Genomic DNA, 57,671 nt, shown 5'->3' with positions numbered 1-57,671 from the left:
ATTTCACGGCGAAAGTATTGTACCTGTTCTTTGCTTAATACATTGGGAATATGATGGATCACAACACGACCTGCTGAAAATGAAAGATCTATTTAGTCTTTAAGCATATATAAAAATAGCCTCAATGAGAGGCTATTTTTATCAAATCTCAGGATGAAGAGAGATTTTAGTTATAAACTTAGTATTTGAAGTTTAGAGACAGTACTGCGCTACGACCTTCAGCTTCAGTTGCATAGTGAGATGCGTAAGCTTTAGTGAAATAACGTGTATCAGCCAAGTTGTTGACATTTAACTGAAGGTCAACATTTTTGTTTACGTTGTAACGCGCCATAGCATCGTAGCGAACGTAGCCTGGTACCCATTTGGTATTTGCGGCATTGCCATAGACTTTGTCCATCGCAATTGCGCCAGCACCTAAAGTCAACTGTGGCATGACTTGATAAGTGGTCCAAAGTGTTGCAGAGTTTTTAGCAACGTTTTGAACTTGCTTGCCGTCATTTAAACCAGTGCCATCATCAACTAATTCGCTGTCTAAATAAGTATATCCAGCAGATAATGCCCATTTTTCAGTGATATTACCGTTTACACCTAATTCAAAACCATCGACACGTGTTTCACCAATATTTTTGGTTGTACCGTCATCAGCTGTTGCACGAGTATTGGTTTTTTCAGTACGGAAAATGGCTGCGGTTAAATTAAGTTTGTCATTCAAGACATCCCATTTAGTTCCCAGTTCCATAGTGCGGACTTCTTCAGGTTTTAAGTTCTGAATAGCTGCTGTAATACCTTCTGAACCATCACCACCATCGACACCCACTGGATTTGATGAGGTTGCATAACTTGCATAGATCGAGCCATTTTCGACTGGTTTGTAGACTAAGCCGACTTGGTAGTTGATAAAATCAGAGTCGTTTTTAATCGCTACTTTATCACCAGCTTTTGCTGTTGGAGGAGTCGTACTACTTCCTAATACCGCACTATTACGCGCGCCATATGTCATGGTCTGCTTAGCAGAATAATCATCCCAACGAAGACCTAAATCTAAAATCCATTGCGGGCTAAATTCAATACTGTCTAGGAAGTAAACAGAGGTATTTTCATTTTCAATGTTATAACGGTCAGCGCCTTCGGTACTGATGCTGCCTGTCCATGGACCACGATTCGGATTTTGTACAGAAGTACACCAGCCTGAAGCAATAGCAGCTGCATTACATGAGCTATTCGCAGCACCTGTCGAGGTCAAACCATCAATAATATATTGGGTACGATCAGTTTCTTGGTCTGAATACTCAGCACCTAAGTTAAAGCTGTGCTTTAAGCGACCTGTATTAAATTTACCTGTTAAAGCCAATTGGTCTGTAAAGGTCTCAGTGTCAGCTACACGTGAGTTTGCACGCGCCCAAACATTTCCTGTTAAAGCCCCTGTAGCACTATAAAAGTTACCTTTTGAATCATCTGGATTTGTCCAAAGGTAGTCATTTTTAGACTTGTTATAAACAGCGGTATTGCTAAGGGTTAAATTATCAGTCAGATCATGTTCAAGTTTGATCGTTCCTGATTGGTTTTCCTGTTTTTGGAAATCACGATCTTTCCAGCCGTAATACATGCCTTGTTCAACATCAATAGGCTTACCATTACCATTTAGACCTGCTTTTGCATTTGTGGCTGCAAAAGGGTTGTTATATGGAATGCCTGAATCAGGGGTATCATCAGTTTTGAGGTAGTAGTAGCTTAAAGTTGCACGCGTGTCGCTGTCTAGACCAAAAGTAATACTTGGCGCAATACCTGCACGTGCATATTCAGTACCATCTTCTTGACCCGCTTTGTCGTTGTGGTGACCCATTACGGCAACACGAGCAGCAATACCATTACCAAAATCTTTGTTACCGTCTAAAGTAATACGTTGGTAATCATCCGTTCCTGCCCCCACAGAACCTTCTAAAAAGTCACCTTTTTTTGCAACTTTAGAAATCATGTTGATGCTACCACCAGTTGTACCTGCACCGCCCATAGCTGATGCAGAACCTTTGGTAATTTCAACTTGCTCAATCGCAAACATTTCACGGTTTTGAGAGGTAGAGTTACGTACACCGTCTACGTACATTGAACTTTCAGAGTTATAACCACGAATAAATGGACGGTCACCATTTGGGTTACCACCTTCACCTGCACCAAGTGTGATCCCAGGTACTGTGCGTAAAGCATCGCTTAAAGTTGTAACTTGAGTGTCTTCAATCAACTGTTTAGAAATAACAGATACTGACTTTGGTGTGTCGAGTAGGGGAGCAACGAACTTGCTGTTTGCAGATTTGTCTACTTTCAAACTTTGTTCTGCTGCCGCTTCCGTGTGAATTGTTTCTAATTGCGCGATTTGATCTTGCGCAACAGCATTGACTGCAACCACAGAGAGTGTTGAAGCGATTGCTGAAGAAACCAGCTTTTTACGTGTTTTGATGAAGGCCATAACGAATCTAGTTCTAGCGTTGTAAATTAGTATGCGAATAATAATGATTCTTATTTTTTGTAGCATAACTATTACATTGAAATTGTCGATGCTTATATCTATTTGTTTAGAAAAAATAAATGTAATAATATAATGAATTAAACGTAAGTTTATGATTTTTATTTAAATTGGAAAATTAGATTACATTTTTATAATGTTATTGGAATTTAGAATCCATTATTTTTAAGCTAAGTTTGAAGGTGTTTCTCAAGTGAATATGTATAAATTATGTTGGATCTATATTAGCTATGTACGAAGAAAACCCTGCCGGAGCAGGGTTCTGCATGTAGATTAGAACTTAAAGGTGGTACTTAGCTGAACGCGTCGTCCTTCTTGGGTGTTTGTATAGCGGTTATAATAAGCATCTTCAGTGGAAACATATTGATAATCAACAAAATTGACATCAAAAATATTATAAAGTGCGACACCAACTTCGATATTGTCATTCACTATATAGTTGGTTCCAAGATGCCATTGTGTATAGCCTTTATAGTCACCTAAAGTGTTTTTAACGTTACCATCTTCTCGGATTTGACTACTGCGATATTCACCACGTAACCAAAGGGATGCATTATCAGCAGGTTGGTAATTAACTAAGAGGTTAGCCATGTGTTCAGCATTATCTGCATCATCAATGGTACGACCTGTCGCATCAGTTAGTTCACCTTCTGTCCATGTATAATTGCCAGAAACTTGCCATTGGTTATTAATTTGGTATGAGGCACCAACTTCAATACCATGTGACTCAGCTTCTTCTGCGTTATAAGGGCGTGCAAGTGTTAAGTTACGATTTTTTGCAGTTGTCCAGTCTACGCCCCATTCTTTTAACTTGGCATCACAGGCTGCTTCATTACCTGTACAGTCAAACTCGATCGGACGACCATCATAGCTGACACCAGGTACATAGGTACCATTTTTGGTCAGTGTATCTACATCACTTTGTCGAATAAAAGTAAGTGCGTAGTTTGCACCCGATGTTGTAATTTTATCTTTGGTCTTATTTTGGAATAATGTTAGGTTCGCATTAAAGCCTTGTTGGTTATCAAAATAAATACCTAACTCTGTACTTTCACTCGTTTCAGGCTGCAAATTAAGATTACCTAAAACTGGTGTGCGTCCTTGTCCAGCAATGTTAGATAAACCTTGGGTAAGTTGTTCTAAGCGAGGAACTTTATATCCTTCAGCATAACCGCCCTTAGCAGTCCACTGATCATTCATATTCCAAACTAAATATGCACGTGGGGTAAAGAAATCACCAAAAGCACTGTGATCATCGAAACGGCCACCTAATGTTAAATTTAAGTTTGGTAAAATAGACCACGTGTCTTCAATAAATAGACCATATTGCTCAAAAGTTAGTTCAGGGTTGGCACGACGAATACCATCTTTTTGGCTGGCATCCCACCATTGACCACCAATGGTAATGTTGTGATTTTCAATGTTTTGCGTGGTGAATTTAGTATCAAAATAGATATCTTCACTTTTTAATTCACGATTAACGAATTTTTGGTTTTCTGGTGTCGTTAACATGCCCGCGGGTAAAAGCCGTCCAACAGTTTCTGTTTCTACATGAGAAATACTGCTTTCTAAACGACCAAAATTTGTTTGCCATTCATGAGAGATATAGGCTTTGGTGCGTTCATATTCTTGACTAGGTCCATAGCCTTGAGTGCTATTGGGCGCTAGTGGCTTACCATTATTATCTAGGTATGTACCAAGTTGTCCACGACTGTTATCAAACCATTGTTGAGTGTTTTCAACGTCAAGTGCAAAACTATGATCAGGATGTGGTGTAAAAGTTAAGCGGCCACCAAATGTTTCAATATCTGATTTTGTCGGACTATTTCCTTGAGCTAACGTATTGATCTCGCTATTTGCAGCTGGGACTTTAATATATGATTGTTGGCGTTCAGCTTTCCGTGCGCGGATTTGTAAGCCAACCAAATCTTTTACCAGTGGGCCTGATGTAAATATTTCGGCAGCGTATTGGTTACCAAACTCTGAGCTATTTGGTAGGACAGTGCCGTTTAAGTTTAGAGAGCCAGTCCACTCATTAGACACTTTTTTAGTAATGATATTGATAACGCCGCCCATAGCATCTGAACCATATAAAGTTGACATTGGGCCGCGAATGACTTCAATTCGCTCAATAGCTGAAATTGGTGGAATAAAATTATTATTAGATTCGCTAAAACCATTCGGTGTAATGTTTCCTACACTATTTTGGCGCTTACCATCGATTAAAATTAAAGTGTATTCAGGTGGCATACCACGCATACGAATATTGAGTGTTCCTGTCTTACCAGCAGTAGGGCTAACATCTACACCTTCTACACCACGTAAAGCATCTGCTAATGAGTTTACGCGTTTGGATTTGAGATCTTCTTGATTTAATACAGTAATAGATGCAGGTGCATTTTTAATATCTTGTTCAAAACCCGCAGCTGAAACCACAATAGTGGAAAGCTGATGGGTAGATGAATCTTCAGTTGTTGTTTCTGCGAAAACAGGAGTGGTGATTGCCCCAAGCAATGCCAATGAAAGAGGGTGTAGATTAAACTTACTCATAACTAGAGTTCCAATGATGGACGAGAAAAAAATTGAAAAAAACGATCAAAGTTGACGCAAATATTAATGGTAATATTTATCATTTGCAACAAAAAGCCATAAAAAATATAATACTTTGCGCTTAATCAGTAGTGATTTAAAAATATTCAAAATAAAAAACGATAAATGAAGAAAAAAATATGTGGTTTCAATCGGGTGTTTTGTATATCGTTCAATGTTGTCATATAATGTGGCACTTTTTAAAATTGTTCTTACCAAAAGATTGAGGAAGCCATGCAAGTAACTTCTGAAGCGGTTTCGGGTGTTACCCGTCGTTTAAATGTATCTGTACCGACGAGCCGTGTTAACGAGCAGTTCGAAGCTCGCTTAAAACGCACTGCTAAAACTGTGAAGATCAACGGCTTCCGTCCAGGTAAAGTGCCAGTAAATGTTGTTCGTCGTGAATATGGTGCGGGTATCTACCAAGAAGTCGTAAGCGACATTATTCGTGACACAGTATTTGAAGCGATCCAACAAGAAAAAATCAATGCTGTTGGCATGCCAAACATTGAAAAATCTGAATTAAAAGACGACGCGCTTGTATACGAAGCGACTGTTGAAGTTTATCCAGAAGTTAACGTGAAATTTGATGGTTTAGAAGTTGAACGTAAAGCATCTGAAGTAAACGACAAAGATGTTGATCAAATGATCGAAAACCTTCAGAAGCAACGTGCTTCTTGGGCTGAAACGAAAGGCATGGCTAAAAAAGACATGCAAGTAACTTTCGACTTTGAAGGTTCAGTAGACGGTGAAAAGTTTGAAGGTGGTTCTGCAGAAGACTTTAAACTTGTTTTAGGTTCAGGTCGTATGATCCCTGGCTTCGAAGACGGCATCGTTGGTATGAAGAAAGGCGAAGAGAAAGTTATCGATGTAACTTTCCCTGAAGATTACCAAGCTGAAAACCTTGCTGGTAAATCAGCTCAATTCAAAATCACTGTGAAGCTTGTTGAAAAACAAAAACTTCCAGAAGTTGATGCTGAATTCCTTAAAATCTTCGGTCTAACTGAAGAAGAAGGCATTGAGAAGTTAAAAGCTGACGTTCGTAAAAACATGGAACGTGAAGTGAAAAATGGTTTGCGTAATCAAGTGAAAGGTGCAGCTTTTGATGCACTTGTAGCTGCAAACGAAGTTGAACTTCCTGCATCTATGGTTGCTCAAGAAGTTGACCGTCAACGTCAACAAATGATCCAACAGTTCACTCAGCAGTTTGGTGCTCAAGGTGCGAAAGCATTTGACTCAAGCATGCTTCCAGATGAATTGTTCAAAGAACAAGCTGAAAAATCTGTAAAATTAGGCGTACTGGTAAGCAAAGTTTTAGCTGATGCTAAAATCGAAGTAGATCAAGCACGTGTTGATGCTTACATCGAAGACATGGCTTCTTCTTATGAAGATCCAGCTGAAGTGATCGAATACTTCAAAAATGACAAACAACAACGTTCGCAAATCGAAGCTGTTGTGTTAGAAGACCAAGTGGTTGATCACATCTTAGCGTCTGCTAAAGTAACGGATACTGCTGTAAGCTACGAAGACTTATTGAAAGAGCAACAAGCTCGTCAACAAGGCTAAGTTTAGCTAAAGTAAAAAAGGCGCTTTGAGCGCCTTTTTTATTGTGATCTGGGTTTGTAAAAGGCCTTGCGTTCACAAAGCTTATGCAAAAAATATCTGTTATTTACTTGGGAATATTTTGCATTTTCAGCAATTATCCCTCATATTGTGACTATGAGTTGAGTAACAAAAAATTTAGGAATAAGTAAACGTATGTATATTCCAACTATCGATAATGCCTTAGTTCCAATGGTTGTAGAACAGTCATCTCGCGGTGAACGTTCATTTGACATTTATTCACGTCTTTTGCGTGAACGCGTCATTTTTATGACTGGTGAAGTTGAAGATAACATGGCGAATTTGATTGTCGCGCAAATGTTGTTTTTAGAAGCGGAAAATCCAGATAAAGATATTCACCTTTACATTAACTCACCAGGTGGTTCGGTGACTGCGGGTATGGCTATTTACGATACCATGCAATTTATTAAACCAGATGTTGTGACCTATTGTATGGGTCAAGCAGCATCAATGGGTGCTTTCTTGTTGAATGCAGGTGCGAAAGGTAAACGTTATTGCCTTGAAAATGCACGTGTCATGATCCACCAACCGTTAGGCGGTTTCCGTGGTCAGGCATCTGATATTGAAATTCATGCACGTGAAATTCTGTTCATTAAAGAACGTTTAAACCGTTTAATGGCAGAGCACAGTGGTCAAGACTATGAAACTGTGGCACGTGATACTGACCGTGATAACTTTATGACAGCGCAAGCTGCAAAAGAATATGGTCTCGTGGACGAAGTGTTATCTAAACGTCCATAAGTTTTAAAAGTTTAGAATTGGAGTGAATATGTCCGAACATCCTCAAGGACAAAAGCATTGTTCATTTTGCGGTAAAACGCAGTCTGAAGTTGGGAAACTGATTGCAGGCGAGGACGCGTACATCTGTAATGAATGTGTGGACGTATGCTTAGACTTGGTGCAAACCAGTCAACAAGTTGAGTCGGGTGACTGGGCTGCAAAACCCTTGCCTAAACCTCACGAGATTCGTGCGGCACTAGATCAATATGTCATTGGTCAAGATGTGGCAAAGAAAACCTTGTCAGTTGCTGTCTATAACCACTATAAACGTCTTAAAGCGACACATGGTGGGCATAAACACGATGATGCTGTTGAAATTGCGAAAAGTAATATCTTATTAGTAGGGCCAACAGGTTCGGGTAAAACCTTGCTTGCGCAAACCATGGCGCGTCTTCTTGATGTTCCATTCGCTATGGCTGATGCAACGACACTTACTGAAGCCGGTTATGTCGGTGAAGATGTTGAAAACATTGTACAAAAGCTTCTACAAAAAGCAGACTACGATGTAGAAAAAGCGCAAAAAGGTATTATCTATATCGATGAAATCGACAAGATTACCCGTAAGTCTGAAAACCCATCGATCACGCGTGATGTGTCGGGTGAAGGTGTACAACAAGCGTTACTGAAAATGATCGAAGGCACGGTTGCCTCTATTCCACCTCAAGGTGGTCGTAAGCATCCGCAGCAAGAATTCATTCAAATTGATACTTCAAATATCTTGTTCATCTGTGGTGGGGCATTCTCGGGTCTTGAGAAAATCGTACAACAGCGCCAAGAAAAAGGTGGAATTGGCTTCACTGCTGAAGTGAAGAAGAAAGATGAAGGCAAGAAATTGTCTGATTTGTTCCGTCAAGTTGAAGCGACAGATTTGGTGAAATTTGGTCTGATTCCAGAGTTTATTGGTCGTTTACCTGTAATTGCGACCTTGGAAGAGTTAGACGAAGAAGCTTTGATGCAAATTCTGACTGAACCGAAGAATGCATTGACCCGTCAATATCAACATTTGTTTGATATGGAAAATGTTGATCTGGTTTTTGAAGACTCAGCACTACGCGCTGTGGCGAAAAAAGCTTTGGATCGTAACACGGGTGCACGTGGCTTACGTTCTATTTTGGAAAATACGCTGCTTGAAACCATGTACGATTTACCAAGTCGTACCGATGTTGGTACGGTTGTGGTGAATGAAGACGTGATTAACGGCACGGCTGCACCATTATTTAAGCCAGAGCGTTTACCAAGAATCGAACAGAAAGATGCAGCTAAAGTTGATTTAAAAGTGATTAATTCAAAGTCCGCTTAAGTTGTTATTCATCTGAAACGTGTGAAAATCGAGTGTTTTCACACGTTTTTTTATATTCAAAAAAAAGAGGGAATGCTACTCTGCATCAATAGGCTGGGATGCCTAGATTAAAACTAAAAATTCAGTATCAAAATAAAAATACGTCGTGAGGAATAGTCATGCGTGCAATGACGATTACGCTTTTAAGCAGTTTCATTTTATTGGGTTGTCATGGAAAAGCGACAGTTGAACAACCTGAATTAACATCAACGCTCAGCCATGAGATTGATTTTGAACACGATCCAGGTATGGTCGAGCAGTATCGCATTGGAGTGTTTAGCGTAGGTGGATGGGTCAACCAAAAATTAGGACAGCGTTTTCAGCGTGTCCAACCCCAGCATGAACAAGCCGCGATGGTTTATCTGTATCGTCCAGACTCAAAATGGAATCGACAAGAAATTGTGGCATCGAGTTTATTTATCAATAAAGAGCGCATTCCAAGCCTGCTGAACAATCATTACTATTGGATCGAATTACCCGCAGGGACTTATCGTTTATCGAGTAGTCGGCCTTTGGGTATTAACCATTTTCAAAAGCCGAAATATATCGATTTTAGCGTAGAAGCAGGGCAGTCTTATTTCATCAAGTACGATGAAGAGAACTTGTCCACACGCCGTGATGTTTCGGGGCCTTTGGCGGTTATCCCTGAAAAAATTGCGATTCAAGAAATTGCATTTACCCAGTTAAAGTCGAACAGTTACAACTTTGTCGCGGAAGATCAACACACGGGTGAGTTACGAAAGAAAGCGCAAAAACTTAAACCTGCCAAATATGACCCAAGTGAAGATGTTCAGCTGATGAAGCCCTTTAAGCTGTGGAATCCTTTAACCTGGTAAGTAAGCTATTGTACTTTTTTTGCTTGTTCAAATAATGGTGTCAGGGTCTTTTCAATTTGACGATTCATTTCTAGCTGAATAGCCGGATCTTGCATCATTTCAGCAGACATGGCGATGCTATTACGCATGATTTCACTCATCATTTTGCTGCTTTTTTTATTGATAGACTGGCCTAGAGGGGTTTCAAGAAACTGAATGTTGGCCAACACTTCCTCTTCGGTAAAGGTCTGCATATAGACATTTTTAAGCATTTGCATAAATTTTGGATCAGAAATCAATTTACTGCTAAATGATGCTGTGATTTCAGCGATTTGTTTGGCTGCTTTTTGCTGTTCAGTATTGAGTGTTGATGTTTTAAAAATATTCTTAATAATTTCTTCGGCTTGCTGGTCATAGACGGGGCGCATTTCTTGCTGAGACTGCGCTAAAGTGCCTTTAATATCACCTAGTTTGAGCGCCTTTTCTACCGATGCTTCGGTCGCTGGTTTGGCAAAAGACGCTGTGGTAAGGACACATAAGGTAATACCGCAAAGGATGTGATTTAATTTTTTCATTGTTGGTCTATATCTTTTGATTAAGTCTATAAAAGTAGGTAAAAAAAATACCCTTAACATGACCTTAGCATGTTAAGGGTATCCAAAAAAGTAAAACTTAAGTTTTAGCCCGCTGCAGCATCAACTACTGGAATTTTACCAATTTTCGCTTGCCAGATTTTTGGTGCTGTTGCGTGAATAGATGTGCCATTCACATCAACTGCTACCGATACAGGCATGTCTTTCACTACAAATTTGTAAATCGCTTCCATACCTAAGTCAGCAAAAGCAACCACTTCAGCTTCACGAATCGCTTTAGACACAAGGTAAGCTGCGCCGCCTACTGCCATCAAGTAAGTCGCTTTGTTGTCTTTAATTGCTTCAACCGCTGCAGGGCCACGGTCAGCTTTACCGATCATGCCGAACATACCTGTTGCTTCAAGCACTTGGCGTGTGAACTTGTCCATACGTGTTGCTGTTGTTGGGCCAGCAGGACCAACCACTTCATCACCGACTGGATCCACAGGGCCCACGTAGTAAATGAATTTACCTTTTAAGTCGACAGGAAGCTCTTCACCATTGTTTAACATGTCGACCATGCGTTTGTGTGCAGCATCACGACCCGTATAAATTGTACCGTTTAGAAGTAAGGTGTCGCCTGGTTGCCAAGCGTTCATTTCTTCTTGGGTAATGGTGTCGAGGTCAACACGCTTAGAGGTTGATGAATCCCAAGTAACTGATGGATAGTCTTCAAGTTTAGGTGCTTGAATGTGTGCAACACCTGTACCATCAAGTTGGAAGTGTGCGTGACGAGTCGCTGCACAGTTTGGAATCATGCCCACTGGTTTGCCAGCAGCGTGACATGGGTAATCTTTAATTTTAATGTCTAGAACTGTGGTTAAGCCGCCTAGGCCTTGCGCGCCAATACCCAGTGCGTTTACTTTTTCGAAGATTTCCATACGAAGTTCTTCGATTTTATTTTCAGGACCACGACGAAGCAATTCGTCCATGTTGATTTCTTCCATGAGCGATTCTTTTGCAAGCATCATGGCTTTTTCAGCAGTACCACCAATACCGATACCCAACATACCTGGTGGACACCAGCCTGCACCCATGGTTGGAACAGTTTTTAGTACCCAATCCACGATTGAATCAGATGGATTTAACATAGCCAGTTTAGATTTGTTTTCTGAACCGCCACCTTTTGCCGCAACGGTAATATCCACTTTGTTGCCTGGAACAAGTTTGTGGTAGATCACAGCAGGGGTGTTGTCTTTGGTATTTTTACGACCAAAAGCTGGGTCAGCCAATACAGAAGCACGCAATACGTTTGAGTTTTCTAAGTAACCTTGACGTACGCCTTCGTTGATTGCGTCGTCTAAGCTCATAGTTAAATCAAATTTAACATCCATGCCCACTTCAACGAATACGTTGACGATACCTGTATCTTGACAGATCGGGCGGTGACCCTCTGCGCACATACGCGAGTTAATTAAGATTTGTGCGATCGCATCCTTCGCAGCTTTGTTCTCTTCACGATCATATGCACGGCTCATCGCTTGGATGAAGTCTTGTGGGTGATAGTAAGAAATGAACTGAAGCGCGTCTTTGACCGATGTGATCAAATCATCTTGCTTGATAATAGTGGTCATACAAATATCTCTTGAGCGGGCTGATAGCTAGCGGGCTAAATTATAAGACAAAATGCCGAGGTTGTGGATGTTTTGCGAAGCCTTTGGGTGAAAGTTTAATAGTTGAGCAAAATTGATGAGAAAATGAGGTTATAAACGGTGGTAAATATGACAAAAATATCTAAATTTAATGAAATATTTCACGTCGAAATTCGGTTTTTGAATATGATTTATTGTTTAAGTTATTGAATATAATGTAAAAATAATAATATTGAAATATGACAACACTGTCATAAAGTTGTCATAAAACTTTCGCATAATGCATTCATCAAACAATAGGACATCGAGCATGTTGACAGGTTTAGTGATGGCTGCGGGCTTTTGTGTATATATCGCAGCGACTTGGATGTACGGTCAAAAAGAAGATCAGGCTTAAGCTTTATCTTCTTTTTTGTTTTAAGCTTTCTTCAAATCTTCAAATCTTCAAATCTTCAAATCTTCAAATCTTCAAATCTTCAAATCTTCAAATCTTCAAATCTTCAAATCTTCAAATCTTCGCTTTATCCTATCGACTGGTGCTAATTTTTCCGCATTTGGGATGGGGAGTAGCCAAAGTGCTTTTTAAAGCGATGACTAAAATGGCTGCTGGAGCTAAATCCATACTGCTCCGAAATGTCCGTCATATTGGCGGTCGTCTGCTGTAGAGCTTGGTGTGCCAGTTCAAGTCGACGTTGCATCACATATTGGTGCGGCGGCATGTGCATGGATTGCTTAAACATATGGGCAAAATGATATTCACTGAGCTGAGTTTGTTCAGCCAAATCTGATAAGGTCAAGCTTTGCTGAATATGCTGATCAATCCATTCTAATAACTGTTTTAGGGTATACGGGGACAGCCCACCTTTGACTTCAGGGACTTGCCACTCGGTATGGCTATAATTTTTAATTAGATGGTTGAGTAGAAGAGTCGTGGCAGTACTCATCTGCAAGTGATTTTCCCTGTTTTGCCAAGCCCCATTGAGTAAAAAGTGTCGATAGATCATGGCAATTTGTGGGTCGGCCACGAAACTTTGCGGATTTAAAGTAATTTGGCTTGGCTCACGATCCCACACCTGTTCGGCGACGCGTTGTAGGTGTTGCTCGGTATAGTACAGATGCACAAAAGTCAGTGGGTCACGCAGATCCCAAGTGGATTCAAAATCCTGTGGCATCAAGCACATATGATCTGGCCCACCGCCATTATGCCAACCTTGAGCTGTCTTTTGATAACTGTGATATCCCCCTTGAATGTACATACTAAGCGTATGGTGGTTACTACAAACACTGACACGGTCTTGGTTGTTTTGCCACATGGCCAACTGCATGCCCGAACCCAATTCGACCGAGTCGAGGAGTTGAGCTTTATGTTGTTGTAATTGATCTAGAATCTGATATTTCATCATCTATACGCAGTGCCGAATGGAAGAATGAGTGTAGGACTTTGATTTCATTTTGTCATCTATATCAGAAAATCAGTAAAAAACCACAATTTCGTGATAGTGACCACAAGAAGGTGCAAGAAATGGGAGACCTAAACCAAGCACAATAGCGTGAGTGGTTTGAGTTTGGGTTAAAGAGTATGAATGCGCTGTTATATGCTTTGGTGGTGGTGATTTGGGGAACGACATGGATTGCGATAAGTCTGCAACAACAAAGTGGAATATCGACCAATGTAGCCGTATTTTGGCGCTTCTTTATTTCGGCTCTGGTGTTGTTTGCTTTTATTGTTTTGTGCCGAAAACTGCAAAAGCTGGCTGTAAAAGACCATCTGTTTTGTATGTTACAGGCGTGCTGTATTTTTGGTTTTAACTTTGTTTGTTTCTATTATGCGGTTCAATATATCAGCAGCGGTTTGGAAGCAGTTATTTTTTCGATGGCGGTCATTTTTAATACCCTCAACGCCAAACTGTTCTTTGGACAACAGGTGTCTACACGTTTTTATCCTGCGGCTGTGTTGGGTGGATTGGGGATCATCGCCCTGTTTTGGCATGATGTGATCGGGAGTACCTTAAACACTCATACGCTGATGGGGATTGGCCTTTGTGTGTTAGGAACCTATGGGTTTTCACTGGGCAATATGATCAGTGCGCGTCATCAGAAAAACGGATTGGATATTTTTACCACCAATGCTTATGGCATGCTATATGGTTCAATCTTGATGGCATTGATTGCTGGATTTAAACAAGACGAGTTTTTCCCGGCTATGGAATTCAGTGCGGTGAGTGCTTTATTGTATTTGGCTGTATTTGGTTCAGTGATTGGCTTTACCGCCTACTTCTATTTGGTTGGACGGATTGGTGCGGGTAAGGCAGCTTATAGTACTTTGTTATTTCCTTTGGTGGCTTTGGTGATTTCGACCATCTGGGAAGGGTATCAATGGCATATGAATGCGGTCATTGGGGTGATTTTGATTTTATGTGGTAATGCAATTTTCTTTATTCAAACGCCTAAGTTTAGACTGAGTCAAATGTTGAAGCGAAGTTAGGTGTGCGCAAGAAAATCGAAAGTGATTCTACCTTAGAAATTAAAGATTTAGGTGTTTTTCATCCTTTGTATTATGCTCATTTTAGAGAATTTCATGCAGGGCTTTATAAATGGATTTAAAAACGCTTGAATTATTTGCTCGTTACAACGTGTGGTCTACTCAAAAATTAAACCAAGTTTTAAAAAATATCTCTGATGAAGATTTCAATGCTGAATGCGGACTTTTCTTCAAAAGTATTTCTGGAACATTGAATCACCTGCTTGTTGGTGAGCATTATCTATGGTTTCCTCGGTTTTCATCGAAAGTATCTCCTACATTAAAGTTAAATACCATCGTAGAGAAGGATAAAGATAAACTCATGTTTGAGTTAGAGAGCAGGGCTTACAACTGGATAGATTTATTAAAACATGTTGATGTGGAAGAATTTGGACATAATTTACAGTACAAAACATCAGCTGGACAAGAAATGAGTCTGCCCTATGCTGCTACATTATTGCATGTGTTTAATCATGGAACGCATCACAGAGGGCAAGTGACAGCGGCTTTAACTTCAATGGGTTATCCATGCCCAGAGATTGATATGGTATATATGTTGATAGAAGAAAATCTGCCTGTTTAAGAGAGCTGCGATTGGTTTTGTAAAATAATGGAATCGAGCTGATACGATGCCCTCATCATGACGCTGTATTGGCTTTAATTCGAAGCGCTTCCATCTCCATTTCAACCATTTTCTGAGCATTTTTCCATTTCTCATTTAGCTCAGCAAACCTCTGTCGATCTGGTGAGTCCGATAAGATGATATTACCCATTTCGATTTGGAGATTATTTTCTTCTTTTAACCTTTCACGAGCTGCTGTGACTTCAGCACTTTTGAGTGTCACGGCATCGTATTTTTGATTCAGGTCATGAATTCGCGTAGTGGTTTGTTTAACAGCCGTCATAAGCGCATTCCTATTACCACTGTCTATCGCATGCTGCATGCCCATAAAAGAATTTTGAGCCTTTTGTTTGGCGGTTTGAGATGCAGCTCCAAGAACGATGAGGTCATATTTAATGTCTGCGGCATTATCTTGACTCAGATGTGAGGTGCTATGGGGTGGAGTATGAGCCGTAACATTGAGCTCAGGGTCTGATTTTACCTGTTGTCGTGTGTTGTCTAATGCCCCAGTATTTAGCTGAGGATATACCATCTGTTGTAAGGCTCTCATTTCACTGATAGAGCTTTGTTGTATGACGCTGATTTCTGCTTCAAGTGCTGTTATACGCTGTATCTGTGGTGGGTTTTTAGTATTTTCTTGTGCGAGCTCAACTCCTAGAAGATGGACTTGCTTAAATTTCTCACGTAACGCAGCACCCTCTTGGCTTTTGAAGTTTATTGCATCTAGTGCGGTATTAAACGCAAGAGAATGGGTTTTCAGTTGTTCTAGCAGGGCGGGGATGGTATCGACTTCTTTATTTTGACGAGCCGCTTTAAGCGCATCTTGTGCGTTCAAAATGGCTTGAGAGTTTTTATTCGAAATCTGATCTAGGGCATCAAGATCCGCTTTAATGTCAGCTGGATTGGCTGTACTTAAGTTTTTATATGCTGTGGTTGAGTCTGACGGTGTTTGGTGCTGCTTAGATTCATTACATGCTGTCAGTGAAAATGTTGTCATTATTAGAATTGGAAGCCATTTTTTATTCATTATGAGACCAATGATTTAGAATTTAATTATATCGCTTGAGTATATTTCTTAAGTGTCTGAAAAGTAAAGTCTTACTGTTTTATCTGTGTTTGGGCTATGTTCGTAAATATATAGAAGTTAAGCTTCGGTCATACCATTGGGCGCTATAAAATAAAAAAACCACCCAACTTTTCCGTTGGATGGTTTGGATCACATCAAGTTACTTTAAGTTGTTGCTTGTTGTTCCGCTTGAATTGCAGTGAGTGCAATTGTAAACACAATATCATCCACCAAAGCCCCACGAGACAAGTCATTTACAGGTTTGTTCAAACCTTGCAACATTGGGCCGACGCTTACGACATTGGCAGAGCGTTGCACGGCTTTATAAGTCGTGTTGCCTGTGTTTAGGTCAGGGAAAATAAACACATTGGCACGACCTGCAACTTTAGAATCAGGTGCTTTCGAGCGTCCGACACTTTCAACCGATGCTGCATCGTACTGAAGCGGCCCATCAATCAACAGATCAGGACGGCGTTCTTTCGCTATACGTGTTGCCTCAGCGACTTTTTCAACTTCAGCTCCAGCACCAGAGGTACCTGTTGAGTATGAAATCATCGCAATACGTGGATCTAAACCGAAGGCCTTCGCTGAGTCAGCCGATTGAATCGCAATTTCAGCGAGCTCTTCGGCATTTGGGTCTGGGTTAATCGCGCAGTCCCCATAGACATAGACTTCATCGGGTAACAGCATAAAGAACACGGAAGAGACCAGTGAGTACTCAGGCGCTGTTTTAATGAGTTGGAAGGCTGGGCGTACAGTATTGGCTGTGGTATGTATTGCACCTGAAACCAAACCATCGACCTGATCGAGTGCCAACATCATAGTACCAAGAACGACTGTGTCTTGCAGTTGTTCACGTGCTTGCAGCTCGTTCAGTTTGCCTTTACGCAATTCCACCATTTTTTCGACATAGTTTTCACGAATTAAATCTGGATCGATAATTTCTAAGTCATGTGGAAGCTCAATACCACGTGCTTTTGCCACTTCTACGACAGCTTCAGGTTTTGCCAATAAGATACAGTGTGCAATGCCACGAGATTGGCAAATGGCCGCAGCTTGAACTGTACGTGGTTCATCGCCTTCAGGTAGGACAATGCGCTTCTTCGCGGCAATCGACTTTTGGACCAATTCATGGCGGAAAGCCGAAGGCGAGAGGCGAGGTTGGTACGAGCCATTCAACATTACCTTTAGCCATTCTTCATTGATATGGCTCGATACAAAACGAGTGACTTGTTCAGCGCGTTCAGTATCATCGACAGGAATTTCATTGCTGAGATTGGCTAAGCTCTGCGCCGTGTCGAAGGTGCTGAGCGCTGTATGTAAAATTGGTAAGCCTTGCTTAATCGCTGCTTGGCAAAACGCAAGTACTTGCTCGTTTGGCGTATGGTGTTCAGTCAGTACCAAACCTGCCAGTGGAATGCCATTACTGCTGGCTAAGCTAGATGCCAAAAGCACATCGATACGATCTGATGCACTAATGATCAGCTCGCCTGCGACAAACTTATGTAGTTCATGCTCAATGTTCGATGCAATCAAACTGCTATGCAACACACGACGTTGAATCGCATCGCCTTGATTGATCCATTCCGCTTGAATGTGTGAAGCCAAGTCTGACATACGCGGTACGCTGAGCGTGTTGCTAAACGGAACCAAGCCGATTACAGGGAGTTTGTCTGATCCGAGTTTTGGGTGGGTCTTTTGGAGCTCAATTATAAATTTATTGGTATCGCTGATTAAACGCAGACTTGGGTCAAACGTTACTGGAATGTGTGCTGAGTCATCGGGCAAGCCTTTGGTGCGCATCAATAACACACCCGCAGTTCGCTCTGAACTGGCACCGCCAAAGTAGCGTAGTTGGCTATCGACTTTTTCAGCCGTCGCGCTTGGCTTGTTAATGTCTGCATTACTGACAATAATGACTTTGGCATCGAGTGCTTGCGCAAGTTGTGCATTTAGTTCAGAAGCAAAAGAATCTCGGCTATTCGGGACTAAGCCTTCAACAATGATCAGGTCATGCTTACGCGCAATAGCACGGTGCAAACGAACCGCATCTTCAAGTAGCTCATCATTTTCCCCTGCACTGAGTTGTTGCAAGATGGTGTGGTAGCTAATCGGTTCAACGGTTTCATTTTTCGAAACATGGTGATAGAGCGCTGTTGTGCGGTCTGCCCCTGTGGTCAGTTCTTGAGAAAAAGGTTTTAAAAAGCCAGCCTTAACCCCTTGGCATTCCAGCGCATAAACCAAACCCAGGCAAGCAGATGTTAAGCCGACGCCTTCCCCAGTGGGCACAAGTAAAATCGTTTTCATATATTTATTCGTCATACAAGAATTTAAAACAGACATGAGTGAATGTAACGACCACTTAAGCGATCGCTACATTGTCTTCAGACTTTTTTGCAGCAGTTTGAATCACCTCATCGGCCACGGATGCAGTTTCTTTGGCAATACGGCCTTCTTCATCGGTCGGCACAACCCAAATTTGCGGACCTGTACCTGTATCAATACGACCTTCGGTACCACGTTTTAAACTGTCATTAGCTTCTTTACTCAAGTTAAAACCAAAGTGCGGTAGGAAAGCGACTGTTTTTTCACGAATATATGCCGAGTTCTCACCAATACCACCCGTGAAGAACAAGCCATCAAGACGTGGTAGACCACAGCTCAGTGCAGCCAATGATTTTGCGAGGCGGTAGCAGAACACTTCAATAGCTAAAGTCGCATCTTCATTGCCTTGTTCAGAGGCTTCAATCAAAGTACGCATGTCATTTGATAGATCAGACAGGCCGAGTAAGCCCGATTGGCTATTCAACATTTTATCAATTTTATAAATGTCCCAGCCTAGGTTGTTGGCAAGGAAACTATGTAAGCTTGGATCGACATCACCACTGCGTGTGCCCATCACGACACCTTCAAGTGGAGTTAAGCCCATTGATGTGTCTACACTTTGTCCATTCCAAATCGCACAAGTAGAGCTACCATTACCCAAGTGTGCAGTTAACCAGCCTCCTTGTTTGAAGCTACCAGCCAGTTCTGAACCGCGTTCAGACACATAAGCATGGCTCGTGCCGTGGAAGCCATAGCGACGGACATTATGCTCAGTGTATAAAAATTTTGGCACAGCATAGCGGTAAGCATGTGCAGGCATAGTCTGGTGGAATGCTGTATCAAATACAGCCACTTGAGGTAGCTCTGGGAATAAACGCATAGTGGCGTCAATCCCAACCAAGTGCGCAGGGTTGTGTAATGGTGCAAGTGGTGTTGCTGCACGAATGCGTTCGACAATTTCTTCTGTTAAAAGCTCAGCTTTGGTCAATGTACCGCCGTGTACTACGCGGTGACCAATGGCTTGAGGGTTATAATGTGAAAGGCGTTCTAAGATGGTTTCCAATGCTTTTTCATGATCGGCATGTGGAATAGACAATTCAAGGGGTTGACCACCCGCAGTAATGCCTTTGATACGAGCGTCAGCAGAACCTAAGTTCTCAGCTAAACCGAAAATACGATCTTCACGACGTTCAGAAACGAGCGCATATTTGATTGATGAAGATCCGCAGTTAATTACTAATACTGATGTAGACACGTTTTAATACCTGATTCTAATTGAATTATCCGTCCTAGAACTGATCTTCATGCAGTACGTTCTTATGCAATCTTGATCATTTTTTATGTTGTATCATGTGTATATTTTTAGTCCAAGATAGACTTTAGGTGATTAGACTTAAGCACTATCGACCGTCTGATGAATAATAATTAAAATTTATCGGTTCATGATTTTCATTTATTCATGAAATGATGCTGAATTATTCATCAGCTTCAACGCTATAAAAATAACATGCTATCTGCTAAAAAGAGCTGAATATATTGTGGCGTTCCTGTTTATTTTTGATATGTCATTTTAGATACACGCACAATCACATACGCAATCAATGTGACCATCAAAAAAGCATGATTTCCTCTAAATTTTAAGCATTCGAGTTGAAATGGCACTGATTAGGTTGGTAAACGCCTTTATGTAAAAAAAGGGATGTAAAGTCAAAACAACAGCCGATAGGGGATCAGTAAAATACGCGTGCATCTTATGATGATAATGCTTTTGTTTTGAGAGTGCTTGCAGAGGGCGTTCAGATATAAAAAATGTTCAGCCCTTTGGAAAGAGCTGAACATAGATATTTAAAATGTGTCGGATGAGTTATTGGCGAATTTGACCATCACCAAACACAATCCATTTTTGTGAAGTCAGGCCTTCTAAGCCGACTGGGCCACGGGCATGGATTTTATCCGTTGAGATGCCAATTTCTGCACCTAAGCCATATTCAAAACCATCGGCAAAACGGGTCGAGGCATTGATCATGACAGAACTCGAATCAACAGCGGCCAAGAACTCACGAGCTAGAGAGTAGTTTTCTGTAATGATCGAATCGGTATGGTGTGAGCCGTATTTATTGATATGCTCAATCGCTTCTTCCATACCAGACACCACCTTCACTGCCAAAATTGGACCAAGATATTCCGTGTACCAATCTTCTTCGGTCGCCGTTTTGACTGCCGTACCTAAAATGCGCTGAGTTTGAGCACAGCCACGCAATTCTACTTGTTTTTCAGTGTAGAGCTCAGCGACACGCGGTAAAAACTCATCTGCGACTTTTTCATCGACCAGCAAAGTTTCCATTGCATTACACACGCCGTAACGGTGAGTTTTTGCATTGAGCGCAATCGGTAGGGCTTTTTGTAGGTCAGCCTGTGCTTCAACATAAACGTGACAGTTCCCGTCCAAGTGTTTAATCACAGGGACACGGGCTTCATTGCTGATACGTTCAATCAGGCCTTTGCCTCCACGTGGAACAATTACATCGACAAATTCAGTGAGTGTAATCAGTTGCCCCACGGCTGCGCGGTCTGCGGTGTTAATCACTTGAACTGCATGTTCAGGTAAACCCGCCAGTTTTAAACCGCGTTGAATGGCTTCAGCAATGGCTTTATTGGATTCGAGGGCTTCAGAACCACCACGTAAAATAATGGCATTGCCAGATTTAAGTGCTAAAGACGCGGCTTCTAAGGTCACGTTTGGGCGAGACTCGTAAATCATGCCAACCACGCCTAAAGGAACGCGCATCTTACCGAGCTGAATTCCTGACGGACGATAGGCCATATCGGTGATTTCACCGACAGGATCTTTGAGGCCAATCACATCTTTTAAGCCTTGCAACATGCCTTTAAAGCGTGCGGGAGACAGTTCTAAGCGATCAAGTAAAGCACTGTCTAAGTTGTTGCTGTGCGCTTTGTTCATATCTGCTTGGTTTGCCGCTAAAATAGTGGGCTCACTGTTGACTAAAGCAGTATAAATAGCTGACAACGCATTGTTTTTAGTTTCGGTAGAAGCACGCGCCAAAATACGAGAAGCTTGACGTGCTTGCTGTCCTACCGTTTGCATATATTGTTCAATCGACTCTTGCATAGCGGTTTGATCACTTAGAAATTTCACAGAAGATAGTAACAGCCTAACACTCGACCGCATAGTCTCTACATGAAAAATCCAGTGTATAGGCGGACTTATACATATTTTGAAATTGTTTTTTATCTAAAACATGATGAGCGGTTACACAATCTGTTGCGTGTAAAACAGTGCTCTGTATAGAATGAATTTTAGGACATGAAGTCCTTGCATAATTATTACAACACTGAACACCCTGTTGTCGTTGACAGGCGTGATCGTGCATTTCTTGCAAAACAAAAAGTACAGGCAAGAGTAGAGGGAAGGAACATGAATTCTATGATTCAAAGGGATGCCGAGCTGGATGACGCGAATTTACGCTTAGGTTTTTTTGATGTTTACCATCGTAACAGCTTTAAAGAACCTGCACGAACCACATGGATTGAGGGTTGGAAAGTCGAATACATGGCGATTGCTCGGCCAGAGTCATTCCATCGTACGCCTATCGTGATTATCGGTGGGGCATTTCAAAACTTTAATTCCTACAAATATTGCGTTGAGCAACTGCTCGATGCCGGTCCGATTATCCTGATTGATCTGCCTTCAATGGGTGCCAATCAACAAATTCGTAATATCGATACAGGTTTGTCTGCGGGCACGTTAGAACTGGGTGATCTCGCGAAAATGCTCGGCGTTTGGTTAGATATTGAAGGATTAGACAAAGTTTCAGTGATGGGCATGTCACTGGGCTCAGTGGTGGCGTCTTGTCTGGCCGATCAACGACCGGAGCTCATTGACCGTATGATTTTAATGGGTGTGATGCAAAAGACCCGCAAAAGCTGGCGGATGTTGCTAGAAGAGTCGTTACACTTAATGCGTGAACAACGCATGGATGAGTTTGGTCAGGCCGTGATTTTGTATTTGGTCAATCATGCCAAAATGGATAAAACCAAAATGTCACCCACAGCCAAGCGTTTGTTCTTCAGACAGATGGCGGAGTTTACCGCAACAGAACAAGAGCGTTATGAAATCAACTGTAATCGTTTGCTTCGCCTCACCGATGTGCCGATTCCACAGTGCAAAGTTTTGGTGGCCTGTGGCCAATATGACAGTTTTACCTTGCCACATGAAAATGCCAACTTTGCGTTGCAATGTCCTGACATGGAATATGCGCAAATTGCCAATGCAGACCATGTGCCACAGCTACAACGCCGTAAAGAAACCATGCATTTGTTTGCGACGTTTCTGAAGGACGAGTCCATTCAGCACTTAGACGGGATTATCCCCTTTAGTCGGGCACAAATGCTGGATATGGAGCGCCGCGGTGAAGAGCGGGTTCAGATTCAACACCCTGAAACTTTCTTAAGCTATCGACATTCAGACTTGGTGATTGTGACTGAAGTGGTGGACTTGAACTACTTTGGGGTGCTTTTACGCTTTGAGTCAGACTTAGCTGCTGTGGCGGCTAAATATCCGCGTGATTTGGCTTTGCACTTGAGCGATGAAGAAGGCGAGTTTCAGATTGAATGTTTAATTTTTGCCGAAGATGGGCTGTATATTCGTGCCTTATTTAAACATGGCAGTTTTGAACTCGCGGATCGACTGCTTCGCTTTGTGGGACGTCAGAAACAAGAACAGACGTTGCTCGAAGCCGTGAGTTAATTGAAATTTAAAAATAAAAAAACAGCGTTTCATCGCTGTTTTTTTATGGGGACTAAGTTTATTGCTCGGGTTGATTGGGCTTTTGCCATTGGCTATGTATCAACCAGACCAAGTCGCCTAAGTGGTCCTGCTGATCTAAGTTTGAAGTGTCGGACTGAGTGCTATTGAAAGCTAAAGTGGGTTGGTGAACGGTAACAGTATGAAAGCCTACTTGTTTGAAAAATTGAGCCGCTTCAGGCGGACTGACAAAGTGAAAGCCAAAGGCGCTACGGGACATCCATTTTAAAAGCTTGCTACTGCTCCAGATAAAATTAGCCAGTTTATTTTTCACAGGTTCAGGGTAGAGGTCGGTCAGATAATATAACTGATCAAACTGCTGTCCGTATTGGACAATGCCTTGTAGCAGTTGAGCGAGCATGTCTTTGCTAAAGTAGTTGATCAGACCTTCACTCACCACCACCAAAGGGCGGTTTGGGTCAAACACCTCAAAGGCACGGGCAAAATCCGCGCTAAATAAGTCGGCGGAGAGAACCGCTGGGCTGGTCTGATCGATCTGTTTTAAGGCCTGAGTTTTGATTTTCGCCATGTCAGGTAAGTCGAGTTCACGATAGTCAATCTCAGGATACTGTTGGCGAAAGCTCCAGCCGCGTGGGGACAGGCCACTGGCAATTTCTAAAACTTGTAAATTTGGGTACTGTTGGATCAGTGCGCTGAGGTGGTCATCAATCATTTGATGACGCTGTTTTAAGGTGGTACGCATGCTGCCACCGACGTGTTTCTCAGCCCAACTTTCGAGTGGATGCACCAGTTTGGCCAGTAACTTCCCTTTGCGGGTGGCAAATACAGGGTGTGAGATGCCCATGCTATACCAAATATAGCCTGTATAGTGTGCAGTAAAAGAGATATGGCGATGAGCCGATAAAACATCTGTCATGGTATCCGTACCCGATATTTTGTTGTTTTAGCGTTGTTGTTTGGGCAATGCAGAGCAAGCCTGTTGATTTATTTTGAGTTTATCATAATGAAAAAAGGACATCTTGTGATGTCCCTTTGTCCGAAATATCGTGGTTGAAATGGTCAAAGATGAAGTGCTTAACTTAATCTAAACAGTTCCACTTGGTCACGTACTTTGGCCCAATTGTCACCTAAATGCAGTGTTGATTGAACGCTGATATTTGGAATCTGACCACGCATGCGTTCTAAGCGAGCTTGGTTTGGCAGCGCCAGTTGGTTGATCCCCTCCAAGGCTACACATGCGGATGCTCGGTCATTACACACCAGTCCCATGTCACAGCCTGCATGGAGTGCGGCTTGAATGCGGGAATCTGCACCACCTGCAACACATGCGGCCTGCATGCTTAAATCATCTGAGAATAAGACACCATCAAAGCCCAGTTGCTGACGTAGCACGGTTTGAATCCAATACGGCGAAAAACCTGCTGGGTTTGGATCGACTTGGTTATAAATCACATGGGCAGGCATGAGTGCGTCTAACTGCGGCATCAGTTTGATAAAGGTTTGCATATCTTTGGCATAAATTTCATCATACGTGCGTGAGTCGATGGCTGCTGCGACATGTGAGTCTGCTTTGACTGAACCATGACCGGGGAAATGTTTGCCTGTTGATGCCATGCCTGCGGCTTTCATCCCTTTTAGGAATGCACTGGCCAGCGGTACGATGTCTTGAATATTTTTGGCAAAGCCACGGTCACCAATCACATCACTGATGTCATTTAAGTCGAGTACAGGGGCAAAGCTAAAGTCGATACCGACGGCAAGAACTTCTGTTGCCATCAACCAGCCAGATTGTTCTGCCAAGCTTAAGGCTTTTTCAGGTTCGCTTAAGAATAGCTCGCCAAACTTACCCATTGCTGGAAGTAGGCTAAAGCCCTGTTTTAAGCGTTGCACACGTCCGCCTTCTTGATCGACAGCAATCAAAATATCAGGACGAATTCGGCGCATGTGGTCGGTTAGGGCGCGAACTTGTGCAGGAGATTCAATATTTCGTCCAAATAAAATCATGCCACCGACTTGCGGTGCTTGTAATAGTGCAATATCTTCTTGAGTAAGTTCTGTGCCTGCGATGTCGAGCATCAATGCGCCAATCATATTGGGTGTCCGTATTTGATTTTTTGGTCAGTGACTGTTTTGGCTCTGAAATGAGAGCGAAACAGGTCGTCGAAAACAATACCCGAATTTTGCAATGATTTGCTACATTTTGTCAGCACAGATTATGATAAAACTACACGACATAAACAGATTAAGTTGTTTAAGATTTTGAATATTCTCAATTCATGTCGAAAAATGACATTGTAATTTTGGTCAAAAACCAAGGAACTAAGAATTATTTATGAAACTTCAAACCATTGCTTGTGCGGTTGCAATTGCAACGGGTGGATTCTTTTTCACTCATGCCATTAATGAAGCCATTGCAGCGACTGAAACTACCGCTGTAACCAAACAAGCTATTGTTCCGTCGCAGGAGCAGGCTTTGGTGTCTCGTCAACTGGCGACCTTGGTTGACCGTCAACATTATCTCAATCAACGTTTAGATGCGAAAACATCGGCGCGTATTCTCGATTTTTATTTGGACAGCTTAGATCCAGACCATTCACTATTTCTTGCCTCTGAAGTAGACGGTTATAAGCGTAAATATGGCTCAAACTTAGGTGCGGCTTTAAAAGCAGGTGACTTAAGTGGACCGTATGCGATTCATGCACAGTATCGAGATCGTTTGACCCAGTTTTATTCGTATATGCTGGATGAGCTGAAAAAGCCGCAGAATTTAAAACAAGCCAATGTTTATATCGAAACGGATCGTGAAAAGGCACCGTATTTTGCCAATGAAGCGGCGCAGCGTCAGCATTGGAACAAAATGCTGGTTTCGCAGCTGATTAATTTGACTATTAGTAAAGAAGAAGAGTTGGCGAAGCAAAAAGCGCTTAAAGCCAACCCAGAATTGGCCAATGGACAAGATCTCACTAGCTCGGAAGATTTAACCCCAGTACAGACTTTAACCAAGCGTTATACGCGCCAGTTAGAACGTATTTCACGGGTGAAAAGCGATGATGTGTTAGACAAAACACTCAATGCGATGACGCTTACCTATGATCCACACAGTAACTATTTCCCGCCTGTCGATGCAATGGAATTGAATCGTCAGACGACTTTGCAACTTGAAGGGATTGGGGTGTCAATTCGACCTGAACGGGGCAATGAAGACTACACCAAAATCGAAACCATTGTAGAAGGTGGTCCTGCGAGCAAGTCTGGACAGGTGAAGTCGGGTGACCGCATCATTGGTGTGGCACAAGATGGCGAAAAAATGGTGGATGTCATCGGTTGGCCGAGCAATGAAATTGTGGGTTTAATTCGTGGTAAACGTGGTACCAAAGTCACCATACGTTTACTCGGCTCGGGTGCATCGATGAGCCAAGCGCGTAATGTGACTATTACCCGTGACGTCATTCAAGAAGAAGATGCAGGAGTACGTTCACGTACCGTAAATGTGACGCGTGATGGCCAGCAGTACACCTTTGGTGTGATTGAAATTCCGTCTTTCTATTTAAACTATCGTGCACGTCGTGCGGGCACAGAATATCGTTCTGTATCTGAAGATACTAACAATGCGCTGAAAACTTTGGCGGCCAAGAATGTATCAGGGATTATTATCGACTTACGTAATAACCCAGGGGGGTCACTTGAAGAAGTAGCTCGTATGCTTGGGCAGGTGATTAAGTCAGGTCCTGTGGTGCAAATTCGAGATGGTAACGGCAATGTGAGCGTTTTTGAAGACGATGACAATGGCGCGCAAACCTATGCGGGTCCATTGGCAGTGATGGTGAATTTAGCATCTGCGTCTGCAAGCGAAATTTATTCTGCTGCAATCCAAGACTATGAACGTGGCATTGTGATTGGTAGTACTACTACAGGCAAAGGAACAGCACAAGTTCAGCTCGATAACTTGGCGCATGGTCAAGCGACACTAACGCAACGTAAGTTTTACCGCGTAACGGGTGGCAGTACGCAAAACAAAGGCGTGATTCCAGACGTGAAGCTGGTAGACATTTACAATGAAGAGTTTGGTGAGCGTAAAGCGAAAAATGCGCTTGAATGGGACACTATTCCAACCGCACCGTTTAAACGTGAAGGCAGCATTGCACCGTATGTAAAACGTTTAGGTGAACTGTCGCAAGCACGCGTTAAAGTCGACCCGCAGTTTAACTATCTTGAACAGCGTAAAGACATCTCGAAAAAGACAGAAGATCAAAAACGTGTGGTTTTAGACATTGATCAACGTAAAGCTGAATTGTTGGCACTGGAAAAACAGACTTTAGACTCGGAAAACAAGCGCCGTCAGATTGCAGGACAAAAGCCTTATGCAAACTGGGAAAGCTATCAAGCTTCTATGGAAGCTTTAGTTGAAGCACGCGCTAAAATGAAAGCGAATCAGCGTCCTGCATTGCCTGAAGAGGAAGCATTTGTGACTGAATCTGCAAATGTCTTGTTAGATTATGCCAAGTTGCAAAAAGGCACTGCAAAATAGTTTAATCTCTGACGCAATGTATTAAAAAGCCAGTTTCGACTGGCTTTTTATTTAAATTGTGATTCAAAACACAAATGCGGGTTTGGCTGGTTACCAAACCGATCTTCAAGGTAAAATAAATCTATAAATTCTAATAAGATTTCTATGTTTTTTTCTTGACCTGAACCTGTTTGTATAAGATTCTTAATCGGGTAGCAATGCTTTTCGCCTTTGATAAAAAGGATATATAAATGAAGAAAAAGAGCAATTAATACGGACACTTTATATGATGCATGTGCATTACGATTTTAGTTTGGTATTAGGTTCAATTGTTGTGGCATTGTTGGCGTGTTTTTTTGCAGTGTCGACCGAACGCTTATTATTTCGTGCTTGGCGTAAAAAATTTCAAACAGGGTTAATTTTACTCAGTAGTTTTTTCTTAGGCTGTGCCATTTGGGCCATGCATTTTGTGGGCATGTTGGCTTGTGATTTGCCGACGCATAGTTATTTTGACCCTGCACTGACGATTCTTTCTTTTTTTATTGCCTTTATTGCATCTGTTTTTTCAATTTGGTTGACCACGCGTCAGACCTTACCTTTCTTAAGATTGGTTTTGGGGTCGGTATTGATGGGGCTTGGTATTTCGGGCATGCATTATACCGGTATGATGGGGCTGATTATTGAGGGCTATCAGAGTGTCTACGATCCTTTATTAACAGTTTTCTCTATTTTACTTGCCATCAGTGGCTCGGGTTTAACCTTTTGGCTGATCTTTAAATATAAAAATGCGGTCAGCAAAAAACTGTTGTACCAATGGTATGTTGCAGGGATGATGGCATTGACCATCGTGAGTATGCATTATACCGGTATGCTTGCAGTCTCGTTCTATCCAACCCATAGTGACAAGCTGGTGATGACCCTTGAAGCAGGTCAAAGCATCGTTTTATTTGTTGTTATCTTTATTACCTGTTTGATTTTGGTGGCAGCCTTTGTTGTTGCGGTGCTGGAACAACGTTTAGAAGAGCGCAATATTCAACTTTCTCTGGCCAATAAAGAGTTGGCAAATCAGGCAGTACAGGACAATTTAACCAAGCTGCCCAATCGATTGTATTTGGCGGAATACGCCCATTTTTTGTTTACAGATCAACGCTTCCGCAATGAAAGCATTGCCTTTTTATATATCGATTTAGACCGCTTTAAAGCCGTAAATGATGTCTTTGGGCATCATGTTGGGGATCAATTATTGGTTCAACTGACCACACGGATTCATCGCCACTTAAGTAAAAATGAAAAAATTCTCAGAATTGGGGGGGACGAGTTTCTGATGGTGCTGGAGCAGGCCACTCCTGAGCAAGCGTGCCAAATGGCGGAGCACGTGCTGGAGTTGATTCAAGATAGCTTTTTGATTGCAGGTAAAGAAATCAATGTGTCTGCGAGTATTGGTATTGCGATGTATCCCGAACATGGTAGTAATTTGCAAGATTTATTGATTAATGCCGATGCAGCGATGCTGACCTCAAAATATCAGGGACGAAATACCTATTCTATTTTTAATTACAGTTTTGACCAACAAGAAGCGAAAAGCCAAACTAAGCTGATCAATGACTTATATAAAGCAGTAGAAGAACAACAGTTTGTTTTGTATTACCAGCCTAAATTTACCATCCAAGATCAACGGATTTGTGGAGTCGAGGCATTGATTCGCTGGAAGCATCCGACTTTAGGTTTGCTGACCCCCAATATGTTTATTAAAGGTGCGGAAAAAACGGGGTTGATCATTCAAATGGGGTATTGGGCTCTGGAGCAAGCGTGTAAGCAACTACAAATTTGGGAACGAGAGAAAATTGAACTGTATCCAATTGCTGTGAATTTATCGGCTGTACAGTTTGAGCATAAGCACTTATTTAATAATCTTGAGCATCTTTTTGATAAATATAAAGTGAACCCAAATCATTTAATTATTGAAATCACTGAAAGTACGGCCATGCACCATATCGAAGGCAGCATTCGTACCTTACAGCGGTTACGTGAAATGGGGATTCGTTTGGCGATTGATGATTTTGGGACAGGACATTCCAGCTTTTTATATTTAAAAAACCTACCTGTAGATGAGTTGAAGATTGATCGCGGTTTTATTCATGAGCTGACCGTTGGCTCAAAAGATGAAATGATTTTAGAAAGTATTGTTCATCTGGCGATTCGCTTGGGTTTGGTCGTGACAGCAGAAGGTGTAGAAAGTCCCCTACAAATGGAAATCTTGTCGCGTTTAGGCTGTCAGCAATTACAAGGCTATTTGTTGGGTATGCCTATGGATGTTAAGCGCTTAGAAGAGTTTGAGTACACATCGTCAACTTATTTCAATTAAGCCACTCATTGAAACGCTTTGGCGTGTGGTGCTTTCTCGCTTCGCTTGATAAAAGACAATAGAAGCTCAAGCGGTATTCGGATACAATTAGCCCAATTTAGAATTTCTTTTATAGGACTTTGTGGTCGTATCGATCATGAGGGCTATGATCAATTGCAGATTTAATTTATGTTTAAAAATGAATTAGCAGCGCAAGTTGCGCAGCGTCGTACCTTTGCGATTATTTCCCACCCCGATGCTGGTAAGACCACCATGACAGAAAAATTACTGTTGTGGGGACAGGCCATTCAGATTGCAGGTATGGTGAAAAGCCGTAAATCGGACCGTGCTGCGACTTCAGACTGGATGGAAATGGAAAAAGAACGTGGTATTTCGATCACCACCTCTGTCATGCAGTTTCCATTTAAAGACAAGATGATCAACTTACTCGATACGCCGGGACACGAAGACTTCTCTGAAGATACGTATCGTACCTTAACAGCGGTCGATTCAGCTTTGATGGTAATCGATGGTGCAAAAGGTGTCGAAGATCGTACCGTGAAACTGATGGAAGTGTGTCGTATGCGTGACACACCGATCATTTCATTTGTGAACAAAATGGACCGTGAAATCCGTGAGCCTTTAGAGCTGTTGGATGAAATTGAAAACGTTCTCAAAATTAAATGTGTGCCGATCACTTGGCCGCTCGGTACCGGTCGCGACTTCGCTGGGGTGTTTAACCTGATCGAAGAAAAGTTTTATGTGTATAAAGCAGGTTTTGGTTCAACCATTACCGAAATCGAAGTCCGTGATGGTTATGACTATCCAGACTTACGTGAAAAAGTCGGTGAGCTGGCTTGGGCGGCATTTGAAGAGTCTCTAGAGTTGGTGCAAATGGCCAATGAGCCTTTAGACCGCACAGAGTTCCTTGCGGGTCGTCAAACACCTGTATTGTTTGGTACAGCATTAGGTAACTTTGGTGTAGACCATGTGTTAGATGCATTTAGCAACTATGCGCCTGAACCTAAAGCGCACCCAACAGAAAATCGTTTGGTTGAAGCAACTGAAGAGGGTTTTACTGGCTTTGTTTTTAAAATTCAAGCCAATATGGACCCGAAACACCGTGACCGTATTGCCTTTATGCGTATTTGTTCAGGCAAATATGAAAAAGGTTTGAAAATGAAGCATGTGCGTCTAGATAAAGATGTGCGTATTAGTGATGCTTTGACTTTCTTGGCTGGTGATCGTCAGCATCTAGAAGAAGCATGGCCGGGTGACATTATTGGTTTACATAACCACGGTACAATTCAAATTGGCGATACCTTCACCTCAGGTGAAAAATTGCAATTTACGGGTATTCCGCACTTCGCCCCTGAAATGTTCCGCCGTGTACGTTTGAAAGATCCATTGAAATCGAAACAGTTACAAAAAGGCTTAAAAGAACTTTCAGAAGAAGGTGCAACACAGGTCTTCATGCCGCAAAATAGCAATGACTTGATTGTGGGTGCAGTGGGTGTGCTTCAGTTTGAAGTGGTGGCATACCGTTTGAAAGAAGAATACAAAGTCGACTGCGTCTACGAGCCTGTGAGTATTAATACAGTGCGTTGGGTGTCATGTGATGATGACAAAAAATTCAATGAATTTAAGAAAAAAGCACATGATCAATTATCGGTAGATGGCGGTGGTCACTTGACCTACTTGGCACCGAGTCGTGTGAACTTACAACTGATGCAAGAGCGCTATCCAGACATCGTGTTCCGCAATACCCGCGAACACTAATCGGGATGTTAAAAAATAAAACAGCTTCTTCGTGAAGCTGTTTGATTATGCAAGATACTTTATTTTAATCATGAATTTCATGGAAGACGCATGTTGCAGAAACAGGCTATTTATACAATATTGGTGAGTTTGACTGTCTTATTGACGGCATGTGACTCCTCTAAACAATCTGAAACAGACGCAGATGCCAAAAGCTCGGTATTTAAAACAGAGCAGGCTGAAGTGTTACCATATTTAAATATTCAGCAACAAGCGGCTGATATTGCACAACCATTTTGTGAAACCAAGAATTGTATTGAATTAGATCTGCAAAGTCTAACAACGGCAGATCCGTGGTTAAACCAATGGATTGCCAAAAGTCAGGCTCGAGTGATTCAAGATCAAATTGGCTTAAAACAAGACATGAACTTACAGCAAGCCATTAATGCCTATGTGAAAAAGTCGGATACATGGCAAGCCGAATTCAAGGGTAACAAGGCTTATAGCTTGGCGATGTATACGCGTATACCGTATCAGCGCAATCAGTTTGTGCTCATGCAAATTGGGGTTGATACCAATCAAGAGAATGTAAATGTTAAGGAACGTTATTATTTCTTTGTTGCAGATCGTAAAAATCAAAAAGCGGTGGCATTATTAGATTTAATTCACCCGAAACAGCAACTGGCGATGAATGTGTTGGTGCAAAAAGCGTATCAAGACTGGTTGAAGAAACAAGAACCTGACGTGAGAAAATCTGCACCAGCGAAGTTGTACTGGGGGCAAGCAGATTGGTTTTTTGACCAAGAGGGCATCGGTTTACATTATCGGACTCATGAGATCGTAAAAGATGGCACTCAGCTTGATATTTATTTGACGAAAGCACAAACTCAACAGGTATTAAAAGCCGATGTCTATACCCAGTTGTTTTAGTGCATTGGCCAAAGCAAGAGCCGGCTTCACAAGGTAATAGGTTATTTATGTTAAAAAGCAAAACAATATTTACGATCAGCGTACTTGCAGCTGCAATCAGTTTGACAGCCTGCCAACCAAAAGATAAAGAGCCTCAAACTCCTGCAACACAAACCACAGCGGCTTCAGAGGTAGACACCACTTTAAAACTGGTCGGTGACACCGAAAAATTACAATTCGAATTACCTGAATGTGATGGCAATGCTTGCCCAGAATTAAACATTGATCGTTTGCAAAGTAATCAAGCGTTTATTGATAATTTTATTGATCAACAAATTGTGAAAGATTTATCGCAGATTATTGATATTTCGCCTATGCATAGCAGTTCTGCTACCGAGGCATCAAGTGCTGTGGCGGCAAGTTCTGAACCTGCGGTAGTGGGCCAAGTCCTCACCCCTAAACTGAAACTAGAGAAACAAGTTCAACCTTATCTGGCTGCTTTTCTGGGTTTAGACCAAGAGTTGAAAGCCTTAAGTTCTAATCATCAAATTAGTTTGATGATTAAACCGAAAATTCTAAATGCCAAAGACCCTTTGGCCACGGTGGTATTGAACACCAGTAGCTACTTAGGCGGTGCACATGGTTCATCATCACAGCATTATTATAATTTTGACTTGAAGCAGCAAAAGCTGGTGAGTTTGGATGATCTATTGTTGCCGAATCAGAAGGCGGCGTTAAATAGAGTAGCGCATGAAGCCTTTCGTGCTTGGGTTGTGGACTCTAAGTTAGCGACCAATGTCGATGAATATGAGCAAGCGTGGAAGTTTAGTTTGAGTAACAATTATTACTTGGGCACTGAAGGTCTGATTTTGCAATATGGTGAGTATGAAATTGGTCCTTATGTGGTGGGTTTACCACGTTTAACTATAGGTTATGATCAACTCCAGAAAATTTTAAAGCCTGAGTATTTACCAAAAGCCAAACAGAGCGTACAGGCTGCTTCAGAAGCCAAGAGCTAATCAAGCATGAGCTTGCCTCTGTTCGACACCCATACTCATTTTGATGTTGCCGATTTTGATACTGATCGGCAACATTTGGCTGAGCAAGCAAAACGTGTTGGGGTAGAGGCACTGGTCCTCATTGGTTTTCTTGAATCACGATTTGATACGCTGATTCAGACACATCAGCAATTAAAAAGCTGGGAGAATGTTCCATCCTCTTACCTTGCACCAGGTTTACATCCGTTTTATATCGAACAGCATCAGACTGAACACTTACAACGTTTAGAGCAGGTTTTGCAGCAGCAGGACTGCGTAGCTGTGGGTGAAATTGGTTTAGACACCTTTTTAAAAGAGCATAAACAGCCTGCACTTTTCGCCAAGCAGCAATCTTATTTTTCTGAACAACTGGAACTTGCTAAGCAATATCAAAAGCCAGTGTTATTACATATTCGCAAAGCGCATGCAGAAAGCATTGCCATTTTAAAAGCCCAAAAATTCAAATTCGGTGGTATCGCTCATGCTTTTAGTGGCGGGGTGGAAGAAGCCAAGGCCTTGGTCAAACTCGGTTTTAAAATTGGGGTCACAGGGCAAATCACTAATCCAAATGCCAAAAAATTGCATCAAGTGGTGCAAGCTCTTGGTAGTGAACATTTGGTGATCGAAACGGACTGTCCAGATATGACGCCGTTGTGTTGTCAAACATCGACCGAGCATCGCACCCGCAATACGCCGGTGAATTTACCTTATGTTTTGGAGAGTCTCGCACAGACACTGGATCAGTCTGAGCGGTCGTTAGCAACTCAACTCTGGCAGAACTCATTGGCTGCGTTACATTTAAAATTTTAGAAGAATAAGACAATAATCTCGATAAAAATAAGATAACCAAAAGGGAACACATTCTTTTCTAAACAGGCTTACATTAAAGAAAGAACATCATAATAAATAAATTCGCCAATACTGGAGGGCAACCGAATGGCCAGATATAGCAAAATCAATAGTTTCAATGCATTACAAACATTCATGGTGGGTGAAAAATCCTATCAAATTTTTAACCTCCCTCAAGCCGCCCAAACATTGGGTAATATTGATCAATTACCCAAGTCTTTAAAGGTCTTACTCGAAAATTTACTCCGTTTTGAAGATCAAAAAAGTGTAAAAGTAGAGCATATTCAAGCCCTAGTCGATTGGCAAAAAACCAGAAGCTCTGATCAGGAAATTCAATATCGGCCAGCACGCGTACTGATGCAGGATTTCACAGGGGTTCCCGCCGTGGTTGACTTGGCTGCCATGCGTGCCGCAATGGCACAAGCGGGTGGTGATCCGAATTTGATTAATCCCTTGTCCCCTGTCGATTTGGTGATCGACCATTCCGTAATGGTCGATCATTTTGCGGATAAAGATGCCTTTGCTGAAAATGTCGAAATTGAAATGCAACGCAATGGTGAGCGTTATCAATTCCTACGCTGGGGACAATCGGCCTTTAATAACTTTAGCGTTGTCCCGCCGGGTACTGGGATTTGCCACCAAGTCAATTTAGAGTATCTGGCTCAAGCGGTATGGCTAGGGGAGGATGAGGGACAAACTTTTGCGTTCCCTGATACCTTGGTGGGAACAGATTCACATACCACCATGATCAATGGCTTAGGCGTGCTCGGTTGGGGTGTTGGCGGGATTGAAGCTGAAGCGGCGATGCTCGGGCAGCCTGTATCCATGTTAATTCCTGAAGTCATCGGTTTCAAACTCACAGGGAAATTGAATGAAGGCATTACTGCAACAGATTTGGTTTTAACCATCACACAAATGCTACGCCAAAAAGGCGTGGTTGGTAAATTTGTCGAATTTTATGGCGATGGTTTGGCCGACTTGCCTTTGGCTGACCGCGCCACTATTGCCAATATGGCCCCTGAATATGGTGCAACCTGTGGTTTCTTCCCGATTGATGATGTGACCTTGGCTTATTTAGCGTTGACAGGTCGTGAGCAACAACGGATTGATTTGGTTGAAGCGTATAGTAAAGCGCAAGGCCTGTGGCGAAATGCAGGTGATGAACCCGTTTTTACCGATACTTTGAGCTTGGACATGAGCACCGTGCAGGCCAGTTTGGCAGGCCCTAAACGTCCGCAAGATCGTGTTTTGCTGTCAGATGTACCTAAAACTTTTCATGATTTGATGGAACTAAATCTCAAGCCAGCAAAAGAAGCCAAAGAGCGTTTAGAAAATGAAGGTGGTGGCACAGCTGTTGAAGCTAAAAAAGCCAATCTACCGCATGAGGAGCCATCTTGCACTATTGATGGAAAGTCCTATCCATTGAACCATGGTGATGTGGTCATTTCAGCGATTACCTCATGTACCAATACTTCCAATCCCAGCGTGATGTTAGCCGCGGGACTTCTTGCCAAAAAAGCCATTGAAAAAGGTCTACAGCGTAAACCGTGGGTGAAAAGTTCGCTTGCGCCCGGTTCTAAAGTGGTGACCGATTATTTGGCTGCGGCAGGTTTAACGCCGTATTTGGATGAATTGGGTTATAACCTCGTCGGTTATGGCTGTACTACGTGTATCGGTAACTCTGGACCACTGCCTGAACCGATTGAAGAAGCCATTCAGTGCCATGATCTCAATGTTGCGTCAGTACTTTCAGGCAACCGTAATTTTGAAGGGCGTGTGCATCCTCTGGTGAAAACCAACTGGTTGGCTTCGCCGCCTTTGGTGGTAGCTTATGGTTTGACGGGCAATATCCGTACAGACCTGACCACACAACCCATTGGCCACGGCAAAGATGGACAGGCGGTCTACTTGAAAGATATTTGGCCAAGTCAGGCTGAAATTGATCATGCGCTACAGAGTGTAAATACTGCGATGTTCCATAAAGAATATGCCGCAGTATTTGATGGCGATACAGCATGGCAGGCGATTCAGATTCCTCAAAGTCAGACCTATGCTTGGCAAGAGAATTCAACCTATATTCGCCATCCGCCATTTTTTGAAGAGATAGGTCAGCCACCGAAACCGATTACCAACATTGAACAGGCACGTATTTTGGCTGTGCTTGGAGACTCGGTCACCACTGATCATATTTCCCCAGCGGGTAATATCAAGAAAGACAGCCCAGCAGGATGCTATTTGCAAGAACAAGGGGTTGAACCCAAAGACTTCAACTCTTACGGGTCTAGACGTGGCAACCATGAAGTGATGATGCGAGGCACTTTTGCCAATATTCGCATTAAGAATGAAATGCTCGGTGGTGCAGAAGGTGGAAACACGATCTATATTCCAACAGGAGAAACCTTGCCGATTTATGATGCCTCTATGTTTTATCAGCAGCAACATACGCCATTAATCATTATTGCTGGGAAAGAGTATGGCACAGGCTCATCACGTGACTGGGCTGCCAAAGGCACGAACTTATTGGGGGTTAAAGCGGTGATTGCCGAAAGTTTTGAACGAATTCACCGTTCCAATTTGGTTGGTATGGGCGTATTGCCATTGCAATTTGTCGATGGACAAACGCGCCAATCCTTAAATTTGACAGGTCGTGAAGTACTTTCGATTCATGGCTTATCGGATGATATTCAGCCGCATCAAACTTTGGATATTCAGGTGCTTCGAGAAGATGGCAACCAAGACCAATTTACAGTGCTGTGCCGTATTGATACCTTGAATGAGGTGGAATACTTTAAAGCTGGCGGCATTTTGCATTATGTACTGCGTAATTTAATTGCGGCCTAATCTCAATGGAATAAAGCCCTGTCATCATCAGGGCTTTATTGTTTGTAGCGATACATTCAATCCAAGGTCGTATTCAGGTAAAATGAACACGATTTTACCGATATAGATGTACGCATGACTGATCTGCAACATGATGAATATGACCGCCGTTTTGCTGGTGTAGCCAAAATTTATGGAGACGAGGCCTTTTCATATTATGAAAAAAGTCATGTGATGGTGATCGGAATTGGTGGTGTAGGTTCGTGGGCAGTCGAGGCTTTAGCGCGTACAGGCGTTGGCGAATTAACACTGGTTGATATGGACTCGATTGCGGCTTCGAATGTTAACCGTCAACTGCCAGCCATGAGTTCGACCTTAGGTCTTGAAAAAATTGAAGTGATGGCCGAGCGTTGTCGATCCATCAATCCACGGATCAAAATCAATTTGATCGATGACTATTTGACCCCAGAAAATGTCAAAGAAATTTTAGAACATCGACCAGACTTAATTTTAGATTGTATTGATGACGTGAAAGCCAAACTGGCACTGATGTTACATTGCCGTTTTAATAAAATTCCGTTAATTGTGTCGGGTGGTGCAGGCGGTAAGCTGGATCCGCTGAAAATCCGAGTCGCAGATTTATCGAAAACTGAACAAGACCCGATGTTAGCCAAGTTACGTGCGCAACTGCGTTCTAAAGGCATTTGTAAAAAACCAAAAGAAAAATTCGGGATTACTTGTGTCTATTCTATTGATAATCCATTCTCCAGTGCCGATGTTTGCCCAAGTGCAGGTCTACGCTGTGGCGGCTATGGCTCGGCAGTGGTGGTGACCTCTAGTTTTGCCATGATTGCAGTGGCTGAAGTTCTGAAAAAATTAGAAGCACTTCAAGCCAAACGTTAATTGTCATTGAGCTTACCACCGAAAAAATTTACATAAAAAAAGTGCTGTCCTAAGGGGGACATCTCGCATGTCCCCCGAATTATGTTATGTTGATTAAAAATTGATTCGAATCAGAATCTACATGTTGAAAACTATAAAGAATGATATAAAAAACTGAGAACAGAGGTAGAGATGACAATGATAAAACCTATTGGGATCATACTTTTTGCATTGGCAACAGCAGTGACGCACGCAGAGCCGAATGCCTATGAAAAAGAGTTGAGAGAACAACATAAGGGATATTTAACCCAGACCACTGTGGACAGTGCTTTAATTTTGCCTCCGCCGCCAGCGGAGGGTTCTGCCACCAAAGCCAATGATGATTTTATCAATAAAAATGCCTTAATGTTGTATCGATCAGACCGTTGGGTACAAGCTGGCTATGACAGTAATTTGTATTTTCCAAGTGCAGCAAAAGCATTTTCTTGCGCAGCGAATGTCGATATTAGTCAAGGAAAAACGCCAACCATTTATAAAATGTTGGAATTATCTTTGGTTGATTTAGGCTTATCCTCGTATTCTGCAAAAAATAAATACCAACGTACTCGCCCATTTATGAGCAATGGTCAGGGGATTTGTGAAATTTCGGCAGAAGATCGTGAAAAGTACGGCATTAGCTATATTGAAAATAAAGATAAATTAGCGACCGACGGTTCTTACCCTTCGGGACATTCTGCAATTGGTTGGGGCTGGGCATTGATTATGAGCGAAATTGCGCCACAACGTGCTAACCATATTTTCTTACGTGGACGAGCATTTGCGGAAAGTCGTTTGGTATGTAATGTACATTGGCAAAGTGACATCATTGAAGGTAAAAATATGGCAGCCATGACCGTGGCGCAGTTACATACGCAAAAGCAATTTTTAAAAGATTTAGCCAAAGCACAGAAAGAATATCAGACTGCACAGCGTAAAGGTGATGTACCTGATCCGGCTTCTTGCGAGTTTGAAAATAAAGCCTTATCGACCACCGTTGGTTCCGTGATGTAAATCTTAAAGACGAAACATAGAGAATAAAAAAAGCCCAATTTACAATTGGGCATTTTTTATTCTAACTCTTTAAGGCTGAACTTGATGTTCAAGTAAATAATCTTCGGTACGTTTCAGAGCTTCTTGAATATTTCGAATGGCATTTTCAACATCAGCAAATGTTTTGGCATTGCCACCACTTAAAGCTTGACGCCATTTTCGTGCACCTGGCAAGTTTTGAAATAAGCCCAGAATATGACGGGTTAAAATCGACAAGGGTGCACCTTCAGCCATACGCTTAGAAATATAAGGCAGCATTTGTTCCATAATCTCAAAACGATCTGGCGCATCCAGTTGCCAAAGTTGTCCTAATTCTGCCAGTAAATACGGGTTGTGATAGGCTTCACGACCAATCATCACGCCATCCACATGCTGTAAATGTTGTTCTGTTTCGGCAAAGGTTTTAATCCCGCCGTTAATTTCAATCAGCAGCTCTGGACGTTCTTGTTTGAGGCGATAAACATCTTCATAACGGAGAGGTGGAACTTCACGGTTCTCTTTCGGCGATAAACCTTGAAGTAAAGCAATACGGGCATGCACAATAAAATTATCACAACCTGTTTTTGCCACGGTATCAACAAAATGCAGCATTTCTTCATAAGAATGCATGTCATCAATGCCAATACGGTGTTTCACGGTCACAGGAATGTCGACTGCTTGACGCATTGCTGCAATACATTCTGCGACCAAGTCTGGCTCTGCCATTAAACAGGCACCAATTTTATTGTTCTGTACACGGTCACTCGGGCAGCCGACATTTAAATTAATTTCATCATAGCCCCAGTCCTGCGCCATTTTGCTACAAATGGCAAGGTCCTTTGGATTCGAGCCACCCAGTTGCAAGACAAGTGGATGTTCTTGATGGTTAAAGTCGAGATGACGTTTGGCATCGCCAAATAAAATGGCACCTGTGGTCACCATTTCGGTATAGAGAATCACATTTGGGTTAAATAAACGGGCAAAAAAACGATAGTCCCTGGTGGTCCAATCCATCATCGGGGCAACACTGATTCTCGGAGATTGAGTGGTTTCAATATTTTTGTTCATCGTCATGAAAAATCATACCTTTAATCTGTGCTATGCAATCTGTCAAAGATTATGTAAACCCATGTGGACGAGTTAAGAGCTGTCCTAACCGTTCTGAAACTACATAAGTGTCTTGTGGGAGCTAAAAATTGAATTAGAAAAGTGCAATCAACATACAGGAAATCAGATAGCTCGTTGGAGAAAGAGCGAGAGCTTGAACTGACTTTAACGAGTTGCTATTGATCAATATCTGAATCAAATTCGATGCGAATATGGGAGAGTACGCTGCTACTTTAGGCTTAATTCAATCTTGGCCAATCGCGCGCAATACTACCATAAAAATAAAGTCAGTACATTTTGCTGAACACTAGAGCAAGTAAAGGGAACTTCTGATCTGGAATTAAAGCTTATAACCAAAAGGTCTTTAGTTACATGAACCACTGCGAATATAGCGTCAGTTTTCAGTTGTCGTTGCAAGATTGAATGGAAGGGGGAGATGGCATACATTTTACTTATAAATATCAAGGTACTTGAGTGGCACTGAAGGAAGTTTTTGATATTTTTCATCTACTCCTAATAATGAAGATGAGCAATATTTGCAGTGACTCGAAGACATGGATATGCCACGACCATTCACTTGTGAAACATAGTCTCATCGCAACTTGGGTTTTATAAAGGGTAATCTTTATGTGACTTCGGACGCTTTAGCCTATTGTCTAGTAATTATACAATTGCTATGGATGGGGCGATCTCTTACAATGGCTGAGACCCTAGTAGGAATCATAATTTGTAGCACAATTAAATCATTATCTGGTTTAAATCAGTTTTGAGTTGGTTTAATGCTATTGAAAATAGACTTGATAAATATGCGTCTAAGCGGTTCGCTTAGTGAGCAGAATAATAATCACAATGGACTACAATTCAAATAATTGAGCACTGTAGTTGCTGTGATTAACAATGAAAATTTAGAACGACGTATAACAATTTTTTATTACATTATTTTGGGAGTCATACGATGAAATTTGTAGTAAAGCCCTTAGCCCTTGCGCTCAGTTTAATCTGTCCATCACTCATTGCTACCACTTCACATGCCGAAGAAAAAGTGGATAGAAGCTCTTTACCGATTCCACTTTCAACATTTAAAGGCAAAATTGGGAAAACATATAAAGATACAACCTATGATTGGCAGCACAATGCTGAAGCACCTGCTGGTGCGCCAAATGTAGTGGTGATTTTGCTCGACGATGTCGGATTTGGTCAAACATCTACTTTTGTGGTCTAGTACCAACTCCAAATCTCGATAAGCTTGCTGCTCAAGGCTTAAAATATAACGAGTTTCATACCACTGCTATTTCTGGACCTTCTCGCGCGGCACTGCTCACCGGACGAAATCATCACGATACCGGAAATGGTTTCTTAATGGAGTGGGCGACGGGACTTCCAAACTACAGCACAATGATGCAACGAGATACAGCAACCATTGGACGAGTCTTACAAGGCAATGGTTATAATACGTGGTGGTTTGGTAAAAACCATAACACGCCAGATTGGGAAACTTCGGTTGCGGGTCCCTTTGATCGTTGGCCAACAGGTTTAGGTTTTGATTATTTCTATGGTTTTAACTCGGGCGAGACCAATCAATTTTATCCGACCATTTTTGAAAACACAGTACCTGTAGAACCCAATAAGACGCCTGAAGAAGGCTATCATTTGTTGGAAGATATGACAGATCGAGCGATTGCACGCATGCAATACTCGAAATCGATTGCACCCAATAAGCCATTCTTTATGTACTTTGCGCCGGGTGCCGCACATGCACCACATCAACCCCCTAAAGAGTGGAGAGAGAAGTTCCAAGGCAAATTTGATATGGGATGGGAGAAATACCGCGAAACCGTATTTGCAAACCAGAAAAAATTAGGCGTTATTCCTCAAGATGCGAAGCTGACAAAACGTCCAGATTGGGTGCAACCTTGGGATAAGCTGAATGATAAACAGAAAAAAGTTTATACCCGTTTAATGGAAAATTTTGCAGGCTATCTTGCTTATACTGATATGGAAGTTGGGCGATTGCTAGATGAAGTGAAAAAACTTCCAGATGCTGATAACACCATGATTATTTATATTGTTGGTGATAATGGTGCATCTGCAGAAGGTGGACCAGATGGTACGGTCAATGAAATTAAAGCGCTCAGTGGTATTCCATCCACGATTGATGATTCATTAAAAATGTATGATGAAATTGGTGGCGTGAAAACTGAAGCACACTATCCTATAGGATGGGCTTGGGCAGGTAACACGCCATTCCCATGGGTAAAACAAGTGGCATCTCACTTAGGTGGAACCAGAAACCCAATGGTGATTAGCTGGCCTGCCAAAATTAAGCATGACGAGCAAGTTAGAAGCCAATATTTACATTTAGTCGATGTCGTTCCAACTATCTTGGAAGCCAGTCATATTCCTATGCCAAAAACAGTGGATGGTTATGCGCAAAAGCCACTGGCTGGAAAGTCGTTTATGTCCAGTTTTAGCAATGTGAATGCAACAGGAAGAACCACGCAGTACTACGAAGTCTTTAGTAACCGTGCGATTTATAATGATGGTTGGTTAGCAAGCGCTCAACATACGTTACCTTGGCGTCAAGACCTTGCACCAGGCAACTGGGATAAGGACAAATGGGAGCTGTATAACCTCAACGAAGACTTCACCCAGTCAACGGATTTAGCTGCAAAAATGCCTGAAAAAGTTGAAGAGATGAAGAAACTCTTTGATAAAGAAGCACAAAAATATAGTGTTTATCCATTTGATGATCGTGGCGCAGCTCGCTTAATGATTAAGAAACCTACACCACCTGGAGCCGATCCAAATGCCACTCATTTTGTGTACCATGAGGGTGTTACACGTTTAGCAGAATCTTCTGCCCCTGCCATTAAAAACCGTTCTTGGAGCTTAAATGCAGACGTGGAAACTCAAGGTAGTCAAACTAAAGGGGTAATCATGGCATTTGGTGGTGTTGCAGCGGGTGTAGTGCTGTATGTGAATGAACAAGGTCAGCCTGTTTTTGATTACAATTATTTTGATAATCATAGCGTCATTAAGTCCAACAAAGCATTACCAAATGGTAAATCTAAAGTGACTATGAACTTTGATTACGAAGGAAAAGAGCCTGGTCAAGGTGGCAAAGTCACCTTACTGGTTAATGGTGAAAAAGTAGCTGAAGGAAATGTACCGAAAACAATTTCAGGTCGTTTTGGTACGGATACTTTTGGCATTGGCGAAGACACGGGTCAGCCGGTTAGTTTTGCCTATAAACCACCTTTTAAATTTAACGGTAAAATTGAGCAAGTTGTCATTGATTTAAAATAAGCTTTTAATCTAATAAATAAACCCACGTCTGGTTTCAGGCGTGGGTTTTATTTTTATTATGATGACAGGCCTATAAAAGGTGAGGTGATTTTATTGGAGTTAACGTGCAGTGCAGAATGCAAAAAAAAAGTAATAATAATCATTTAAAAATCAATGTGTTTGTTATTTAATCAGTTGGGAGAACTTTCGTAGGAGAGGAAAAAAGAACAAACAAAACAATTTTTATTTAGTTATTGAAAAATAAATATTTTTTATCATAAATTAAGTGATTGATAGCAGAGATTGGTACAAATAAACCCTTGCTCGCATTTTTTTGATTGTTTAGTATCGAAGATGAAAATAACCATTTACCGATAAGATCATAACAACTTGGGGAATCGATACAAGATGCGCATAATACCCACACAGGATCCAACCCCACCATTAAAAACTATGCAAATTCAGGGGCAAACCTATCGTTACCATGTGATGATTAAACCTTCTGGTGCACAGTGTAATTTGGATTGTAGTTATTGTTTTTACCTACATAAACAAGACCTTTTACATCAACCAAAAACGCCGCGCATGCAAGCGTCGATGCTTGAATTGCATATTAAGCAATATATTGAAGCACAGACTGGTGATGAAATTATCTTTAGCTGGCAGGGGGGGGAACCGACCCTGATGGGCTTGGAGTTCTTTGAGCGCGTGGTTGAGCTACAACAAAAATATAAAAAGCCAAACCAGCGTATTGAAAATGACTTGCAAACCAACGGCATTTTACTGGATGAAGAGTGGTGCGCCTTTCTTAAACGCCATCATTTTTTTATCGGATTATCTATTGATGGTCCTGCTGAATTTCACGATAAACATCGCTATAATAAAGGTGGAAAGCCAACTCATGCCAAAGTCATGCAGGCGGCAGCACTTTTGCATCATTACCAAATTCCGTTCAATGCCCTGTGTGTTGTGAACCGTGATAATGCCAAAAGACCGATTGATGTGTATCGCTTCTTGAGAGATCATGTTCGACCACGCATGATTCAATTCATTCCGGACATGGAAAGTGCGCAATTCCAACAAACTGCGCCAGGGCAGTGGAATCCTGATGATTTACCAATGCTGGGAAGCTCTGCGACCCAACCGGGTACACCTGATTCAGTCGTGACAGACTGGTCTATTGCAGCAGATGACTGGGGCTATTTCCTTTCTCGTGTTTGGGGAGAATGGTTGAATAAGGATTATGGCAAAGTCTTTGTGGATCAATTTGAAAATATGGTGTCGATGATGTTTGGCTATGGTTCACAAAAATGTGTATCTGGGCAAATTTGTGGCAAAGCATTGGCAATTGAACATAATGGTGACTTATTTTCCTGTGATCATTTTGTTTACCCAGAATATAAGTTAGGCAATATTCAAGAGACGCATCAAGGTGATTTGGTTTTTTCTGAGCGTCAAAAGCAATTTGCCTATGCAAAGTCAAATACCTTGCCTGAATATTGCCGTAAATGCGCTTATTTACAATATTGCTGGGGGAATTGCCCGAAAGACCGCTTCTTAAAAACACCAGATGGAGAGGTTGGTTTGCATTATCTCTGTTCGGGGTTAAAGCAATTTTTCCATACGGCAACAACATCAAAGCATGACATTGCAAAACGCTTACAACGACATTAAAAGAACTTGTACAACAAGAGCAGAACAAATTCTGCTCTCCAAAATAACTAAAAAGTCGGGGCGAAGTCATCTCTGGCCTAGGCTTCGTGAAATAAAAAACTCTAGTGCATCATAACAATCTGAATAAGAGAGAATATCATGTGAAACGTCTAATGGTTTGGTCGCTTTCCTAATGAGGCTCGTCATGCTCAAGAGCAACTGGATATTTAAAATAAGTAGTTCGAAGTTGATCTAGCTAAAATTCAAGCTGATCATTGGCTCATTTCAAGACTTTCTGTTGCTGGCTGAAATATGAATCAACTTTGGATACTTCAGAATTGAGGGTGAATATCCAACGAGAGAAAGCCTTGCTCTAAATTCAGTTGAGATAAAGCCAGAAAATAAGGATGTCTTGGTTCGGTATTCATGCTAAAGATATTTCTGTCTATTTTTTATTTAATGTTGTGTGCCTAGCACCAAAGCCTTCAAGTAATAAATTTCCATGCGCATTTGAGATGGTAAATATAGGGTCGGTACTTGACCAAATTGAGGCGCATGTAGGACGTGTGTGGGTCTCGAATCGACAGTTTGCGTATCAATGTGAAGCATATGCTCGGCGAAGTGTACGCACATCGGATTTTGATGGATGTATTCATACTGTTTCAATCCATCTCCTATGCTTTGCTCTCGTTTCAATATAACAGCAATAGAACTGACGGCTTTTGATTATTTAAATAGGCGTAATTAACAGGAATACTTATGCGAAATATCGTAAAGCTCTGAATTGCTTATGAGGATGTATTTTTAATGGAGCAGCGTCTGAGTCAATGACCAGAAGATGACCAAAAACTATCTCATCGTAAAGAGTATATAAAAGATTGATCCGAAGAAAACGATAAATTTCAGCATCAATAGCTAAGCGTTATAAAAGCAAAGGGCTTATGACTTAAGCCCTTATCAGCCTTAGCAATAAAGTATTAGTTAATTGAATAGGCACCATCAACTTTCACTATCGCACCATTTACAAAGCTTGCTGCATCAGACGCGAGGAAGACTACCACGTTAGCAATTTCTTCAGGCTTACCTAAACGCTGCATTGGAGAACGTTGCATAATGCCATTGAATACTTCAGGCATATCTTTCAATGGTTGGATAAGCGGCGTATCGATCCAACCCGGAGCAACAGCATTTACGCGAATTTTGGCTCGGGCCATGCTCAGTGCATGTGAGAAGGTAAGTTGATCAATGGCACCTTTAGAACAAGAGTATGCTGGTGCAATACCTGAACCAAATTGCGCGTACAGTGAAGACACGTTAATGATCGATGGATTGTCCGATTTAGCTAAGGCTTTAGCAGCGACTTCACTGATATAAAAAACAGAGGTGAGGTTAACTTCTAGCACTTTTTTATAGGTGTCTAATTCGTGCTCTGAGACAGAACCCATACCTGCGCCGTTGAATAAAGTATCAATGCGATCTACTTTTGCGAAAAAAGCATCGACAGCGGCTTTATCCGTGACATCCATTTCGACAGCTTCAATATCCAAACCAGTTGGGAAAACTGCCTTGGCTGCTTGTAAGCCAAGCGCCCATACTTTTGCACCACGTTCAGCAAATGCGACTGCAACGGCTTGACCAATACCAGATGTGCCACCTGTCACGACGGCGATTTTATTTTCAAACATCTTTGAGTTAAATGTTTCCATGATCTTTTTATCCTAGTTTAAGTGGCATCAATGCTTCCTGATTGATGCCATTTAACTTAGCGCTATATATCGCTGTAGAAAAGAATGGAAATAAAAACAGCAGGATTTCCATTCTTTGGAATGGCTGTTTTAGGTGCTTGCTAGAATCGTTTGATGAGTGATTTCTAGGGCGACCAAAGCATGGAAAAAATTGAATAGTTCTATTTTCAAAAGAACATTCATACTGAACTTGTGGGATTGATCAATCACTATATCCTAGCAGGATTGAATTTAGCTTAATCATTCAGTATGTTGAATACATAGAAGAATAAAGTATAGGAAAAGCCGATGTTGCTTTTAGAAGAAATTTTTAAAACTAAAAAAGTACAACAGAGTGATGAGTTTAATCTGAGAATACATCGTGGGCTGAGTTGGTTAAAGCAGGCATTACTGCTTGATCATGATCCCGATTTACAATTTATCAGCCTGTGGATTTCCTTCAATGCGATATATGCACAAGACTTGGGGCAAAGTCAGGACAAGCAGAGTTTACGTCAGTTCTTACATTTAATTTGCCAACATGATGTCGATCATAGAATTTATAGCATTTTATGGGACAAATTTAGTCAGCCTATTCGTATGCTCTTAGACAACCAATATACCTATCAAGGGTATTGGGACTATCAAAATAAGAAAATTGCTTTAGAGGTCTGTAAGGCTCAGCTTGAACAAGAAAAGAAGAAAGTGGCGAAAGCGCTACAGCAGAAGCATTCGGTTGATATTTTACTGGTACTGTTTAACCGTTTATATACCTTGAGAAATCAGCTGATGCATGGGGGTGCAACTTATAAGAGTTCGTTGAACCGCAAGCAGCTACAAGATGGCTGTCAAATTTTATCGGCTTTGCTGCCCGCATTTTTGTACATTGCTTTGGAAAATGCCGATAGTCTCGATTTGGGTAAACCCTTTTACCCCGTGGCTCAGGTCAGTTAGCGTTCAAAATGAAGTGCCCAAACAAAAAGACAGTTTACTGAGTAAACTGTCTTTTTGAGGGTTAAGCAATACCCTGTTTTTTGCTATACAGGGTATCCAGCAGAGCAAAGACACTTGCCATCATCACCAGTGTAATACCGACTAAACACGTACTGCTCCAGCCGCCGTGATGCCATGCATAGACACCTAGCGCCGAGCCACACGCACCACCAATAAAATATAAGGTCATATAGATGGAGTTCACCCGAGACTTCGCATCGGGGCGTAAACGGAAAATCACGTTTTGGTTACAACTGTGTGTGGTTGCAAGCCCTAAGTTAATCAGTGCATAACCGATGATGTAGCTGATAAGTGAACTCCCGCCTAAATATAGGAACACCCAACTGAGGGCTAACGTCCCGCAGCCGACCCAAGTCAAAAGCAGGGTATAACCGCGATCGGCCCATTTACCAATCCACTGGGTGGACAGTGCACCAAATACGCCGACCAAAGTCACCACGCCGACTAAAACATCGGGAAGTTGAAATGGCTCAGAGGTTAAAAGTAGGGCAATGGTTGAAAACAGCATACTCATGGCTGCAAAAGCAAATCCACCCGTGATTGAGCGAAACACCAAACGAGGCTCTTGTTGCAGCAGACTCCCCATGGACTTAAAAATGTCGAAATAGGTGATTTTAAGTTTTGGTAGTTGAGGTAGTTTTCCTTTCATCAGAAGAGCCAAAGCAAACATGGCAATGCCACTCAGCACATAAATCATTTTCCAGTGCCATAAATCTGAGAGTAATCCCGCCACACTGGTCGACAGTAAGATCCCGACCAATAAGCCACTCATGAGGAAACCGACCACTTCTCCCGTTTTTTCAGGTTTGACTGCCATCGTAGCCAGAGGAATCAGCACTTGTGCTGCAACTGAAAAGAGTCCTGTAATAATGGTGCCTAACCAGAGCATCGATAAGTTGGTGGATGTCGCACAGATAAACAGCCCAGCAGATGCTCCAAACATCAGGAATGGAATCAGTTTGGCTTTGTTCAGCATGTCGCCTAAGGGCACAATGAACAGTAAACCTAAAGCATAGGAGACTTGAGCAAAGGTCACGGTCAAAGCCACTTGTTCTTCTGGTGCTTGAAAGCTTTGCTGAATAGAGGAAATCAAAGGCTGGCAATAATAGTTTGCCCCTGCACATAAGCCGCAGACAATTGCCATCAGCCAGAGCAGAGATTTGTCTCGACTGATGTCGAAAGAAGTATTCATAATGAGCCTTTGATGAGGGAGTATTTTTTAGAATGACGTTTACATCGTGCTTTGAGCTAAATAGATGCATCGTTTCAGAAATTGTATACGAAGCTGATTCAAAAGCCTAAAACAAGCGAGAAAAGGCTGCATAAAAAAATGAGTCGAAGATGAAGACATAGCAAATAGTATGACCTGTTCTGAGGATGGTGTTTTCATCTAATACAATCAAAAAATGATGATATTTCGAATTTCCTGTCAAAAAATAATAAAAATCTTTAAAAAATTCTGAACATGGCCATCTATTTTGTATGAAATTGTTGCATTCGATCATTTTTACTCATCTTGCACATCAAAGATTTGGGACAAATTACTGAAATATTCATCTATTTAGGGTGTTTTTGCTCAATTGTGGTGCATTTTTGCTTGAGGTTAGTATGTCAATGCGCGCCATTATCATCCGATAAAATATGAAAAAAACATTTTTGTTGGTTATTTCTCGTTTCAGATCTAGTTAAACGCGATCAACCCCTCCTTGTATTTTTAGATGATCCATTTCAAATACGCATTTTAGTTGAGCTAAATTTTGAGCATTGGCATTTTTGATCGATGAAAAATAGGGACAGGCCAATTCGAAGCTTTTGCAAATGGGGCAAAACTGTCATTTAAGTCAATGTCTGCAAAGTTTGCTTGACAGCAGATGGTAAAGCTCGATGAATGACGGGTTCGGGTTAATGTCAATGTGGTGGTTCATATTCTTGGATTGGTCAAAAAGATCAATACTGCGGAATTAAATGACTTGGTTTTGTGCAAAAAAAGTGCAGATTTTAGTGTGTAAAGATCTGTGGTTCAGAATTTGAATAGAAATAAATCAATTTTTAAGCGGATTCAAAGCAAATAAACGCAATATCACCCAATATTTTTTATGAATCACCAGTTCAGTATATGGGTATTTATTAAATAAATAGTGGGTGGTATTTTAAAAAAGTTTCATTAGAATCCAAAAATTCATAAGAACATCCTGTGAGAAAACATTGCCTAATGGGTGATGTTTACTTTAAGAAAAACTAGCTTGAGGGACGCTCATGCAGATCGGAATTCCAGCCGAAACTGTCGTCGGTGAAAATCGTGTAGCCGCAACGCCAGAAACGGTAAAAAAGTTGATCAGTGCTGGTCATAGTGTAGTGATTGAACGTAGAGCGGGTGTGAAAGCTGCTTATATCGACAGTGCCTATGAGCAAGTCGGTGCTACGCTGACAGATGATGCCTATACCGGTAGCCAAATGATTTTAAAAGTACGTGCCCCTCAGGGTGCTGAAATTCAAAAGCTTGCGCCAAATACATCGGTTATTGCCATGTTTGACCCGTACCGTAATACGGAGCTTGATCAATTTGCATCACAACACGTGTCTGCATTTGCTTTGGAGCTACTGCCACGGACTTTATCTCGTGCGCAGAACATGGACGTATTATCTTCACAAGCCAATTTGTCGGGTTACAAGTCAGTGCTTCTTGCTGCGGCAGAGTACCAGCGCATGTTCCCAATGTTGATGACGGCTGCGGGTACTGTAAAACCTGCACGTGTCGTGATCATGGGGGTCGGTGTTGCAGGTCTACAAGCAATTGCGACAGCAAAACGTTTGGGTGCTGTGGTTGAAGCAACGGATTTACGTCCGACGGCGAAAGATCAGGTGGAGTCTTTGGGTGGCAAATGGTTAGACGTACCTATGTCAGCGGAAGAACAGCAAAAAGCAGCCGATGCTGCGAAAAATGGTTATGGCTGGATGCCGGGTGAAGACTATATCCGCGATCAAGCCATTATTGTGGATAAAGCTGTATCGAATGCTGACATCGTGATTACCACTGCACTTTTACCAGGTCGTAATGCGCCACGTCTGATTAAGGCGGAAACGGTTGCCAAAATGAAACCAGGTTCAATCATCCTTGATATGGCGGTTGAAACAGGCGGTAACGTTGAAGGCTCTAAAAATGGTGAAAATGTTGTGACTGACAACGGTGTGACCATTTTAGGTATTCCAAACATTCCGTCTACAGTTTCAACTGAAGCTTCTGCTTTGTATGCACGAAATGTCTTAAACTTCTTAGATACTCTATTTGATGCAGAGAAAAACTTTGCTATCAATCCTGAAGAAGAAATTCAAAAAGCCCTTCTAGTAACTCATGGCGGTCAAGTACTGCTGAAGCGTGGTTAAGGAGATAGATCATGGTTGAAACAATTACAATTTTCGTCCTTGCCATCTTTGTAGGCTACTACGTCGTGTGGGGCGTTACGCCAGCACTACATACACCACTTATGGCAGTAACCAATGCGTTGTCATCGATCATCGTGGTGGGTGCAATGATTCAAACTGTAGGAATTCCTGCAATTGGTGCTGATGCGAATGTTGCATTCCAAAGTGTGAATGTCGTGAGCATCTTAGGTGCAATTGCGGTGTTCTTAGCAAGTATCAATATTTTTGGTGGCTTCGCAGTAACTGCGCGCATGCTTGAAATGTTCAAGCCAAAGCAAAAGAAAAAAGAGGGCTAATATATGGAATTCATTCGAGACTATGCGGATTGGTTCTACCTGATTGGTGCTGTCCTCTTTATCTTAACTTTACGTGGTTTGTCTGGCCCGAAGACGGCAATTCAAGGTAACCGTTACGGCATGATCGCAATGGCGATTGCTGTAGTGACCACCTTCTTTGTGGCAGATCATCCTGTGATTTGGATGATTGGCGGTGCGATGGTGCTGGGTGCGATAGTGGGTATTGCCCGTGCGCGTACTGTACCTATGACGCAGATGCCTGAAACGGTCGCATTGATGCACTCTTTGGTGGGTCTGGCTGCGGTATTAATTGCAATTGCGGCAATTCTACATAACAACCAACTGACTGCATTATTTGCACAAAATGAAGCTGCATTAACTGCTGCGGGTGTGCAACATGCACACATGAGCAAGGTTCATTTATTTGAATTGTTCGTGGGTTGTTTCGTTGGTGCGATTACCTTTACAGCGTCTGTATTCGCTTATGGTAAATTGGCTGCGAAAAAATGGGCAAAAACCATTTCTGGTGCATGGGTTAAACCTGTACAAGCACTGATTTTCCTTGCAATGTTGGCGTGTGGTGTGTACTTCTTCACGACAGGCAACATGAATGCATTTTGGGCCATGACTGTACTTGCACTTGCATTCGGTTGGGTGTGGATTGCACCAGTCGGCGGCGGTGATATGCCAGTGGTGGTATCACTATTGAACTCCTTCTCTGGTTGGGCAGCAGCAGGTATTGGTTTCACACTTGAAAACAATATGTTGATCGTTGCGGGTTCTCTGGTGGGTTCTTCAGGTGCGATTCTGTCTTACATCATGTGTAAAGCCATGAACCGTTCAATCATCAACGTTTTGTTTGGTGGTGCAATGGGTGGAACTGCGGTAGCTTCTGCGGACAAAGGCGAACAAGCACAGCGTAACCATCGTTCTGGTTCAGCAGATGACGCAGGCTTCTTGATGTCAAATGCAGACAGCGTTGTGATCGTACCTGGTTATGGTATGGCACAAGGCCGTGCACAAAATGCGGTGAAAGAACTGTGTGAGATCTTGAAAGAACAAGGTGTAAAAGTGCGCTTCGCGATTCATCCAGTGGCTGGTCGTATGCCGGGTCACATGAACGTACTTTTGGCTGAAGCTGACGTGGCGTATGAAGACATCTTAGAGATGGATGAGATTAACTCAGACTTCCCTGCAACAGATGTGGTGCTTGTGATTGGTGCGAATGACGTGGTCAACCCTGCGGCGAAAGACGATCCAACATCTCCAATCTATGGCATGCCAATTCTTGAAGCACATAAAGCACGTACCATTATGGTCATCAAACGCTCTATGGCGACAGGTTATGCAGGTCTAGACAACGATTTGTTCTATAACGAAAAAACCATGATGATCTTTGGTGATGCGAAGAAAGTGGTTGAAGATATGACCAAAGCAATCAATGGTGGTGGACACTAATCCTCCTCCTAGAGTGTATAGAGACCACCTTCGGGTGGTTTTTTTATGTTTGCAGCTTTTGCTAAGATGATGTGTATCTTTTCAATAAGAAAACAAGATGAACATAAATCAGATTTCGTTTCAGGTGTTGCTGATCTTTAGTGGGTTCGTTTTGAGTCAAACTACTCAGGCTCAAGTCTTCGAAATAAAAAATGCATCGAAACGCTATGATGTAAAAATAACGACGAGCTGTACGGACAGGAGCTGCGATGGACAAGCCAATATTGATCTTTACCTAAAAGGGACAGTACAGCGCTTTCAGCGTATTTCCTCGGCTGAATTGACGATGGATCTGGACGAAACTGACAAACCATCTGTCAATGTGGTGCAGCTTTATGGTGAGCAAAGTGCCGTGATTTTTGCCGACTTTAATTTTGACGGCAGTGAGGATGTCGCCATCCGTAATGGTAATTATGGTGCTTATGGCGGGCCAACTTACGATGTTTATGTCTTTCATCGGACTAAAAATAAATTTGTGCTGAGTCAGGAGTTATCGGCCTTAACTCATGAAAATTTGGGCATGTTTGAGGTCGATCAAAAACAGAAAAGAATCTTAACCTTCAATAAAAGTGGATGTTGTTATCACATCCGTTCGGAATATATTGTAATTCCTAAACACGGTTTGAGTTTAGTCAAAGAATTTATTGAAGATGCAACAGTTCAAGAGGGAAAGGTTAAAGTGACGGAGCGAACGCTGAATCGTGGTCGATGGGTAGAGAAGGTCCACTATTATGCTGTGGATGAGTACTATAAAAACTAAAAGCTATGTTTTATCAATCAGCTGATAAATGTGCTTTGGCCCTTTTATGGTGTATCGCTTTTTCGCCTTGTTTGAATTGTCCATTTATATTGGTGGGCATGGATCATGATTAAATATCTGTAAGGTGTTGAAACACTGGCATTGATTTTGCAATTGAGATGAATAATCTTTGGGGGATTATTCATGAAAAAAATAAAATACTTACTCTTCTTTGTGTGCTGTATTGCTTTACCCAGTTTTGCTGCAGAGCCCCTGCCAACACAGGCTCAAAATATTCAAGAAATTCGTCTCTCGCTCGACAGTGTCTGGGTGGTGCTCGGTGGCATTTTAGTGTTTTTCATGCAAGCAGGTTTTGCCCTGATTGAAAGTGGTTCGGTGCGCTCTAAAAACACCATTAATGTACTCATGAAAAACTATATGGATGCCTGTTTAGGAGGCTTGGTCTTTTGGTTGATTGGCTTTGGTTTGATGTTTGGTGTCAATTCGAGTGGCTGGATAGGAACCTCACATTTTGCCCCCAATGCCATGGATGACTGGCACTGGAACCTCTTGTTCTTTCAAATGATGTTTGCGGCCACCGCCACGACGATTGCCAGTGGGGCGATGGCTGAGCGGATTCACTTTGTGGCGTATATTGTGAGTGCTGCGGTGGTCAGTGGTTTGATCTACCCGATTTTTGGTGCATGGGCTTGGGGGAGCTTATTTGATGGCGAAGGTTGGCTAAAAGCCATGGGTTTCATTGACTTTGCAGGTTCAACGGTGGTGCATTCGATTGGTGGATGGGTGGCTTTAGCCGGAATTATTGTGTTGGGGCCTCGTTTAGGGCGGTTTGGGCGCAATGGACAAGTTCATTATTTGGCAGGACATAATTTACCGTTGGTGGCGCTAGGCGGTTTTGTTCTATGGCTGGCATGGTTTGGTTTTAATGCGGCCTCTACTGTGAAGGCGGATGTGAGTATTGGGCGGATTGCCTTGAATACACATTTGGCAGCGTGTGCTTCGGCAGTTGCCTATATGGTTTATACCCTAATACGTGGTAAAGCAATTTTAATGCGCGGTACCATTAATGCCTCCTTGGGTGGGCTGGTTGCAATTACGGCGGGCTGTGCAACCATGAGTCCACTGTATGCCATCATCAGTGGGGCGGTGGCAGGTGTACTGGTCAGTATTTTACCAGTGGTGATGGAAAAACTCCGCTTGGATGATGTCGTCGATGCGGTGACTGTACATGGTTTTTGTGGGGCATGGGGCACATTGGCTGCGGGGCTATTTTTTGAAAACAATATGTTTAATGCGGGGATCATTGCGGTACAAGGCTTGGGGATTTTGACAGCCTTTGCGTGGGGTTTTGGTGTGGCATTGATCGTCTTTAAAGTCTTAGACGTCGTTCTTGGTGGTTTGCGGGTGAGTAAACAACATGAACAACGTGGCTTGGACTATACCGAACATGCAGAACTGTCTTATCCCGAGTTTCAGCGTGATGTGACGTTTGAAACTGATGATATGACCAAACGTCATTAATGAAAGAGGATAGCTCATGTCGACTGAAACATTAACTATTGTACAAAAACGCCAAGCGATCGAACGTGGATTGAGTCAGTACTTACAAGGAACACTTTTAGAGCAAGTATTGAATCACTGGGAAGCGAAATATGGTGATCAACCCTCCTTTGTCCTGAATCGTTTTTTGAGTGAAATTTGTACCACAGAGGAATTACGTTACTTTCGAAAAGACATGCTCAAAAATGTCTTGGCAGAAATGGCCCAAGTTGAAAAACAAGTGTTGTTGAATCCATCTGCAAAAGCATCGAAAAGCGAACAAGGGGGAGCAGTGTTACTCGATGCATTGACGTTTTTTCTGCAAAATGTCTATCAAGCAGTCAAAGCCGTTGATGTGCAGGAGTTTGAGCGTGAGGTGAAAACGCAGCTAGATGCTTTATCCATTGTGATTGATAGATATCAGGCCTTGGATGATCGAGCGGTGCTCGAAACTTTGCCCATGACTCAATATGCGCAGGTCTTGACGGTCTGTTATGAAAATTATTGTGAATTTTATGGTCCAGCAAAAGCAGATCAACTCTATGCCCATGTGAAGCGCCAAGTGAAAGAGCACTACCCAATGGTCGATATGCATCGCTTAATTTAAATAAAATTAGACATAAAAAAAGCGACCTTCAGGTCGCTCTTTTCATATTAGGCTACAGTTTCTTCTGGGGCTGCACGCCAAAGGCTTTCTAAGTCGTAGAAACGACGCGCTGTTGGCAACATCACGTGCACAACAACAAAGCCAAGATCAATCAAGATCCATTCTGCATCACGTTCGCCTTCGACACCGAGAGGGCGAAAACCTGCTTTACGTGCTTCTTCAGCAACGTTATCAGCAAGTGCTTTGATGTGACGCGTTGATGTACCGCTTGCAATCACAATTGCATCAGCGACGTTGCTGATTAGGCTGACATCAATCGCTAAAATATCTTTTGCTTTTACATCTTCAAGGGCTTCATGTACAACTTTTAAGCAAGCTTGTACGTCGGCAGCTTGGGTATTCATTGCGAAATCGTGAGAATTAGAAGCGCTGGGCGATGGTTCTAAATTCATAAAGGGAATTTTTCCGGACAATAACTCATCTTATAATATAGCGTTTTTAGGCGAAAATTTCAAATCCGCAACAGTTCAACTTTGAGGATGTGCAGCAAAGTATTTTGCCTTCCATGCAAAGGACTGAGTTGAAACAGTTTTTGGTCGATATTCCGCCGCAATAAAACCGTCATAACTGCTGTGTTGTAGCCATTCAAAAATATTTGCATACATAATTTGTGCAGTATCTGGTTCATGCCGCCCCGGGCAGTCTGCAAATTGGATGTGACCAATATCTTGAATATTTTCTTGTAGCCCTTGCAACACATCCTCACCCATCATGGCCATGTGATAGCAGTCGTATTGCATTTTAAGTGCAGGATGTTGTACTGCTTCTAGCATTTCCTGTGCTTGGGCAATATTTTGTACTAAGAAGCGTGGCATATCGGTGCCGTTGATCATTTCAAAGACAGGTTGAATGTCATGTTCACTGAACATATGGCAGGCCAGTTTCAGGTTTTTGGACAAGGTATTTAAACAGGGCAGTAGATCGGCATCTAGGGGTTGTTTACCAGCAAGGATATTCACACTTGGCACTTTGAGTGCGCTGGCATATTGAACTGCCAACTGAAGAGCGTGATGAAACTCTAGCTCTTTGCCGGGGATGCCTGCTAGACCATTTCCACCGGTCATTAAGTCGCCCGCAGGAACGTTAATCAGGCAGAGACTTAAGTCATGAAGCGTAAGCTGAGTTTGAATTTGTTCAATGCTGAGTTCATAGGGAAATTGGATTTCCACATGTTTAAAGCCTGCGGTTTGAGCCAAAGCAAAACGCTCAAGCAGCGGCACTTCGGTAAAAATCATGGATAAATTTACAGCAAGTTTGGTCATGATTTTCTCCTAATTTTATTTGGCTTTTTGTTCTACTTGTAAGATGACTGAGGCAAGAT

Annotated in this window: 45 protein-coding genes (2 of these 45 cut by a window edge); 26 read left to right on the top strand and 19 right to left on the bottom strand. The window is 42.1% G+C overall.

Annotation, left to right across the window (positions count from 1 at the left end):
* The 3 genes from JZ787_RS08405 to JZ787_RS08395 all read right to left on the bottom strand — a co-directional run.
* Positions 1-62 carry the 5' end (the start) of a Fe2+-dependent dioxygenase gene (locus tag JZ787_RS08405; protein ID WP_346312110.1) on the bottom strand. The gene continues 622 nt to the left of window position 1, outside the view, so the window shows 62 of its 684 coding nt (coding positions 1-62); it begins with the start codon at positions 60-62; the stop codon falls past the left edge of the window.
* 116 nt (positions 63-178) lie between these two features.
* Complete coding sequence (locus JZ787_RS08400; protein ID WP_346312109.1) at positions 179-2,464, bottom strand: TonB-dependent siderophore receptor; 2,286 nt, start codon at positions 2,462-2,464, stop codon at positions 179-181.
* A 330-nt stretch (positions 2,465-2,794) separates the two neighbouring features.
* Complete coding sequence (locus tag JZ787_RS08395) at positions 2,795-5,071, bottom strand: TonB-dependent receptor (RefSeq protein ID WP_234950725.1); 2,277 nt, start codon at positions 5,069-5,071, stop codon at positions 2,795-2,797.
* A 273-nt stretch (positions 5,072-5,344) separates the two neighbouring features.
* Here JZ787_RS08395 and tig point away from each other — a divergent pair, with 273 nt between their 5' ends.
* The 4 genes from tig to JZ787_RS08375 all read left to right on the top strand — a co-directional run bounded on the left by tig (position 5,345) and on the right by JZ787_RS08375 (position 9,688).
* Entirely contained in the window at positions 5,345-6,676 is a 1,332-nt protein-coding gene (gene tig / locus JZ787_RS08390; RefSeq protein ID WP_004979052.1) for a trigger factor, read from the top strand.
* 192 nt (positions 6,677-6,868) lie between these two features.
* A complete protein-coding gene (gene clpP, locus JZ787_RS08385) occupies positions 6,869-7,474 on the top strand; it encodes an ATP-dependent Clp endopeptidase proteolytic subunit ClpP (protein WP_004692427.1) in 606 nt (201 codons plus the stop codon).
* Positions 7,475-7,502: 28 nt separating this feature from the next.
* Entirely contained in the window at positions 7,503-8,813 is a 1,311-nt protein-coding gene (clpX, locus tag JZ787_RS08380; protein ID WP_010325894.1) for an ATP-dependent protease ATP-binding subunit ClpX, read from the top strand.
* A gap of 158 nt (positions 8,814-8,971) precedes the next feature.
* On the top strand, positions 8,972-9,688 hold the full coding sequence (locus tag JZ787_RS08375; RefSeq protein WP_234955285.1) for a DUF2846 domain-containing protein: 717 nt from the start codon (positions 8,972-8,974) through the stop codon (positions 9,686-9,688).
* A 5-nt stretch (positions 9,689-9,693) separates the two neighbouring features.
* Here the strand turns inward: JZ787_RS08375 and JZ787_RS08370 are convergent, their stop codons facing one another.
* The 3 genes from JZ787_RS08370 to JZ787_RS08360 all read right to left on the bottom strand — a co-directional run bounded on the left by JZ787_RS08370 (position 9,694) and on the right by JZ787_RS08360 (position 13,291).
* The gene (locus JZ787_RS08370; protein WP_234950721.1) at positions 9,694-10,242 is read right to left on the bottom strand and encodes a DUF2059 domain-containing protein; all 549 of its coding nucleotides are present in this window, start codon (positions 10,240-10,242) and stop codon (positions 9,694-9,696) included.
* A gap of 104 nt (positions 10,243-10,346) precedes the next feature.
* Entirely contained in the window at positions 10,347-11,873 is a 1,527-nt protein-coding gene (locus JZ787_RS08365; RefSeq protein ID WP_004692421.1) for a fumarate hydratase, read from the bottom strand.
* 557 nt (positions 11,874-12,430) lie between these two features.
* Entirely contained in the window at positions 12,431-13,291 is an 861-nt protein-coding gene (locus JZ787_RS08360) for an AraC family transcriptional regulator (RefSeq protein ID WP_346312212.1), read from the bottom strand.
* Positions 13,292-13,470: 179 nt separating this feature from the next.
* Between JZ787_RS08360 and JZ787_RS08355 the strand changes: the two genes are divergently transcribed.
* Positions 13,471-14,376, top strand: coding sequence for a DMT family transporter (locus tag JZ787_RS08355; protein ID WP_346312108.1), 906 nt, complete (start codon positions 13,471-13,473; stop codon positions 14,374-14,376).
* Between the two features lie 109 nt (positions 14,377-14,485).
* On the top strand, positions 14,486-14,995 hold the full coding sequence (locus JZ787_RS08350) for a DinB family protein (protein WP_346312107.1): 510 nt from the start codon (positions 14,486-14,488) through the stop codon (positions 14,993-14,995).
* 55 nt (positions 14,996-15,050) lie between these two features.
* On the opposite strand, the gene JZ787_RS08345 is transcribed toward JZ787_RS08350, so the two are convergent.
* From JZ787_RS08345 to JZ787_RS08330, 4 genes are all read right to left on the bottom strand, one after another.
* Positions 15,051-16,061: a hypothetical protein gene (locus tag JZ787_RS08345; protein ID WP_346312106.1), complete on the bottom strand. Its 1,011-nt coding sequence runs from the start codon at positions 16,059-16,061 to the stop codon at positions 15,051-15,053.
* 204 nt (positions 16,062-16,265) lie between these two features.
* The gene (gene pta / locus JZ787_RS08340) at positions 16,266-18,407 is read right to left on the bottom strand and encodes a phosphate acetyltransferase (protein WP_234965272.1); all 2,142 of its coding nucleotides are present in this window, start codon (positions 18,405-18,407) and stop codon (positions 16,266-16,268) included.
* Positions 18,408-18,462: 55 nt separating this feature from the next.
* Complete coding sequence (locus JZ787_RS08335) at positions 18,463-19,680, bottom strand: acetate kinase (RefSeq protein ID WP_004979078.1); 1,218 nt, start codon at positions 19,678-19,680, stop codon at positions 18,463-18,465.
* A 609-nt stretch (positions 19,681-20,289) separates the two neighbouring features.
* A complete protein-coding gene (locus JZ787_RS08330) occupies positions 20,290-21,555 on the bottom strand; it encodes a glutamate-5-semialdehyde dehydrogenase (protein WP_218288814.1) in 1,266 nt (421 codons plus the stop codon).
* A gap of 306 nt (positions 21,556-21,861) precedes the next feature.
* On the opposite strand from JZ787_RS08330, the gene JZ787_RS08325 reads away from it, so the two are divergent.
* Positions 21,862-23,193: an alpha/beta hydrolase gene (locus JZ787_RS08325; RefSeq protein WP_346312105.1), complete on the top strand. Its 1,332-nt coding sequence runs from the start codon at positions 21,862-21,864 to the stop codon at positions 23,191-23,193.
* 58 nt (positions 23,194-23,251) lie between these two features.
* On the opposite strand, the gene JZ787_RS08320 is transcribed toward JZ787_RS08325, so the two are convergent.
* Together JZ787_RS08320 and nagZ are read right to left on the bottom strand one after the other, a co-directional pair.
* Positions 23,252-24,127, bottom strand: a complete 876-nt coding sequence (locus tag JZ787_RS08320) for a class I SAM-dependent methyltransferase (RefSeq protein ID WP_346312104.1) — start codon at positions 24,125-24,127, stop codon at positions 23,252-23,254.
* A 158-nt stretch (positions 24,128-24,285) separates the two neighbouring features.
* Complete coding sequence (nagZ, locus tag JZ787_RS08315; RefSeq protein ID WP_279734937.1) at positions 24,286-25,302, bottom strand: beta-N-acetylhexosaminidase; 1,017 nt, start codon at positions 25,300-25,302, stop codon at positions 24,286-24,288.
* A 241-nt stretch (positions 25,303-25,543) separates the two neighbouring features.
* On the opposite strand from nagZ, the gene JZ787_RS08310 reads away from it, so the two are divergent.
* The 9 genes from JZ787_RS08310 (at position 25,544) to JZ787_RS08270 (ending at position 39,367) form a co-directional block, all read left to right on the top strand.
* On the top strand, positions 25,544-27,739 hold the full coding sequence (locus tag JZ787_RS08310) for a carboxy terminal-processing peptidase (protein ID WP_346312103.1): 2,196 nt from the start codon (positions 25,544-25,546) through the stop codon (positions 27,737-27,739).
* A gap of 265 nt (positions 27,740-28,004) precedes the next feature.
* Entirely contained in the window at positions 28,005-30,083 is a 2,079-nt protein-coding gene (locus JZ787_RS08305; protein WP_346312102.1) for an EAL domain-containing protein, read from the top strand.
* Between the two features lie 168 nt (positions 30,084-30,251).
* Positions 30,252-31,841 (top strand): peptide chain release factor 3, encoded by a 1,590-nt coding sequence (locus JZ787_RS08300; protein WP_004692398.1) that lies wholly within the window; start codon positions 30,252-30,254, stop codon positions 31,839-31,841.
* A gap of 90 nt (positions 31,842-31,931) precedes the next feature.
* Positions 31,932-32,750 carry a hypothetical protein gene (locus JZ787_RS08295; protein WP_087011481.1) on the top strand — a complete coding sequence of 273 codons (819 nt, stop codon included), beginning with the start codon at positions 31,932-31,934 and terminating at the stop codon, positions 32,748-32,750.
* Between the two features lie 47 nt (positions 32,751-32,797).
* A complete protein-coding gene (locus JZ787_RS08290; RefSeq protein ID WP_346312101.1) occupies positions 32,798-33,748 on the top strand; it encodes an RsiV family protein in 951 nt (316 codons plus the stop codon).
* A gap of 12 nt (positions 33,749-33,760) precedes the next feature.
* Positions 33,761-34,576: a TatD family hydrolase gene (locus JZ787_RS08285; RefSeq protein WP_346312211.1), complete on the top strand. Its 816-nt coding sequence runs from the start codon at positions 33,761-33,763 to the stop codon at positions 34,574-34,576.
* A 126-nt stretch (positions 34,577-34,702) separates the two neighbouring features.
* The gene (gene acnA, locus JZ787_RS08280; protein ID WP_346312100.1) at positions 34,703-37,456 is read left to right on the top strand and encodes an aconitate hydratase AcnA; all 2,754 of its coding nucleotides are present in this window, start codon (positions 34,703-34,705) and stop codon (positions 37,454-37,456) included.
* A gap of 114 nt (positions 37,457-37,570) precedes the next feature.
* Positions 37,571-38,338, top strand: a complete 768-nt coding sequence (locus tag JZ787_RS08275) for a tRNA threonylcarbamoyladenosine dehydratase (protein ID WP_346312099.1) — start codon at positions 37,571-37,573, stop codon at positions 38,336-38,338.
* Positions 38,339-38,515: 177 nt separating this feature from the next.
* Complete coding sequence (locus JZ787_RS08270) at positions 38,516-39,367, top strand: phosphatase PAP2 family protein (protein ID WP_346312098.1); 852 nt, start codon at positions 38,516-38,518, stop codon at positions 39,365-39,367.
* A gap of 69 nt (positions 39,368-39,436) precedes the next feature.
* Here the strand turns inward: JZ787_RS08270 and dusA are convergent, their stop codons facing one another.
* Positions 39,437-40,441: a tRNA dihydrouridine(20/20a) synthase DusA gene (gene dusA, locus JZ787_RS08265; RefSeq protein ID WP_346312210.1), complete on the bottom strand. Its 1,005-nt coding sequence runs from the start codon at positions 40,439-40,441 to the stop codon at positions 39,437-39,439.
* A gap of 1,006 nt (positions 40,442-41,447) precedes the next feature.
* Between dusA and JZ787_RS08260 the strand changes: the two genes are divergently transcribed.
* From JZ787_RS08260 to JZ787_RS08250, 3 genes are all read left to right on the top strand, one after another.
* Positions 41,448-41,714 (top strand): hypothetical protein, encoded by a 267-nt coding sequence (locus JZ787_RS08260; RefSeq protein WP_346312097.1) that lies wholly within the window; start codon positions 41,448-41,450, stop codon positions 41,712-41,714.
* On the top strand, positions 41,684-43,798 hold the full coding sequence (locus JZ787_RS08255; protein WP_346312209.1) for an arylsulfatase: 2,115 nt from the start codon (positions 41,684-41,686) through the stop codon (positions 43,796-43,798). The genes JZ787_RS08260 and JZ787_RS08255 overlap by 31 nt, the downstream gene beginning before the upstream one ends.
* A gap of 387 nt (positions 43,799-44,185) precedes the next feature.
* On the top strand, positions 44,186-45,451 hold the full coding sequence (locus JZ787_RS08250) for an anaerobic sulfatase maturase (RefSeq protein ID WP_346312096.1): 1,266 nt from the start codon (positions 44,186-44,188) through the stop codon (positions 45,449-45,451).
* A gap of 435 nt (positions 45,452-45,886) precedes the next feature.
* Here JZ787_RS08250 and JZ787_RS08245 read toward each other — a convergent pair whose 3' ends face one another.
* Positions 45,887-46,096, bottom strand: a complete 210-nt coding sequence (locus JZ787_RS08245) for a hypothetical protein (RefSeq protein WP_346312095.1) — start codon at positions 46,094-46,096, stop codon at positions 45,887-45,889.
* 311 nt (positions 46,097-46,407) lie between these two features.
* Positions 46,408-47,136, bottom strand: coding sequence for an SDR family oxidoreductase (locus JZ787_RS08240; RefSeq protein WP_346312094.1), 729 nt, complete (start codon positions 47,134-47,136; stop codon positions 46,408-46,410).
* 327 nt (positions 47,137-47,463) lie between these two features.
* On the opposite strand from JZ787_RS08240, the gene JZ787_RS08235 reads away from it, so the two are divergent.
* Positions 47,464-48,108 (top strand): HEPN domain-containing protein, encoded by a 645-nt coding sequence (locus JZ787_RS08235; RefSeq protein WP_238893454.1) that lies wholly within the window; start codon positions 47,464-47,466, stop codon positions 48,106-48,108.
* 61 nt (positions 48,109-48,169) lie between these two features.
* Here the strand turns inward: JZ787_RS08235 and JZ787_RS08230 are convergent, their stop codons facing one another.
* The gene (locus JZ787_RS08230; RefSeq protein WP_346312093.1) at positions 48,170-49,360 is read right to left on the bottom strand and encodes an MFS transporter; all 1,191 of its coding nucleotides are present in this window, start codon (positions 49,358-49,360) and stop codon (positions 48,170-48,172) included.
* A 1,064-nt stretch (positions 49,361-50,424) separates the two neighbouring features.
* On the opposite strand from JZ787_RS08230, the gene JZ787_RS08225 reads away from it, so the two are divergent.
* From JZ787_RS08225 to JZ787_RS08200, 6 genes are all read left to right on the top strand, one after another.
* Positions 50,425-51,552 carry an NAD(P) transhydrogenase subunit alpha gene (locus JZ787_RS08225; RefSeq protein WP_005400772.1) on the top strand — a complete coding sequence of 376 codons (1,128 nt, stop codon included), beginning with the start codon at positions 50,425-50,427 and terminating at the stop codon, positions 51,550-51,552.
* An 11-nt stretch (positions 51,553-51,563) separates the two neighbouring features.
* Positions 51,564-51,887, top strand: a complete 324-nt coding sequence (locus tag JZ787_RS08220; RefSeq protein ID WP_346312092.1) for a proton-translocating transhydrogenase family protein — start codon at positions 51,564-51,566, stop codon at positions 51,885-51,887.
* 3 nt (positions 51,888-51,890) lie between these two features.
* Positions 51,891-53,345, top strand: coding sequence for an NAD(P)(+) transhydrogenase (Re/Si-specific) subunit beta (locus JZ787_RS08215; protein ID WP_148826712.1), 1,455 nt, complete (start codon positions 51,891-51,893; stop codon positions 53,343-53,345).
* A 97-nt stretch (positions 53,346-53,442) separates the two neighbouring features.
* Entirely contained in the window at positions 53,443-54,144 is a 702-nt protein-coding gene (locus tag JZ787_RS08210; RefSeq protein ID WP_346312091.1) for an FG-GAP repeat protein, read from the top strand.
* A 183-nt stretch (positions 54,145-54,327) separates the two neighbouring features.
* A complete protein-coding gene (locus JZ787_RS08205; protein WP_234955319.1) occupies positions 54,328-55,665 on the top strand; it encodes an ammonium transporter in 1,338 nt (445 codons plus the stop codon).
* Between the two features lie 16 nt (positions 55,666-55,681).
* On the top strand, positions 55,682-56,290 hold the full coding sequence (locus JZ787_RS08200; protein ID WP_346312090.1) for a hypothetical protein: 609 nt from the start codon (positions 55,682-55,684) through the stop codon (positions 56,288-56,290).
* A 47-nt stretch (positions 56,291-56,337) separates the two neighbouring features.
* Here the strand turns inward: JZ787_RS08200 and rsfS are convergent, their stop codons facing one another.
* The 3 genes from rsfS to JZ787_RS08185 all read right to left on the bottom strand — a co-directional run.
* Positions 56,338-56,742, bottom strand: coding sequence for a ribosome silencing factor (gene rsfS, locus JZ787_RS08195; protein WP_004692321.1), 405 nt, complete (start codon positions 56,740-56,742; stop codon positions 56,338-56,340).
* Between the two features lie 75 nt (positions 56,743-56,817).
* Entirely contained in the window at positions 56,818-57,612 is a 795-nt protein-coding gene (locus JZ787_RS08190; RefSeq protein WP_346312089.1) for a TIM barrel protein, read from the bottom strand.
* 15 nt (positions 57,613-57,627) lie between these two features.
* Positions 57,628-57,671 carry the 3' portion of an NAD(P)-dependent oxidoreductase gene (locus tag JZ787_RS08185; protein ID WP_224467416.1) on the bottom strand. It continues 832 nt past the right edge of the window, so only the last 44 of its 876 coding nucleotides appear in the window; its start codon lies beyond the right edge, outside the window; its stop codon occupies positions 57,628-57,630.

It is taken from the genome of Acinetobacter sp. BWR-L5, from assembly GCF_039655985.1.
In the GTDB taxonomy this organism is placed as follows: Bacteria; Pseudomonadota; Gammaproteobacteria; order Pseudomonadales; family Moraxellaceae; genus Acinetobacter; species Acinetobacter johnsonii.
The sequence above is the reverse complement of the archived record's forward strand: the minus strand, read 5'-3'. Positions and strand labels throughout refer to the sequence as shown.

Coding starts and splice junctions, on each gene's coding strand:
- JZ787_RS08400 (WP_346312109.1), bottom strand. CDS start 2,464: ATGGCCTTCATCAAAACACGTAAAAAGCTGGTTTCTTCAGCAATCGCT.
- JZ787_RS08395 (WP_234950725.1), bottom strand. CDS start 5,071: ATGAGTAAGTTTAATCTACACCCTCTTTCATTGGCATTGCTTGGGGCA.
- tig (WP_004979052.1), top strand. CDS start 5,345: ATGCAAGTAACTTCTGAAGCGGTTTCGGGTGTTACCCGTCGTTTAAAT.
- clpP (WP_004692427.1), top strand. CDS start 6,869: ATGTATATTCCAACTATCGATAATGCCTTAGTTCCAATGGTTGTAGAA.
- clpX (WP_010325894.1), top strand. CDS start 7,503: ATGTCCGAACATCCTCAAGGACAAAAGCATTGTTCATTTTGCGGTAAA.
- JZ787_RS08375 (WP_234955285.1), top strand. CDS start 8,972: ATGCGTGCAATGACGATTACGCTTTTAAGCAGTTTCATTTTATTGGGT.
- JZ787_RS08370 (WP_234950721.1), bottom strand. CDS start 10,242: ATGAAAAAATTAAATCACATCCTTTGCGGTATTACCTTATGTGTCCTT.
- JZ787_RS08365 (WP_004692421.1), bottom strand. CDS start 11,873: ATGACCACTATTATCAAGCAAGATGATTTGATCACATCGGTCAAAGAC.
- JZ787_RS08360 (WP_346312212.1), bottom strand. CDS start 13,291: ATGAAATATCAGATTCTAGATCAATTACAACAACATAAAGCTCAACTC.
- JZ787_RS08355 (WP_346312108.1), top strand. CDS start 13,471: ATGAATGCGCTGTTATATGCTTTGGTGGTGGTGATTTGGGGAACGACA.
- JZ787_RS08350 (WP_346312107.1), top strand. CDS start 14,486: ATGGATTTAAAAACGCTTGAATTATTTGCTCGTTACAACGTGTGGTCT.
- JZ787_RS08345 (WP_346312106.1), bottom strand. CDS start 16,061: ATGAATAAAAAATGGCTTCCAATTCTAATAATGACAACATTTTCACTG.
- pta (WP_234965272.1), bottom strand. CDS start 18,407: ATGAAAACGATTTTACTTGTGCCCACTGGGGAAGGCGTCGGCTTAACA.
- JZ787_RS08330 (WP_218288814.1), bottom strand. CDS start 21,555: ATGCAAGAGTCGATTGAACAATATATGCAAACGGTAGGACAGCAAGCA.
- JZ787_RS08325 (WP_346312105.1), top strand. CDS start 21,862: ATGAATTCTATGATTCAAAGGGATGCCGAGCTGGATGACGCGAATTTA.
- JZ787_RS08320 (WP_346312104.1), bottom strand. CDS start 24,127: ATGACAGATGTTTTATCGGCTCATCGCCATATCTCTTTTACTGCACAC.
- nagZ (WP_279734937.1), bottom strand. CDS start 25,302: ATGATTGGCGCATTGATGCTCGACATCGCAGGCACAGAACTTACTCAA.
- JZ787_RS08310 (WP_346312103.1), top strand. CDS start 25,544: ATGAAACTTCAAACCATTGCTTGTGCGGTTGCAATTGCAACGGGTGGA.
- JZ787_RS08305 (WP_346312102.1), top strand. CDS start 28,005: ATGATGCATGTGCATTACGATTTTAGTTTGGTATTAGGTTCAATTGTT.
- JZ787_RS08300 (WP_004692398.1), top strand. CDS start 30,252: ATGTTTAAAAATGAATTAGCAGCGCAAGTTGCGCAGCGTCGTACCTTT.
- JZ787_RS08295 (WP_087011481.1), top strand. CDS start 31,932: ATGTTGCAGAAACAGGCTATTTATACAATATTGGTGAGTTTGACTGTC.
- JZ787_RS08290 (WP_346312101.1), top strand. CDS start 32,798: ATGTTAAAAAGCAAAACAATATTTACGATCAGCGTACTTGCAGCTGCA.
- acnA (WP_346312100.1), top strand. CDS start 34,703: ATGGCCAGATATAGCAAAATCAATAGTTTCAATGCATTACAAACATTC.
- JZ787_RS08275 (WP_346312099.1), top strand. CDS start 37,571: ATGACTGATCTGCAACATGATGAATATGACCGCCGTTTTGCTGGTGTA.
- JZ787_RS08270 (WP_346312098.1), top strand. CDS start 38,516: ATGATAAAACCTATTGGGATCATACTTTTTGCATTGGCAACAGCAGTG.
- JZ787_RS08260 (WP_346312097.1), top strand. CDS start 41,448: ATGAAATTTGTAGTAAAGCCCTTAGCCCTTGCGCTCAGTTTAATCTGT.
- JZ787_RS08250 (WP_346312096.1), top strand. CDS start 44,186: ATGCGCATAATACCCACACAGGATCCAACCCCACCATTAAAAACTATG.
- JZ787_RS08240 (WP_346312094.1), bottom strand. CDS start 47,136: ATGGAAACATTTAACTCAAAGATGTTTGAAAATAAAATCGCCGTCGTG.
- JZ787_RS08235 (WP_238893454.1), top strand. CDS start 47,464: ATGTTGCTTTTAGAAGAAATTTTTAAAACTAAAAAAGTACAACAGAGT.
- JZ787_RS08230 (WP_346312093.1), bottom strand. CDS start 49,360: ATGAATACTTCTTTCGACATCAGTCGAGACAAATCTCTGCTCTGGCTG.
- JZ787_RS08225 (WP_005400772.1), top strand. CDS start 50,425: ATGCAGATCGGAATTCCAGCCGAAACTGTCGTCGGTGAAAATCGTGTA.
- JZ787_RS08220 (WP_346312092.1), top strand. CDS start 51,564: ATGGTTGAAACAATTACAATTTTCGTCCTTGCCATCTTTGTAGGCTAC.
- JZ787_RS08215 (WP_148826712.1), top strand. CDS start 51,891: ATGGAATTCATTCGAGACTATGCGGATTGGTTCTACCTGATTGGTGCT.
- JZ787_RS08210 (WP_346312091.1), top strand. CDS start 53,443: ATGAACATAAATCAGATTTCGTTTCAGGTGTTGCTGATCTTTAGTGGG.
- JZ787_RS08205 (WP_234955319.1), top strand. CDS start 54,328: ATGAAAAAAATAAAATACTTACTCTTCTTTGTGTGCTGTATTGCTTTA.
- JZ787_RS08200 (WP_346312090.1), top strand. CDS start 55,682: ATGTCGACTGAAACATTAACTATTGTACAAAAACGCCAAGCGATCGAA.
- rsfS (WP_004692321.1), bottom strand. CDS start 56,742: ATGAATTTAGAACCATCGCCCAGCGCTTCTAATTCTCACGATTTCGCA.
- JZ787_RS08190 (WP_346312089.1), bottom strand. CDS start 57,612: ATGACCAAACTTGCTGTAAATTTATCCATGATTTTTACCGAAGTGCCG.